Origin of the sequence: Pararhodonellum marinum (assembly GCF_015354735.1) — a bacterium.
Taxonomy (GTDB): Bacteria; Bacteroidota; Bacteroidia; order Cytophagales; family Cyclobacteriaceae; genus Pararhodonellum; species Pararhodonellum marinum.
The window spans coordinates 1-57,671 of sequence record NZ_JACEFJ010000008.1 but is presented as its reverse complement, the minus strand read 5'-3'; the positions used below and the strand labels follow the sequence as shown (position 1 = coordinate 57,671).

The window sequence follows — 57,671 nt, the reverse complement described above, 5'->3', positions numbered from 1 at the left end:
GCCAATTCGAGATTCATGTGTTTTCATGAAGATGGTTTTGACCTGAAAAACTGTCCCGTACCAGCCGAAGGCGATCAACCCACGGATCTACAGCTTTTCATCAAGACCATGGAAGAGATGAATTTTTCTAATTCTGTGGTGGTCGATTGTACGGCAAGCCAAGAGGTATCTGATGCCTACCAACAGATTTTGGAAGCAAAAGTGGCCATTGTCACACCCAATAAAAAAGCCAATTCAGGTTCTTTGGAAAAATACCGTGAGCTGAAGGCGCTTTCAAAAAAGCGGGGGGTTAAGTTTCTTTATGAGACCAATGTAGCCGCTGGACTGCCCGTGATCAATACGCTGCAGGATTTGATGTTAAGTGGGGATAAGGTGATCCGGATAGAAGGGGTGCTCAGTGGTTCCATGAATTTCATTTTCTCCGAATTGGAAAAAGGTCTTCCTTTCAGTGAAGTTGTTTTTCAAGCAAGAGAAAAGGGTTATACTGAACCAGATCCAAGGGATGATTTGAGCGGTATGGATGTTGCCAGAAAGATCCTGATTTTAGGCAGAGAGGCTGAGGAAGAATTGAACTTTGAAAATATCGATATCCAAAGCATGGTGCCTGAAGATTGTGAACAAGCAGCTTCAGTGCCGGAATTCTTTGAAAGACTCAAAGCCCACGACCAGCATTTTGCAGACCTATTAAAAAAAGCCAATGAGGAAGGCAAAAAACTTAGATTTATGGCAGCCTTGGAAAATGGAAAAGCAAGGGTAGGACTTAATGCCGTAGAATCCAATCATCCGTTTTATAACCTCAAGGGAAGCGATAACATGATTTTATTCACCACAGAGCGTTATCATGATTTCCCGATGATCATAAGGGGACCTGGTGCAGGTGCGGATGTCACTGCCGCAGGGGTATTCGCTGACATCATAAGACTCGGGAATTATTCAAGATGAAATCTATAACTGCTTTCGCCCCTGCCACAGTGGCCAATGTTTCTTGCGGATTCGATATCCTCGGTTTTGCTATTGATGAGCTCGGGGATAAAGTGACTGTTGGGTTGGGTGACCGTCCAGGGCTTCATGTGGTCCATATTGAAGGAGATGGAGGTAAACTTCCTTATGAAGCAGAGCAAAATACCTGTACCGTAGCGATTCAGGCCATGCTGTATGCCCTTGGTGAATCCATAGATCTTGAAGTTCGTTTGGAAAAAGGATTGCCACTCGGAAGCGGCATGGGTTCCAGTGCGGCAAGTGCAGTGGCGGCCTTGGTTGCATGCAATGAACTGTTGGGAAACCCTTTTCAAAAGCAAGCCTTGCTTCCATTTGCCATAGAAGCAGAAAGGGTAGCCTGTGGCGCTGCCCATGCAGATAATGTTGCCCCTTCTCTCTTGGGTGGCTTTGTGCTGATCAGGGATTATGAAACCCTTGATGTGATCAAACTCCATGTCCCAGCAGGACTTTATGCTACATTGGTTCATCCTCATCTGGAATTGAATACCGCTGACTCCAGAAGTGTGCTCAGACAAAAAATTTCTCTAAAAGAAAGTACCATACAATCAGGCAATATTGCCGGATTGATTGCAGGCTTGTACTCAGAAGATTTGCCGTTAATCAGCCGATCCTTAAAAGATGTGATAGCTGAACCATCAAGGGCTTTATTGATACCGGGTTTCTATGAAGTCAGGCAGGGAATAAAAGAAGCAGGAGCTTTGGGCTCTGGAATTTCTGGTTCAGGTCCTACTACCTTTATTCTTTCTCCAAATAGGGATATCGCTCTAAAAAGTGGTGAAATCAGCAAAGAAATATTTGAAAAATTGGGCTTAGAGACCGATATCTATACCTCTGCCATCAATGTAAGAGGCGCTTATTGCATCCCAAACACATCACCATGAAATATTACAGTACACAAAATAAAGATCATCAAGTTTCCCTCAAGGAAGCTGTAATACAAGGATTGGCACCTGATCAAGGGCTTTATATGCCTCTCCACATTCCCGAACTCCCCGATGGATTTTTTGAAAATATCAAGAAAATGAGCTTTAGGGAAATTGGATATGAGGTTATTGGTGCGTTGTTTTCGGAAGACCTGAATCCTGATCAAATCAAAGATTTGGTCGACCATACCTTGGTTTTTGATGCACCCCTTGTCCAAGTGGAAGGAGATGTCTATAGCTTAGAATTGTTTCATGGGCCTACTTTGGCTTTCAAGGATTTTGGGGCAAGATTTTGTTCCAAACTGATGAGTCTCCTTTTGGAAGGGGAAGAGCGTAAAGTCAGGGTGTTGGTGGCTACTTCCGGGGATACGGGAAGTGCAGTAGCCAATGGCTTCTACAAAGTGCCAGGCGTGGAAGTAATCGTGCTATACCCTAAAGGAAAAGTCAGTGAGATACAGGAAAAACAATTCACCACTTTGGGAGAGAATATTCTGGCTTTGGAAGTGGATGGGGTATTCGATGACTGCCAAAAACTGGTCAAAGAAGCCTTTCTAGATCCGGAGCTTAAGGCCAACATGTTGCTGACTTCTGCCAATTCCATCAATATAGCCAGGTGGATTCCTCAGTGCCTCTATTATTTTTATGCCTTCTCCAAATTGCCTCTCACCCAGAAAGAACTCGTCTTTGCAGTGCCCAGTGGCAATTTTGGTAATTTGGGTGCCGGAATTCTAGCCCAAAAAATGGGACTTCCCATTGCCCGGTTTGTGGCAGCCACCAATATGAATAAAGTTGTTCCGGAATTTCTGAACGGTGAGATATTTTTGGCTAAGCCTTCCATCCCCACCATCAGTAACAGTATGGATGTGGGCAATCCGAGTAATTTCTACCGACTCCTTGCTTTGTCCGATCAAGATGAAGAGAAGCTAAAGGATAATGTCAGGGGTTATTATTTTTCGGATAAGGCTACTGCCGAGGCAATGGTTAGCGTAAAAAGCCGTACAGGTTATATTCTAGAACCACATGGCGCAGTTGGGTATCTAGGCTTGAAAGCTTATCTGTCTCAGCATCCCGATCATGTGGGGATATTCCTTGAAACAGCCCATCCCGGCAAATTCCGCTCAGTGGTAGAAGAAATCTTACAAATGAAAATTACCCTACCCGAACGTCTGGAAAAATTCCTTGAAGGAACCAAAAAAATTGAAGCCATAGACAATGATTTTGAGGCATTCAAAAATTATCTGTTGGCCAAAGTGTCTTCCCATTGAATTAAGCGATTGTAAAGTAAAAAAAAGGGGATCAATTGTCCCCTTTTTTTACTTTTTCCTCAATCAGTTGCTGCAGCTCTTGTAATTGAACTTGGTTGTTTTTCTGCCACTCCTCCATTTTTTTCTGGAAGGCCTTGATTTGTTCTTGGTTTTCTTGTTGCCATTCTTCCATCTGTTTCTGGAATGCTTCTATTTTGGGTTGGTTCTCCTCCTGCCAGACTTTCATACTTTCCTTGTAGGCCTCAATTTGAGGTTCGTTGTTTTTTTGCCATTCCTTCATTTGTTTTTGGAATTCAATGATTTTAGGCTGTAAACTTTCTTGCAGCTCCTGCTGCTTTATCCGCATTTCTTCTGTCATATTTTCGCTGTATTCCAGCCAGTATTGCTTGAGTGCATTCCGTTCCTCCTGTGTTTTAGCCAGGTTTTCCTTAATTTTCAGTTTCATTTGTGCTATTTCCTCTTTGGACATCTTACTCGTATCCCGACGAAGGACCATCGCATTAACTTGGGCTTTATTTAAGGCAGAATCCATTTTGAAGATCTTAAAGTCAAAGGCTCCTTTATTGGAGGTGTCTGCAAAGAACTGATAAAAAACGGCGTCATTGAGTTCAAGTTTTGGCATATCTTCCCAAGCTGTCATCGGAGGCAAAGGAGTCAATGCACCCATAGGAAATTCAGGCGCCTCTGCAAAATCAAATGCTTTGAATTCAAAGCCTTCAAGGTCTGAACCAGAGTAATTCCATTCCACAATCTTCCCATCATTTGTCTCCAAGGTGTCACCTCTGATGATCATGTATTTTTTTGTATTTCGCTTTAGGCTATCTGATTCACCATTTGCTTCATTTTGGATGAAGACAAAATCAACCTCTTTGCCAAGTTTACTAGTATCAGAGACCATCATTTGGTTTTCTATTTCCTCGTTGATCAACTGATAAACCCGATCTTTATCCCAAGATGCATGAACTTCTTCTAATTGAAATGGCTGGATAGCATCATTCAAATCCACCAAATCCGATCTGTTTGCGCTTACGAAAAGTGTAGCGCTGAGTAATAGGGCAATCATCATAGTCATTAAATTAAGTGTAGTAGGATAGTGTTGAGTTGTTTTCATTCCCATGATCCGTTTGATTCTGTCCAGCGTAGGATGGGAGCTTTTGACGGCTGTCATGGCCATGTCAGGGGCTTTGTGATGAGCTTGGTTAAGGGTGTTGGCCAAACCATAAGCAAGATCTTTGGGTGCAATGCCAATCTTTATGGCCATATCATCACAGGAATTTTCTCTTTCTTCTCTTATTTTTTTATTGATCCACCAAAAAACCGGATGGAAAAAGTAGATCACCTCCAGGAGGGATTGGATTAAGTTGATAAGAAAATCATTTCGCTTGACATGGGCCAGTTCATGGGCAATGATCGCCTCCAATTGGGACGGACTAAGGTGGAAAAAAAGACCCAAAGGAATTAGGATGACCGGTTTGAATAAGCCATACGTCAGTGGCAAATCCACATGGGTGCTTTCAAGCAATTGGACGTGACAGCTTAGCTTGAGTTGGGCGGATAGCTTATTCAAGACCTGCTGCCATGGTTTGGAAGCTTTAGGGTGGTACTTAAGCCTAAGGTACCTGAGGTCAGCAAGACTGCCGCCGAGTTTGACCATGAAAAGTAAGGCACCAAAAATCCAAAGCTTCACCAGGAAGGGTATCCATGGTGCAATGTTTGCGTGGAACTGATCCCAAGCCGTAAACTTCTCATCCCATGAAGGAAGGTCTTGATTACTTATCCACCCATGGGTCAAAACTTCATGGTTTTCGGTTTGAGCACGATGGGAGTACTGTATCGGGCTATCCTTAAGGTAATAGGCAAGAGTGGCGATACTTGTCAATGTGATCAACAGCAAAGCAACCAAACCCATGGCATACCTGTAGGCGGAGGTTTTTTGTTGGGTCATCCGGAAAGTGGCCCACAACAACAAACCGATCCCACCTATTTGCCAAATGGCATGAACAAGCATCCAGCCTAAGGCAAAAAGGTATTTTTCAGGCAAAATTTGATTCAACCATTCCATTATTTATCTTTTTCAAGTTCATCTAAAAATGCACGTATTTCTTCGATTTCCTCTCTTGAAGGATTCCCCTGCCCCAAGGCCTGCATGACCAGATTTTTTGCAGAACCTGCAAATGCCGCACCCAAGAAATTTTTCACCAAAGTTTGCTGGGTGTCTTTCTTGTCCAGAGCAGGAAAATAGATATGGGTTCGGTTTTGCTCATTCCGATTCAGCAAACCCTTGGTATGCATGATTTGCATGGTCTTCAGCGTGGTGGTGTATCCAGTATCTTTATTTTCAGCCAATTTCTCATGAATTTCTCTTACTGTCGCTTGTTTCAGCTGCCACAAGATTGACAAGATTTCAAGTTCTGATTCTGTGGGTTTAGGAGTCATTTTTATAGGTACGATTTGTTTCGTAACAAAAGTATACGAGATTCATCGTAATTACAAAAAATATACGATTCTTTTCGTATTAAAAATTGTTAAAATATTAAAATCATTTGTAATGTTCTCTATAGTAGTAATTTAGGCCTTTTTTCTCATTCCAATCTGGCAATTTACTTTTTTAGAAACTTTATGCCCTTCAAAATAGTTGTATATACATTAAATCAAAATAATCTCAACTGCACAGAACACTTTATCTGTAAAATGAGTGAAAAAGTGGTTTAATTCATCCGTAAGAAGGCCGGTGTATCCGGCCTTTTTTTATTAATTTGCCCACATGTGTTTAGTAGCCTTCAACTGGCATAATCATTCTGACTTTAAATTCATCTTGTCCGCCAACAGGGATGAATTTTTCAATAGGCCTTCGGAACGTCTTGGTTTGTGGCCAAGTGGGTTTTATGGAGGCAAGGATTTAAAAAGTGGAGGGACATGGTTAGGCATTCATCCCAATGGCCGTTTTTCTTTCATCACCAATTACCGTGACCTCCGACAGAAAATCAATCCAAAAATCAGCAGAGGACAGCTGGTCAGAGATTTTTTGGAAAGTAAAGTTGATCCATTGGATTATTTGAAAAAAGTAAAAAACGATAAAGCACAATATGAAGGATTTAATTTAATTGTTTCAGACGGGGAGAAGCTTTGCTATTATTCCAATCATGGCAAAGAAGTCATAGAATTACTTCCTGGAATGTATGGTTTAAGCAATGGGCTGCTGGATGTACCTTGGCCAAAAGTGAAATTGGCCAAAAAACAGATGAAAACCTTGCTTTTGCAAAAAACCATTCGGCCTGACCATCTATTGGGCATATTAGGATCTAAAGAACAATATCCCCAAGATGAACTACCCGATACAGGTCTTCCAAAAAATGAAGAAAGTGTGCTCTCGGCTCAGTTTATTCTTCTAGGGGACAACTATGGAACCGTCAACTCATCCGCCTTGCTCATTGGCCATGATGGTAAGGTGGTCTTCAAAGAAAGGACATTTGATCACTTAAAAGGAAATAGTGAAGACAAGCAAATAGAATTTCAACAGAAACAACAAACCAATCCCGAACTTTGATTTTGTATGCGTGTTTATTAAAATATGAATAATCTGGATGTTTTGATCATAGGCGGTGGCCCTATAGGTCTGGCTTGTGGCATAGAGGCCACTAAAGCCTCCCTTAATTATTTAATTGTAGAAAAGGGAACACTTACCAACTCCCTTTACAATTATCCTGTCAATATGACTTTTTTTTCCACTTCTGAAAAATTGGAAATGGGTGGGATTCCATTCATGTCCATCAGCCACAAACCCACAAGAACGGAAGCCCTTGAGTATTACAGAAGGGTAACCAAGCATTGGAAATTGAAGGTCAATATATATGAACAAGTGGAAAAGTTGGAAAGTATTGAAGGAGGCTTTCTCATTAAAACTTCAAAAGATACCTATCAGAGTAAAAAAGTGGTTATCGCTACAGGATTTTATGATTTGCCAAACCTGATGAAAGTGCCCGGGGAGGATTTACCCAAAGTGACCCATTACTACAAGGAACCATGGCCGTATATTGGGCAAAATATTTTGGTAGTAGGAGGTGGGAATTCGGCAGTTGATGTGGCTTTGGAAACATGGAGAAAAGGAGCCAATGTGACCATGGTATTTAAAGACGAAGGGGTAGACCCAAATGTAAAATATTGGGTCAAGCCCGATATTGAAAACAGAATCAAAGAAGGCGCTATCAAAGCCTATACCCACAGCCTGGTAAAAGAAATCCATGAAAAGGAAGTAACCTTGAATACCCCAGAAGGAGAAGTAAGTATACCGAATGATTTTGTACTTGCTATGACCGGTTATCGACCGAATTTTGCCTTGTTGAATCAACTGGGCATATCCCTTAGCCTGGATGAGAAAAGGCAACCTTGCTATGACCAAACCAATCAGGAATCCAATGTTTCTGGAGTATACCTGGCTGGCGTGGTCTGTGGAGGACTGAATACCAGAGAGTTTTTTATCGAAAATTCAATCGTCCATGCCGAAAGCATCATCAGTGACATCAAACACAAACTGGAGGGAAAACAGGATAAGGTCCTTTAAGCTTTTTTCTGTCAGCAACCATTTAGTCCAAAAACAGGTCTACGAATTCAAATTTCTTCCCATCAAACAATCCTTTATCACTTAATTTGAGGTCAGGGATAACTAAGAGAGCCATAAAGCTCAAAGTCATGAAAGGGGCCTCCAAGGTGGCGCCCATTTTTTTTGCCAATTGGTCTATTTCTGTGTAAGCCTTGGCGACTTTGTAGCCGTCCTCAGCCGACATAATTCCGGCGACTGGTAAAGGCAAGATCAACTCCTCATTTTCGCTGATGGCCGCTATGCCTCCTTTGGCTTTAATCAGCAAATTCACTGCCTTGGTAATGGCATGGTCATCTACTCCGACCGCTATGATGTTGTGGGAATCATGTCCCACAGAAGAAGCAATGGCTCCTGTCTTTAGACCAAAGTTTTTAATAAATGCAATGGCAGGGGAAGCCTCTTTATATCGGTTGATTACTGCTATTTTTAGGATGTCTTGTTCGATATTTGATTCTGCGTAGCCATTTTTTACCACGATGTCGCCTTCCAGTTGGGGTGTGATCAATTGGCCGTCCAAAGCTTCAATGACCCTTACTCTGGATCCATTTGCTTTCAGTAAAAAATCCTCCTTCTTTTTTGGCAAAATATTGAAATTATTGAGCTTATTTTGTTTTACGGATGGAATCAGTGAATTACCGTTCTCAGCTACCAATTTTCCATTGACGTAGGTTTGTTTGACTTCAAACCGATTGAGATCTTTTACCACAATAAAATCTGCTGGATCCCCAATCTGCAAACGGCCTACTTTCATGCTGTAATGGTCGATTGGGTTGATACATGCGGCCCGCAGCACATCAAAGAGGTTTTTTCCTTTTTCCACTGCTCTTTTTACCAACTGATTGATGTGACCTAGGGCTAGGCTATCCGGGTGTTTGTCATCAGAACAAAACATGATCTGATCAGGGAAATCATCAATTAAATCAATCAATGCATCGAAATTTTTGGCGGCGCTACCTTCTCTAATGGCGATTTTCATTCCAAGTTTAAGCTTGTTCAATGCTTCAGGTTTAGTAAAACATTCATGGTCGGTACTGATGCCGGCGGAAATGTATTTTGCCGCCAATTCTCCCATTAGCCCAGGCGCATGTCCGTCTACTGGTTTGCCATACTTCTGCGCAATTCCAATTTTTTCCATCACTTCAGGATCTCTGTTTACCGCACCTGGCCAATTCATCATTTCGGCCAAATAAGAAACCTCAGGAAGTTGCAGGAGCGCATCGATTTCTGCAGCATTGATCTCTCCCCCGGCAGTTTCAAAAGGGGTGGCAGGAACACAGGAAGGAGCGCCAAAATAAAATTTAAAGGGCACTTTTTTACCGTTTTCTATCATAAAATCCACCCCTGCTTTCCCACAAACGTTGGCGATTTCATGGGGATCTGATACGGTTGCCACGGTACCATGAACGACTGCCAATCTAGCAAATTCAGATGGAATGAGCATAGAAGATTCCACATGTACATGCGCGTCGATAAAACCCGGGAGGAGATATTGGTTCGGTGCGGATTCCAGTGGAGTGATTCCTGTAATTTCTCCATCCTTGATTTTTAGTTGGGTAGGGGCAATGATGTTTTTAGAAAGATCTATGAGTTGACCAGAAATGGTAAATGAAGGCATGTGTGTGTTTTTGATGAAGGGATAAATTTAAAAAATTAACTTGAAACATGGGACCCTCGTAAAAATTCAAGTTATAAAGCATTAAGCGGCTGGTGTTTTTGAGGTAAATAAAATTTTCCTTGCTTTATTATGGTCATACTTTGACTGTTTTGTGTAATAGGTCTCCTGCTATACCCCAAAAAGATTTTAATTGATTATATTTGCACCTGAAATAGAGGAAAAAGCGACTTTTGTTTATGGGTAAAATTGTGATTGCCATTGATGGTTTTTCAGGTTGCGGAAAGAGCTCAACGGCCAAATTGGTGGCAAAATCCCTCAACTACACTTACATTGATTCTGGGGCAATGTACCGGGCCGCTACCCTGCATTTCTTACAGCGAAACATTTCCCTGAGCAATCCCAAGGAAGTCCAAGCGGGCTTGGACTCGCTTAAAATATCTTTCCATACACATCATGGAAACCAAGAGACCTGCCTGAATGGGATAAACGTGGAGGAAGAAATCCGAACCATGAAAGTATCGGAGAAGGTCAGTGAAGTAAGCAAGCTCAAAGCCGTCCGAGAGGAACTTGTTGCCCAACAACAAGCATTGGGAAAACACAAGGGAGTGGTGATGGATGGAAGAGACATAGGAACTGTAGTTTTTCCAGATGCGGAATTAAAGATTTTTATGACTGCCGACCTGGAGGTAAGAGCAGCCAGAAGACAAAAAGAGTTACTCGAAAGAGGGCAAATGGTGCCATTGGAGGAGATTTCCAGAAATCTAGCAGAGCGGGACCATATGGATTCCACTAGAAAAGAAAGTCCATTGGTCAAAGCATTAGATGCTTTTGAATTGGATACCAGCCATCTTCATTTTGATGATCAGGTCAAAATCATCGTTGATATGGCCAATGAAAAAATACTTTTAAATACCAAAGAGGCATGGAAATAACCATAGATAAAAACTCAGGATATTGCTTTGGGGTGGAATTTGCCATTAAGATGGCGGAGGATGAAATGGAGACCTCGGATAAGCTCTATTGTTTAGGAGATATTGTGCACAATGACATGGAAGTAAAACGGCTCAGTGCAAAAGGTTTGGAGGTAATAGACAGAGAGGCGCTGCGGGAATTAAGCAATTGTAAAGTGCTGATTCGAGCCCATGGCGAGCCACCGGAAACCTATAAGACAGCCATAGAAAATAACATCGAATTGATAGATGCCTCCTGCCCAGTCGTTTTGAAGTTACAACATAGGGTGAAAACATCCTTCGACAAAATGCAGCGGGAAGATGGTCAGATTGTGATTTATGGGAAAAAAGGGCATGCCGAAGTCATCGGCCTAACCGGTCAAACCTTAGAAAAAGCGATCGTGGTGATGGAAGACAAGGATCTGGACAAAATTGATTTCGAAAAACCGGTAACCCTATTCAGTCAGACGACCAAAAGTACCAAAGGATTCTATTCCCTTAAGGAAAAAATAGAGCAGCGGATTTTGGCAGCCAAGGGTTCGCTTGAAGAAGTGGATTTTACTGCCAACGATTCCATTTGCAGGCAGGTTTCCAACCGGGAGCCTCAATTGAATAGGTTTTCAAAAGAAAATGATATCATCATCTTTGTGTCAGGCAAAAAGAGCTCTAATGGAAGAGCGCTGTATGAGGTCTGTAAATCACAGAATGACCGCAGTTATTTTGTGGAAAACGAGGATGAAATTGATCCGAATTGGTTTAAGTCAAATGATAGGGTAGGGATTTGTGGTGCTACATCTACCCCAATGTGGTTAATGGAGCAAGTTAAGGATTTTCTAACGGCTATGGCATCCGACAAAGCCGTTGTGTAATAATCAAAAAGCCAATATCTAAAATACACAGGCTTCTATAATTGAAATATTAGAAGAATTGTCTTCTAAAAACTGATGTATTTTATTAGATTTGAGGCGTTTTTCAACAGACCATCTAGTTTCAAAATTTAAATATGTCAAAAACTATAAAGTTAAAGAAAGGATTTGATATCAACCTGGCTGGAAAGGCCAAAAAGGAGTTGGTTGCGTTCAAACCTGCCCAGACTTTTGCCATCAAACCGACAGATTTCATCGGTTTGGCAAGACCAAAAGTATTAGTCAATGAAGGTGACACCGTAAAAGCAGGAACTCCGATCTTGTTTGACAAAGCCTTGGAAAAGGTCATGTACACCTCCCCGGTTTCTGGTGAAATAGTAGAGGTCAAGCGAGGAGAAAAAAGAAAGTTACTTGAAATCAAAATCCTGGCTGACAAAGAAATCAGTTTTGAAACATTCAAAAAACACCAAACGGCTGACTTAAAATCGATTTCCAGAGAAGCAGCCGTTGAGCTTATCGCCAAAAGTGGGGTTTGGCCTCAAATCATTCAAAGACCCTTTGGAGTCGTGGCCAATCCCGATGACACGCCAAAGTCTATTTTCATTTCAGGCTTTGATACTGCCCCTCTTGCACCTGATTACGGGTTTTTGCTCCTGGGACAGGAAAAGTATTTTCAGGCAGGTATAGATGTTTTGAAAAAATTAAGTGGAGGAAAAGTTTTCCTAGGTCTGAACGGTAACGAAAGCTCTCCTGAAATTTACAACAATCTTCAGGGTGTGGAAATCAATCAGTTTACAGGCCCACATCCTGCAGGAAACGTAGGAGTACATATCCATCATTTGGATCCCATAGGCAAAGGAGACCTCGTATGGACAGTAAATCCTTTTGGTGTAGCCCAAATTGGCAAACTCTTCTTGGATGGCAAATACGATGCTTCTAAAATCGTAGCCATCACAGGCTCTGAGGCCAAACAGGCTGTATATGCAAAAACATATTCTGGGGCATGTGTAGATACCATGGTCGAAGGCAATACCAAAATGGACAATGTTCGGGTAATTTCCGGAAATGTTTTGTCAGGTGAAAGAATTAACAGAGATGGTTATCTGGGTTTCTACCACAATCAGATCACAATGATTCCTGAAGGGGATTATTATGAATTTTTGGGTTGGATAAAGCCGACCATGAATAAATTAAGCTACCACCGGGCTTTGGGATTGTTTTCATTCCTAAATCCCAAAAAAGAGTTTGTCTTGGATTCCAATAGCAGAGGGGAAGAAAGGGCATTTGTTGAAACGGGGGTTTTTGAAAGCGTAACCCCAATGGATATCCTTCCCGTATATTTGCTGAAAGCCATCATGGCTGAAGATTATGATGATATGGAGGAACTTGGCATCTATGAAGTTATTGAAGAAGACCTAGCATTGTGCGAATTTGTGGATGTTTCTAAACACCCCGTACAGCAAATTGTTAGGAAAGGTATAGAATTAATACAATTTAGTTAATAGATATGAAGTTTCTACGCGATCTGTTGGACAAACAGAAACCACTTTTCCAAAAAGGTGGAAAATTAGAAAACCTATACTATCTGTATGAAGCAGGGGAGACCTTTATGTTTTCTCCCAACCATACCAATGGTATCAAAGGTGCTCAGGTAAAGGATGCCATCGATCTGAAAAGGATGATGATTACTGTAGTTGTAGCCATGATTCCTTGCTTGTTGTTTGGTATTTACAACACAGGCCACATGCATTTTCTTGCAGTGGGGGAAGCAGCCACATTTGGAGACAAGTTTCTTTTGGGGTTACAATTGGTTTTACCTATCGTCATTGTGTCTTATGCCGCAGGTGGCTTGGTAGAAGTAGTATTTGCTGTCATCAGAAAACATCCAGTAAATGAAGGTTTTTTGGTAACCGGAATGTTGATTCCTTTAGTGATTCCAGCTACCATTCCTCTTTGGCAGGTGGCCATAGCGACAATTTTCGCGGTTGTGATTGCAAAGGAAGTGTTTGGAGGTACTGGGATGAATATTTTAAACGTCGCCATGACAGCCAGAGCATTCCTTTATTTTGCCTACCCAGCCCAGATTTCAGGAGACCAGGTTTGGACCTATATTGGAGATAAAACGCCTATCGACGGATTTTCAGGGGCCACAGCCCTTGCGGTCGCTTACAATGCCGGAGTGGAAGGAGAGCAGTCAGTTACTGCTGCGCTGGCTTCCCACAATACTGCCTTGTCAGATAATTTATTCAGCTTTGCCAATATGTTTTTCGGATTTATTCCAGGATCCATAGGAGAAACCTCTACCTTGATGGCCTTGATCGGTGCAGCAATTCTCATCGGTACTGGTGTGGCAAGTTGGAAAATCATAGTCAGTGGTTTTGCCGGAGTTTATCTTATGGGAGCACTCTTGAACTTACTGGCTGTCAATAACTTCATGGCCATGGCTCCTGAATACCATTGGGTTATGGGAGGAGTGGCTTTCGGAATTGTATTTATGGCGACAGATCCAGTGTCGGCCTCTCAAACCGAAACCGGTAAATGGATATATGGCATTCTCATTGGTGTGCTGACCGTGATCATTCGAGTCACCAATCCAGCCTATCCGGAAGGCATAATGCTAGCGGTATTGTTTATGAATGTATTCGCACCGCTAATTGATTACTATGTAGTAAAAGCAAATAAAAAAAGGAGGTTACAACGTGCAACAGTCTAATGCTTACGTAATCACATTCTCTGTGATATTGACAGTCGTATTGGGTTTATTGTTATCAGGTACAGCAGAATTGCTTGGACCTATTCAAAAGAAAGCCCAGGAGTTGGATACTAAAAAGCAGATTTTGGGGGCCGTGATGGATGGAGATGAACTTGGGGCCATGAAACCCGAAGAAGTTTTGGAATATTACGACAAAACCATCTCCTCGAAGGTAGTCAATATCGATGGAGAGGAAATTGAAAATGACCGGGATGGCAATCCTTTGGTGGCAGAAAACGTAAACGTCGCCAGAAACTATAAAATGAAACCTGAGGATAGATTTTATCCCGTATTTATGTACCACGAAATGGGTAATGAGGAAAACATCAAATCCTTCATTCTACCCGTACATGGCTTTGGCCTATGGGATGAAATATGGGGTTTTCTTGCACTTCAAACAGACCTTAATACCATTGAAGGGGTTACATTTTCTCATAAGGGAGAAACCCCTGGCCTTGGAGCGAGGATAACCGCTTCTTCTGTCCAAAACAGGTTTGAAGGTAAAATGATCTTCGATGAAGAGGGCAATCTCCAGGCTGTGGAAATGCAAAAAGGTGAAGGTAGAGATTATTCAGGAGAGCCTCACAAAGTAGATGGTCTTTCCGGTGCCACCATCACCGCAAACGGAGTAAATAAAATGTTGAAAAATTATCTGAGTCACTATCAGGCTTATTTGGATAAGAAGAAGTCCGGTGAAGATGCCCCAGTGGCCTTAAATTAAAATTGACTGTCTCAAAAACAAAGATATGAGTACTGAAACTGCAGAAAAAGCAATAGATAAAAAACCAGCCGAAGCCCTTCTTTCGAAAAGAAGAAAAAAACTAGTCACAGATCCTTTGGTAGATGACAACCCCATTACCATTCAGGTACTTGGAATTTGTTCCGCCTTGGCAGTGACCACACAGATGCAGCCTACATTAGTGATGGCCATTTCAGTTATTTTTGTTTTGGTTATGGGTAACCTGACCATCTCTCTGATGAGGAACATCATCCCCACACGGGTAAGGATTATCGTTCAACTTGCCGTAGTTGCCACATTGGTAACTTTGGTCAATGAGGTGTTGAAAGCCTTTGCCTTTGACATGTATAAAGAACTTTCTGTGTTTATCGGATTGATCATCACCAATTGTATCATCATGGGTAGGTTAGAAGCTTTTGCCTTAGGAAATAAGCCTTATGATTCTATTCTTGATGGATTTGGAAGCGCTTTGGGTTATTCTTGGATCATTCTGGCCGTGGCTTTCTTTAGAGAATTATGGGGATCGGGTACGGTTTTTGGCATTCCGGTCTTCGACACGATCTCAGGTCTTTTCGGAGAGGATTTCTCTTTGGCCACCAATGGGCTTATGGTCTCTCCTGTAGGAGCTTTCATCATCCTGGGATTGATCATTTGGGTACAGCGTACCAAAACAGGATATGTAGAACACTAAATATTGAGAAAAAATGGAATTAGTTAGTTTAGCAATAAGATCAATTTTCATTGAAAATATGGTGTTCGCCTACTTTCTTGGGATGTGTTCCTTTTTGGCGGTGTCAAAGAAAGTATCCACGGCCTTGGGTTTGGGTGCAGCTGTAATCTTCGTATTGACTGTAACCGTACCAGTCAATTGGCTTTTAAATGAATTTGTTTTGAAAGAAGGAGCATTGGGCTTTCTGGGCGAAACTTTCGCCTCAGTAGATCTTTCCTTCCTCAGATTCATCATGTTCATCGCTGTGATTGCAGCTATGGTCCAGCTGGTGGAAATGGTGGTTGAGAAATTTGCACCTGCACTCTACGGTTCCCTTGGAATTTTTCTTCCTCTTATCGCAGTTAACTGTGCTATTTTAGGAGGATCTTTGTTTATGGCAGGTAGAGATTATACACTGGCTGAAGGAGCAGTTTATGGATTTGGGTCAGGAGTTGGTTTTTTCCTTGCTATCGTGGCTTTGGCAGCCATCAGGGAAAAGCTCAAGTATTCTAACGTACCAAATGGCCTAAAAGGACTTGGCATCACCATGTTGTTGACAGGATTGATGGGATTGGCATTTATGTCCTTTATGGGAATAGACCTTTAAAAAAAATAGAAGACAAAAAAAGGAAGTTCCAAAGGCTTCCTTTTTTTGTGTCAAATTTTTTCTTCAGCTTTCCTGCTCATCGATATAATCTTCCAATTCTTGTCTTAGTTTCAAGAGGTCTTGCAAAATCAATTCAGTGTAGGATGCCAACTGTTCTAACATGGAAGCGCGGTTTCTAAGCTGCTGCGAAGTATAGTTCCCTCCTGAAGAAAGGTAGAGTGATTTATTTTCTCGGATGTTATATTCTTCCCATGAATCCATCAACAAGACTTTTATGGATCTGTCTGTAAAATCCGGCGACCTGTTGTCTAAATAATACCAGATGTTGACTGGAACGTAATCAGACCATTCCTCTCCTTCAAAAATCTCATTGAGGATATTCACTGGGTGCTCAACTTCGGCAATATAGGTGATGGATCGGCCTCTGAGATTGAGAAATATCTGAGTAAGCGATGCACCCACACCCAATAATTGTCTTACGGTATTGCCATTTATGGCCCAAATAATGATGGCGGCACTAGCGATATTGGCTGAAGCATCGATCAGGATTCCCGTTACCGTATTTTTACTTGATGCATCTGATTCAAGTCTTTCCATAAACCAGGCCAGCTGTTCCATTTTATCTTCTTCGCATCTAATTGCGGAGGTGAAAGAAAAAACTTCCAGTTCAGCTAAAGTGATGTTGTTTATGATTTTTTGGTAAGTTCGGAACTGGGAAAAATCATTGAATTTATCCTCCTTGAACAGTTTAGTGATTGGATCAATCTGACCGATGGTATTGGCCACAAGGAGTGACTCTTTGGAGAAGGCATCCAGAAGTGTTTCGTCGTAATCTTCAGGTTCAAATGTGGAGGCCTTGCTTGTTTCATGCGAAATTACATATTCATAACAGCTTTTATGCAATTCACTTATTTCTTTATCTATTAATTTGGTGGTTTTACAACCTACCAAAGTGGTCATAGCAAATAAAAAACAAAAAGTGATTTTAATTGAATAGAAGTTAAAAATTGGCTTAACATCAAATTTTTTCAATGGGACGAGGTTATTTTGATTGAATTGACAAGTTTTTAAATGGAACAATTTGTAAATTTTGATGTAAAACCTTTAAATAGAGAGAATTTGACACTTCATTTAACACAATGTCAAATACCATTGAATTGATTTCTTAGCCCAAATAAGGCATGATCTTCGGCAAGTAAAGTTCCATCCTAAAAATAAACAATTTGATTGAATTATTTAAATAAAAACTAGAATTATATTAACAGCATATATTTTGGCAGCCAATTTGAAGCTTTAAAAACAAGCAGATTGAAATTAATTTCAGACTAAAAATTTAAACAAAAACCAGCACCTTTTATGGCTTTCACTTACAGACGCTTTATCAAATATTTCTTCAGGGGTCTACTTTTTGTCGTTCCCTTGGCATTAACTATTTATGTGATTGTGTTGATTCTCAACTTTCTGGATGGTCTATTGCCTATTCCTATTCCAGGATTGGGGATTTTGATCATCATAGCGTTCATCATCTTTATTGGATACTTAGCGGGATTATTCATCACCAGGCCGCTGTTTGAAGAATTTGAACGATGGGTTTTTAAAATCCCTTTGGTCAATATCTTATATACCAGTGTCAAAGACTTAATGAGCGCATTTGTGGGAGATAAAAAGAAGTTCAATGTGCCTGTGGTGGTCAAACTTTCTGAAAACATATCCAGATTGGGCTTTATTACTCAAGATGACCTTTCGGTACTGGAATCGAATCTCGCGGCGGTTTATTTCCCCCACAGCTACAATTTTTCAGGTAATCTATTCTTGGTTCCTAAAGAAAACATTCAGGTTTTAAAAAATGTCAAAAGCGCTGACATCATGAAATTCATTGTTTCTGGTGGAGTTTCGAACCTGTCCCCTCTAGAACAAAATGATCAGGTCATATAAGTAAAAAAACCTTTCAGAATCAGATTCTGAAAGGTTTCCTCTTTTTTGGCCTTAATGAATTTATAATTGTGCCTCGAGCTTTTGAGCCAGCACAGCCTTCGGAACTGCTCCCACTTGTTTATCTACGATTTCACCTCCTTTAAAGAACAATAGCGTAGGGATACTTCTGATCCCAAACTGTTGGGCCACACTGGGGTTGGCATCTACATCTACCTTGCCGATAACTGCTTTTCCTTCATAATCCCCTGCCAATTCTTCTACAACAGGTCCGATCATTTTACAAGGTCCGCACCATTCAGCCCAAAAATCAACCAGAATCGGTTGTTCGGATTTCATGATTTCCTCAAAGTTGGTGTCTGTAATTTCAATTGCTTTAGCCATTTCTATGCGATTAGTTGATTGCTTTATTTTTCAAATATACTTCTTAATTACTTTGTGGTCCAATAAGTTCCTAGTCAGTAATTATTTTATCAAGGTAGGAACAAATTTGTAGGGTTTGAAAATGGGAACAAGTCTAGGATAAACATACTTTTTGGATTGATTGCTTTTCCTCCCAATATTCCATCATATGATTTTGTATACTACCTCAGGAATCTGTTCAAGTTCTTTGATCATTTCATTGGAAGGATCGATGGCGTATTTTGTAGACATGAGGTCGAGGGTGATGTTTTCTTTGTTGTCGATCACATTGATAAATAATTTGGCCTCCCCTTTGTACTTTTGGGTGATTTTTTCAAGCTTTTCCATGATTTCCAAACTCAGGTCATCCAAGTCAATGTTAACGCGGATGCCCTTGACCATTTTGCCTCGCACCTCACTGAGCAACATCACGTTGTTGATCTTAAATTCAAACTCATTTTCTTTCCATTTGTTGGGGTGAACACTACCGGTGATATAGAGAAACCATCCTGTCATGAAATATTCCTTGAAACGGACATAATCTTCACCAAAAAGGAAGAAAGTGTGCCCTCCATGGTAATCTTCCATGGTAAGGGTACCAAAAGGTTTCCCGGTTTTGGTGGTCCTGTGTGCAAAGGATGTTACAATGCCGGCCGCTTTGATGTTTTCTCTTTTCTGGCGAAGGCCTTCAATGTTTGCGAAAGCGGTGAGGGGTGTATTGGTAAAGGCATCAAACTCTACCCTAAACTGATCAAGAGGATGTCCTGAAATGTATAAGCCAACCACTTCTTTCTCTATATTGAGTTGCTGCAACTGGCTGAAGGGCTCCATGGATGGAATGCTTGGCAAGGGTACTTCCATCCCATTACCCCCACCAAAAAGGCTTACTTGAGCACTGTCGGCTTCCTGCTGTACCTTGGCCGCATATTTCACTGCCTTTTCCAACAAAGTTACGTCCCCTTCAGGAGCTTCCAGATATTGTCTTCTGTGATGCTGCGGAAAACAGTCAAATCCTCCAGCCATGGCCAGCGCTTCCAAAGTCTTTTTGTTCAATGCCCTTGAATTGACCCTTTTGGTGAAGTCAAAGATGTTGGCATAGGTTCCGCTTTTTTCTCTTTCTTCGATGATGCTGTCTACCGCCGCATTTCCAGCCCCCTTGATCGCGGCCAATCCGAACCTGACCTGGCCTTCTTTGTTGACTGTAAACCCATTTTTCGACTCATTGACATCTGGACCCAATACCGCTATCCCCATCCGCTTACACTCTTCCATAAAGAAAGTGACCTGTGTGATGTCATTCATGTTGTTGCTCAGCACAGAAGCCATGTATTCTGCTGGATAGTGGGCCTTGAGGTAAGCAGTCTGATAAGCAATCCATGCATAGCAGGTAGAATGGGATTTGTTGAAAGCATAGGAGGCAAAAGCCTCCCAATCCTTCCAGATCTTTTCCAGCTTTTTAGCATCATGTCCTTTTGCAGAAGCTTGTTCGATGAATTTGGGTTTCATTTTATCCAACACATCTTTCTGCTTTTTACCCATGGCCTTTCTTAGGACGTCTGCCTCACCTTTGGTAAAGCCGGCCAATTTTTGGGACAAGAGCATGACCTGTTCCTGGTAGACGGTAATCCCATAAGTTTCTTCCAGGTATTCTTTCATGTCTTCCAGATCATAGCTGATCGGTTCCATGCCATGCTTACGTCTGATAAAGCTGGGAATGTATTCCAATGGGCCAGGCCGGTAAAGGGCATTCATCGCAATCAGGTCAGCAAAAACAGTCGGCTTAAGTTCCCGCATGTATTTTTGCATGCCTGCAGATTCATATTGAAAGATGCCTACGGTCTCGCCTTTCTGAAACAACTCGTACGTTTTTTCATCTTCTATGGGGAAATTTTCCGGATCCAACTCAATGCCATGCCGCTCTTTGACAATTTTGACGGCATCTTTGATCAGGGTAAGTGTTTTGAGACCCAAAAAGTCCATTTTCAACAATCCTGCACTTTCCACCACGGAATTGTCAAACTGGGTGCAGAACATTTCGGAGTCTTTGGCCAATGCCACGGGGACAAAGTTGGTAATGTCGTTGGGGGTGATGATTACCCCACAGGCATGGATCCCCACATTCCTTACCGATCCTTCCAATACTTTGGCCTGGTTGATGGTTTTGGCCATCTCATCATGATTTTTCGAAAGTCGGATCAACTCTTCCGCTTTCTGAATGTTCTCGGCGTTGTTTTTGAGTTTTATACCCAGTTTCACCTTGTCCCCTGCCAGTTCAAAAAGCGCTTTTAATTTGATGTCGGGCACCAATTTGGCCAATCTATCTGCCTCGGAAAGGGGCAAGTTCAGCACTCTTGCCGTATCTCTGATCGCGGATTTGGCGGCCATGGTGCCATACGTGATGATTTGGGCCACTTGACTGGAACCATATTTTTGGATGACATAATCGATTACTTTTTGCCGTCCTTCATCATCAAAGTCAATGTCGATATCGGGTAGTGATACCCGGTCAGGATTCAGAAATCTCTCAAATAGGAGGTCGTAAGCAATGGGATCTACATTTGTGATCCCTGTGCAATACGCGACGGCCGAACCTGCGGCGGAACCTCGTCCAGGACCTACGGCTACCCCCATTTTTCTGGCCTCACCCGTAAAATCCTGCACAATCAAAAAGTAACCCGGATAGCCTGTCCGCTCTATGGTGCTTAATTCAAAATCAAGTCTTTCTTTTATTTCTTCCGTGATTTCTCCATACCTTTTTTTGGCACCTTCATATGTCAAATGTCGGAGATAGGCATTTTCGCCGCGCTTACCACCATCCAAAGCATCTTCGGGATCAGTAAATTCATCAGGGATTTCGAATTTTGGCAAGAGTACTTCTCTAGCCAGCTTATAGGTTTCAATTTTGTCTACAATTTCATCTGTACAGAAAATGGCTTCTGGAAGATCAGCAAAAAGCTGCTTCATTTCATCGGGGCTCTTGAAGTAAAATTCATCATTCGGAAATCCATATCGGAACTCCCTGCCTCTTTTGCCGATGTACTTTTTTGGCTTTTCTACCAGTTCCCCGTCTTTTACACACAATAAGATATCATGTGCTTTTGCGTCGGTCTTTTGGTTATAATAGGTGTTGTTTGCAGCGAAATACTTTACGCCATGTTTGTGGGCAAGTTGGAGCAGGACTTCATTGACTTTTTCCTCCTCCGGAATACCATGCCGGTTGAGCTCCACATAGAAGTCCTCACCAAACTGTTCTTTCCACCACAAAAAGGCTTCCTCTGCCTGTGTCTCTCCTACATTTAAGATCAAGAAAGGGATTTCTCCCCAGAGGCCCCCGGTAGTGGCAATGAGGTCACCCTTGTATTCCTGCAACAATTGACGGTCGATCCGGGGAACATAATAAAACCCTTGGGTATTTGCGTAGGAGGCAAGTTTGGCCAAGTTATGGTAACCTCCTTTGTTTTTGGCTAGAAGGACAGTTTGAAAGCCGTCATCTTTACTGGATTTATTGTATCGGTCTTTACAAATGTTGAATTCACAGCCGACTATGGGCTTGATGTCGTGCATCAAAGCTTCTTTGACAAAATGGAAGGCCCCCATCATGTTGCCGTGGTCAGTCATGGCGATGGCAGGCATTTTAAATTCCTTTGCTTTTTGGATCAGAGCTGGGATTTCTGACGTGGCTTGAAGCACTGAATACTGGGTGTGGACATGAAGGTGAGCAAAGGGGGTGTCCTTTAAGTCAGTAATATCAGCCTTGCCTGCGGCATCCAAGACTTCCTTGGCAGCTGCTTTTTGATCATCCTTGGCGTAGACAAAATTGGCAGTGTCGAGTTTTGGGGCTTCATATATGACCTCTTCGGATTTCAAACCTTTTTCCGGAGCAATCACTTTTTGTGTAATCAAGCCGAAGAAACACTTTGCAGTGGCATCGACATCATAGGCTGCATCATGTGCATCACCAAAGCCATTTCCAAATAATTTTTTATGGAGTTCGGTAAGGGTCGGCCATTTGAATTTTCCTCCCTTACCACCTGGAATCGCACAATAGTCGGTAGAAAGGTCCTTGGTGTCCAATTGCTTTTTTTCAGTAAGCAACAAAGGCAGGGATTTCCTCAAAAATTCTGCGCCGGTGACATTGATGTCAAAGCCTACATTGTGGCCAACCAGGTATTTGGCTTTGGTTAGGTCTGTCTGAAAGGCATCAAGTACTTTTTTTAGGTCTTGGCCTTCCTTTAATGCCCTTTCAGTAGAAATACCGTGAACCTTTTCAGCATTGTAAGGAATGTTGAAACCTTCCGGTTTGATGATGAAATTATGGTTGGAAAGCAGTTTTCCCCTTTCGTCATGAAGTTGCCAAGCCAACTGAACCAGTCTGGGCCAGTTTTCAAGGTCATGTATGGGCGCATTGTAATCACGGGGAAGTCCGGTAGTTTCGGTATCAAAAATTAAATACATAGGGCTTTTTTAACTTTCTGGAAATTAAAAATAAGCCTATTATTTGGGATCTGCTAAGGGATTTAAACAGGAATTTCTTTGTGGAAAAATAAAATATGGACAAAAAAAAACAGCCGTTGTATAAACGGCTGTTTTTCAATAAATAAACCCTAATTATTAAAAACCATCGTTTTGATCCGCAGAGGTCAAAGCTGAGTTGTTATCAATTTCTTCCTGTGGTAAAGGCAAGCGATCGTATCTATTATTCCAGTTGTTGATGGGTTCGTTGGCCAATTGTCCCATTCTTCTCCATCTTCTGATATCACGGTTCCTGATTTGCTCTCCACCAAATTCCACTCTTCTTTCATGTTGAATGGCTCTTAACATCTGATCTGCTGTACCCGTAGGATATTGTGCAGTAGGGTAAGGAGGCATGTCTACATCTGCTCGGGCACGTACCTGATTGATGAAAGGCAAGGCAGCAGCAGGACCTGACAGCGCATTTTCTACTTCCGCCATCATCAACAACACATCCGCGTACCTGATGACTCTGAAGTTGATACCGGAGTTGGTATTTTCAGCGTTTCTGGCATAGATCATTTGGTACTTTCTCCAACTGGGCCTGGTGGCATCACCTTGAATCAAATCCGCAGTGAGGACACTTGCACCAGCATTAAAGGTATCTCCCACTCTGTAAAAGCTGTATCGGCCTCGCGGATCATCTTTGGCAGCACCACCCGCTACTGTTTCAAATTCTGCGACTAGCGAAGTACTTGGGATGATATTTCTCCATGCGGTAGGACCATATTCCTGACCTCTGAAAGTAACTTCTGCTATACCAGAGCCATCACCATTCCAACCACCAGCATTACCAAAATCCTCAGAAAACTGAACTTCCCAAACCGATTCCGAATTGTTTTCATTTTCAAGTTCGAAGTTATCCAGATACCGGGGAACGAGGCTATATTGGCCCGAAGATATGATACTTTGTAAGAATGGCCTAGCAGCAGCATATTCACCTCTGAACAAATGCGCTTTGGCAGCCAAAGCCTGTGCAGCTCCTATAGAGGCTCTTCCCACATTTGCACCGGTAAGTGCACTTTTCAATGGTAAGTTAGCGATGGCAAAATTTAAATCGCTGAAGATGACTTGGTAAACTTCATCCTCGGACACCCTTGGGCTTCCATCAGGCGAGGTGGCAACTTCCATTCTCAAAGGAAGAGGTCCCCATAAACTTACCAGTTCAAAATTGGCTAGAGCCCTGAGGAAATGAGCTTCTCCAAGCATTCTGTTTCTTTCTGCATCAGTAATCTCATCTACCGCATTTTCGGCATTTTCAATCACCAAATTGGCTCTATGAACTATTCTGAACCAACCTCTCCAATTAGCTGAGACCAAAGGGTTAGAGGCGTCGAATACATGGTTTAAAACCTGTGCCCTCGGTGCTTCCAATTGAGGACCACCTGTGGCGCAATCATCAGATAGCAAATCCTGTAGGAAGAAATACTCTCTGTTGTACAAATTGTTGGCCTGTAGGCCTGCATAAATTGAATTCACCGCAGCTTCCAGTTGCGGACCAGTCCTGTAAAAGGTTTCTACGCCAAGCTGATTTGGATTTACGGGGTTTAACTTTTCCTCGTCACAGGAAACAAAACCTACCAAAATCAACAGCAAGGTTAAAATGGATTTTGATTTCATATTCTATATATATTTAATGGTAATTAAAATGTAATTTGAACACCTCCTATAAAGGTTCTTGCGGCAGGAAACTGCCCATAATCTATACCGGTACCCAAAGAGGCATTTACACCGGTTCTAACTGCTATCTCAGGATCATAACCAGTATATCCGGTAAATGTTAGCAAATTTTGGCCTGTAAAGTAAATTCTTATGTTGGATATGGTTCCATTGCTCCAGCTGTTTAACCATGTTCTGGGCATGTTGTAACCCAACGAAAGAATTTTTAACCTCAGGAATGAGCCATCTTCCACAAACCTGGAACTTGCCCTTGCATTTCTGTTTGGATCTCCTGATACTGCCCTAGGTACATCAGTATTAGTATTGGTAGGGGTCCAACGGTCCAGAACCACGGTACTTGCACCGAACAAACGGGTCATTCCTTCTGTGTGGAAGCGGAGATTATTGAAAATCTCGTTGCCCTGAACACCTTGCCAAAACATCGTCAGATCAAAGTTTTTGTAATTGGCAGTGAAATTCAACCCATAAGTGAAGTCAGGCAAGTAGTGACCTAGAAAGGTTCTATCCGCATCAGTTATTGCTCCATCTCCATTTTGGTCCACGAATCGAAGATCGCCTGGTGCGGCATTGGCTTGATTGATTTCATCTCCTTGTTGGAAAATGCCATCCACTTCCCAGCCATAAAAGTATGCGATAGGTCTTCCTTCTTCAGTGAACGTTAAAGCATCACCCTGAAAACCAGGTCCAAAAATAGTGTTACCTATCCCAAGTGAAAGTAATTCATTATTTACAAATCCAATATTGCCGTCTACAGACCAAGTGAAATCACCTGTATATTTTCTATAGCCAAGAGCAAGCTCTACTCCAGTGTTTTGAACAGTTCCAACGTTAGCTATTGGCGCACCATCGAATCCCAATGAAGGGGGTATGGGAACACCCAATATCATGCCTTCCGTTCTGTTATCAAACCATTCTGCAGAAAGGTTGAACCTGTCATTGAATAGACCCAAATCCAAACCAATGTTTGTCATTTTGGTGGTTTCCCAGCGTATATTCTGATTTGCTAGATTAGAAATGGTACTACCTCCTTCCAGCGTTCCATCGAAATTATAAAAGAAGTTACTGTTGATTGTGGCTTGATAAGCATAATCTCCAAAACCGTCATTACCTACTTCACCATAGCTACCTCTAAGTTTCAAATCACTCACTGCTGTCAAAGGTTTCATGAAACCTTCCTCACTGATTCTCCAACCTACGGATACGGAAGGGAAGGTTCCCCATTTATTGGCTGGACCGAATCTGGAACCGCCATCTCGCCTTACTGCAGCGCTAATGAGGTATTTTTGGTCATAATCATAGTTGATACGGCCAATGTAGGAGATGAGTGCCCTTTCGGTCTTACTTCCTGAAGTTACCTGATTTTGCACACCTTGAAGCGTTCTAACGTCATTGGTGAGGAAATTCTGTCCAGATCCAGACAAATTTGTAAAGGTAAATGTCTGTTGTTCAATTACACCCAATACATCAAGGTTGTGTTTTCCAAAACTTTTGGAATAGGATAATTGATTACTGATCAAAGGCGATACGAATGTGCTTCTGTTTTGAGCGATGGAAGCGAAAGGTTGGAAATTGAAATCACCGGCATCGAATCTAGGAGTATATTGGTCATTTGTATTGATTCCAACATCCAATCCAACCAAAAATTTGTATTTGAATCCCTCAAACAAATCCACATCCACGTAAGCAGTACCTAGGATTTTGAAGTCTTGATTTCTATTGGTCCTTAACTCAGCGTTCAATACTGGGTTTTCAGGATCAGAACCGTCCTCTGTATCAGGGGCCCTAAAACCTCCCAATCGACTGGCATCCCTTACAGGAATGTACGGCACAGATTTCACAATATGTTCCAATTGGCTTCTTCCACCTGAAAATGGCTCAACGTTTTGGTCAGAATAAGCAATGGTCAGTGTTTGGCCAATTTTTACTCGGTTATGAACCCTCCATTCTGTGTTGCTTCTGATTGAAACCCTTTCAAAATCTGTCCCTCTCATGATACCTTCCTGAGCAAAGTATCCCGCAGAGAAATTATAAAGTACATTTTCTGTTCCTCCGGAAATCTGCACATTGTGATCTTGGATAGGAGCGGTTCGGAACATCTCTCCCTGCCAATCGGTATCCACATTGGCAAACTCTCCCAAATTATCAAATCTTTGAGGAGCAGGTTGACCACCGTTGGCAAGCAGGTCTCTACCAAAGTCCAAATATTGGTTCCTGTTTAAAAGATCAAGTTGTCTCCATGCGGTTTGGGTACCATAATAAGACTCTACAGTAACTACAGGTTTTCCAACTTGCCCTTTTTTGGTAGTGACAAGAATGACCCCATTGGCTGCCCTAGATCCATAAATGGCAGAAGCAGAAGCATCTTTCAATACTTCAATGGACTCAATATCTGCAGGGTTGATTTGATTCAAACCACCCGCAGGAACCCCATCAATCACATACAATGGATCATTATTTCCTACTGTACCAACGCCTCTGATACGAACTATCGGGTTGGTACCTGGAGCTCCTGCATTGGTAACCTGTACCCCTGCAGCACGTCCCTGTATGGCAGAGGCCAAGTTGGGCACAGGCATCGCCCTGATGTCCTCTGAGCTTACTGAGGAGATCGCACTGGTTATTTTGGCCCTTTCTTGGGTACCGTAACCAACTACCAAGACTTCAGATAATGCTGCCATATCCGGTGCCATGGTAATATTGAGCGTGGTATTATTGCCCACTCGCACTTCTTGCATCGTAAAACCGATCGAGGTGAATACCAAAACGGCATCACCTGAAGGCACTTCAATGGAGTAATTTCCATCAATATCAGTTGCTGTTCCCGTACCTGTTCCTTTGATAAGAATGTTGACACCGGGTAAAGTTTCTCCACCTTCGGAGGAACTCACTGTACCTCTCACCACAAAAGGCTGTGTACCAGCCTGGGCGAAAACTTGTTGCATGGGCATCATCAGTCCTGCCAGGACCAAAAACACCATGATTTTCAGGGAATTTGTAAGCTTCCTGAAGTCATCTGGGTAAATTGTTTTAATCATAGATTAAGGTTTAAAGGTTAATTTTGAATGTGTTAAGGTTTACATGGATAATTGAATCTAATTTTTGTATACCGTATACAAAGTAAATGATATCTTTGCGAAAAGCAAAATATTTTTATCTCTTTACGGATCGCCCAATAAATAAAGGAACTAGATTGAATTAGCTTATGCAATCGGTTTCAATTTAGTAATTTTACATATATTATCGATATATCTACAAAAATAAATTGTCATAAATACACAAAAAAAACCATCAAGACCTGATCTAGGCCGATATTGTAATAATAATTGGTTTTATTGCCTGTAAAATTTTGTAAATGATGACTAACTCTTCTGTAAACAAACTCTTAATTTCCGTAACTATTTGTTTGGTGGTGGCTTGTCAGCCAAAATCGGCTTCAGATTTCCGATTCAAATTATTATCCCCGAACCTAACAGATGTTTTTTTCAACAATGAAATCAAAATTACCGATGAATTCAATGTGCTGAGTTTTGACTATATCTACAATGGGGGAGGAGTTGCCATTGGAGATTTTAATGGAGATGGCTTGCCAGATCTATTTTTTACGGGCAATATGGTCTCATGTGCCCTTTACCTGAATGAAGGAGATTTGAAATTCAAAGAGGCTACTTCAGAAGCTGGACTAATAACCAGTTCTTGGGCAGAAGGAGTGACCTTGGTGGACATCAATCAGGATGGTTTACTGGACATTTATGTTTCAGTTTCGAATAGGGATGATGCTAATCCTAACCCCAATCTACTATTTGTCAACCAGGGAAACGATGAAAACGGCGTTCCCAAATTTTTGGAAAAAGCCGCGGCCTACGGTATTGATGACAGAGGCTACAATACACAGGCCGCCTTTTTTGATTATGACGGAGATGGTTATCTTGACTTGTACGTGCTTTCCAATGCCCTCGAAAGTTTCCAGAGAAATACATCTAGGCCTCGTGAAAAGACAGGTAAGGGAAAAAGCAATGACAAATTGTACAGAAACAACGGTGACGGTACTTTTTCCAATGTGACCCGGGAGGCGGGCATTTTGACAGAAGGATACGGATTGGGTTTGGCCATTACGGATATCAACAAAGACGGATGGCCTGATATCTATGTCGCCAATGATTTCATCACCAATGACTTACTCTATATCAACAATGGAGATGGAACCTTCAGCAATGAAATCTCCAAAAGACTCGACCACCAGAGCTTCAATGCGATGGGAGTAGATGTAACCGATTTCAATAATGATGGATGGTCGGATGTAATCGTGCTTGACATGTTCCCACCAGACAATTTAAGGCAAAAAACCATGTTTGCGCCCACTGAAAATTACGACCTCTACACAGCAAATCTGGAAAGAGGATACGAGCCCCAATATGTCAGAAATACTTTGCAGCTCAATAGGGGAGATGGGTACTTTAGCGAGATTGGGTTTTTGGCCAATGTCTTTGAAACTGATTGGAGTTGGGCACCTCTTTTTGCCGATTTGGACAATGATGGCTTCAGAGATTTATTTGTCAGCAATGGTTACGGAAAAGACATCACGGATTTGGATTACATCAATTTTTCCCAAAATTTGGGCCCTTTCAGCACTCCTGAAAATAGAAGGGCCCTGCTTTTGGAAGGTATTGCACCCTTAAAAGAAGTTAAATTGCCCAATTATGTCTTCAAAAACAACCGGGATTTTACTTTTGAGGATGTCAGTGAACTATGGGGAATCCGAGAGGCTTCCATCTCTAATGGGGTTGCGTATGCAGATTTGGATTTGGATGGGGACCTGGATCTGGTAATCAATAACCTGAACCAGGAGGCATTCATTTACCAAAACATGACCATGGAAGGCCTGACTCCAGATCGGAAAGCCAATTATGTAAAGTTCATTTTGAAAGGAGAAGCCCCCAACAAACAAGGGCTAGGTGCCAAATTGACCTTAACGTACATGGATCAAGGAAATCCCGTCATGCAGTACTATGAGCATTTCCCTACCCGAGGATACAAATCCTACGTGGATGAGACCATACATTTTGGTTTGGGAGAGGTGGATACCATTGATCGATTGGACATCCTATGGCCAGGAGGTGAATTACAGCGGTTTGAAAATCTACCGGTAAATTCCCTCCATACCCTACTTTTTGACTTAAACAAAACCAACCATCGAGATTCATCAAACATTATTTTAAAACATCAATTTGAAGAAGTCTCTGACCAAAGAGGGATTGCTCACCGACACCTTCAGCATACGTATAAAGATTTTAATCGCCAAAGATTGCTTCCTCACAAACACTCAGAAAACGGTCCGGGATTAGCAGTGGGGGATATCAATGGAGATGGCAGGGAAGATTTTGTTGTTGGTGGAAATGTGGGTTATCCGGCACAGGTCTTTATCCAAGATGGTCGCGGAAACTTTAAGGCTCAAAATCTAAGCGAAGCGTATGATTCTGATGATATGGGACTCCTTTTATTTGATATTGAGGGAGACGGAGATTTAGACTTGTATGTAGTGAGTGGGGGAAGCAGGTTTCAGGAAGGTGATGAACATTACCAGGACAGGATATACCTTAATGACGGCAAGGGCAACTTTGCAATGGCTTCCGATATTCTTCCCGAATTGAATTTCAGTGGAAGCGTTGTGACAGCTGCGGATTTTGATGGAGATGGAAACGTGGAGTTGTTCATTGGCGGAAGGGTCAGGCCAGGTCAATATCCGCTCTCTCCCAGATCCGCTATCCTAAAGTCTAAAGAAGGCAAGCTCATGGATGTTACTGAGGAAGTTTGTCCTGATTTGGCTGATCTAGGGATGGTCACAGCTGCACTTTGGACAGATTTTGACCAAGACGGAAGGGTGGATTTGATCGTTGTTGGAGAATGGATGCCCGTCAGGTTTTTCAAGAATGAGCTTTTGGATAATGGCCATTCAAGACTGGTTGATGTGTCGGATACCATGGCCCCTCAAAATTCTTCAGGATGGTGGAACAGTATTTTGCAAGCCGGATTTGATGAAAACGAGAAGCCGATCTATATTTTAGGCAACCTGGGCTTAAATGTTCGGTGGAAAGCCACTCCCGAAGAACCTTTAAGTATCTATGCCAAAGATTTTGATGGAAATGGCAGCGTAGATCCTATCATGTTTCAATATTTGAAGGGAGAAAAACACGCCGTCCCGGGCAGGGATGCTTTGGTCAGTCAGATTCCATCCTGGAAAAACAGATTTCTTATCTATTCTGATTATGCAAAAGTAGGTTTCGATGGTTTTTTTCGGCCCGAAGATCAGGAAGGAATGGAATCGCTTCATGCTGACTATTTCGAAAGTGCAACGATGACCTTAGGAGATGATGGGAAATTTTCTTTGCGAGCACTCCCTATGCAAGCCCAATTCGCACCTATATATGGGATGCTGCATAACCAAGACCGACAGACTTTCTTGATTGGTAATTTCTTTGGCAATGAAACCATTACCGGCAGATATGACGCTTTTAGAGGCCTGCAATTGGTCATGGAAGAATCCAAACGCCCAAAAGTGGTGGAGGCAAGTGAAAGTGGTTTTGAGGTTTCAGGTCAGGGAAGAGGCCTTGCTGAAATTCTATTGGCAGATGGCCAAAAAGCGATGTTGGTGGCCCAGCAAGCGGACAGCCTCAAGCTTTTTGTGTCCAAAGACCAAACCATGGTTTTACGGTTTCTTCAACCTCAATCCAATATCCAGAAAGCCATCATTCAACTCCAAAATGGAAAAAGCAGGATCCATGAATTCCATCACGGAAGCGGCTACCTTAGCCAGTCTTCCAGAGCTTTGGCGGTGTCGGAGGATTTTATGAAGGTGACATTTGTGGATTATTCCGGAAGAATGGAAGTTGTCTATGAGAAAAAATAAAGGCATTCAAAACTCGCTGACTTGCACAGGACCTGATTTTAATCAAAGTACCTGCCTATGGTTGCTCTATGTGCCATTTCTGTGTTTCCTGGTCATACCGGTGGCAGCACAAACCAACCAAGACGATGAGCAAGAAATGAGCCTTGAAGTCATTTATCATGAAGCCCTGTTTATCGAAAGTAAAGCCTTCGCCCAATGCCATGCCTCTAGCTTGATAATGCTTGAAGATGGAACTTATATGGTTGCATGGTTTGCCGGTAGCCACGAAAAGCATGATGATGTTGGGATCTGGTATAGCCAAGGCAAACCTGGTGAATGGTCATCACCAAAGATGCTGGTCAAAGTCAAAGATGAACCCCACTGGAACCCTGTCTTGTTTATGGCTGGTTCCGGTCAATTGCTTTTGTTTTTCAAGGTGGGAAAGGAAATCGATGATTGGCACACATGGGTGCAGCATTCCACCGACCAAGGACAAACATGGTCTTCTCCCAAAGCGCTGATTGATGGGGGTATTGGGGGTAGAGGTCCGGTAAGAAACCACATATTGGTCACTTCAGAAGGAGCTTGGCTGGCACCTGCCTCGGTAGAAAAAAACAGGGTCTGGAATGCCTTTGTTGACATCAGTAATGATGAGGGATTGACTTGGCAGAAAACGGATACCCTGACTCTTGACAGAAAAATCATTACAGGGGAAGGCGTAATTCAGCCCGCTCTTTGGGAATCAAGCCCGGGAAATGTCCACATGCTTTTGCGCACCTCTGCCGGCAAAATAGGCAGAAGTGATTCTTACGATGGTGGCAAATCCTGGTCCCCAGTCAGTTTGATTGATCTCCCCAATAACAACAGCGGGATTGACCTCGCTTACCTGGGTCAAAATAGGGTGGCCTTGGCCTATAATCCTGTTGGAGAAAATTGGGGTAAGCGTCATCCTCTGCATTTGGCCATATCATTTGACAATGGTCAATCCTGGCCATTTATTCATGTCATCGAAAAAGGGATTGGCGAGGATGAATTTTCTTATCCATCTCTGATCTATAAAAATGGCATATTGACTTTGACTTATACGAGGAACAGGAAAAATATCACATTTTGGAAAGCTAGGGTCATCGACCTTTTGGAAATTGGTGAAAATTAAAGGGGGCTTAGCGCTTGCCTTCCCAAGGTACATAGACTACCTTTTTGGTCTTAAAATACTCCTCTTCGAAATAATCCTCCAAATGATAACTTACATAAGCAATGGGTAGGGCTTCCATTTCTTCATCGATATCCCCTCCCTTCAGTAAGAACATTCCATTGAGAAATTCATTGAAATCCTCTTTACGAAATTTCCCCTTTACCCAAGGATAAAAATTCTCAAATCGGGTCACGGCCCTGCTGATCACAAAATCATACTTTCTGACCAACTGTTCGGCCCTTACCTGTTGGGCTTCCACATTGCTTAGTTTAAGTTGTTTGGCCACATCTTTGACCACCGTTATTTTTTTACCGATGGAATCCACCAAATGAAAATGGGTATCGGGAAAAAGTATGGCTAGGGGTATTCCAGGAAATCCACCTCCCGTTCCAATGTCCAGCACTTTGCTGCCTGGTTGAAAGGACATCACCTTAGCGATTCCCAAGGCGTGAAGAACGTGATGTTCATAGAAGCTATCTATGTCTTTTCTACTGATGACATTGATTTTCTCATTCCAGTCCTGATAAAGTGGCTTAAGCCTAGCAAACTTCACTTGCTGTTCTTCAGTAAGCTCAGGAAAATATTTAAGAATGATCTCCATGGAAGTGGCCAAAAATCATATATGTTTGTTTTTCCCTTCTGCGATTTCATAAAGCAATTCCCTGGAGCGGTGCAATTGGGCTTTTACAGTACCCAAAGGTTTGTCCAGTTCCTGGGCAATTTCATCATATGAAAGCTCATCAAAATAGCGTAGTTTTACTAGTTTACGGTATTTGGCTGGAAGCTTATCCACAAAAATTCTGACCATCTCAATGCGTTGCGAACGGATGTATTCGTCTTGGGGGTTGTTGTCGTCATCTTCCACATCAATGTTGACCGAATTGCCTCCATCATCAGTAAGCGTGGTGTTGAGGCTCATGGTTTTGAGTTTTTTCTTTCTGATAAAATCGATGGTGTTGTTGGTGGCAATCCTAAACAGCCAGGTACTGAAAGTATAATCTTTTTTGAATTTGTGTAGGTTTTTAAAGGCCTTGGCAAAGGCCTCCATGGTCAAATCTTCCGCATCATCCGCATCACGGATCATCTTGAGAATCATAAAATAAACGGCCTTTTTATACCGTTTCATCAAGGTTGCATAAGCCTGTTGGTCTTGATCTTTAACCGCTTGGTCTATCAGGTCAAAATCCTCCAATGCCTTATCTGAAAACCCTCTGCTATTTACTTCCATCTAACTTTTTTTGAAAGGTAACTCTGTGTACCTATGATCCAAAAATAGAACAAATACATGAATTCGAAAAACATCACTCCGATCACATGGGTTTCCCCTTCCAACCGACGTTGTGCTCCTCTAAACACCCATTCCTGAATCAAAGTCCTAATGCCTATAATACCCAAGATCAAGGCAATTGGTTCCCAGGAACGTTGGGATATAAGCAATAATAACGCCGAAAACCAAAAAATCAACTGGGAAAAGGCATAAAGCCCAATTTTCAGTTTGTCGGCATACCGATAAAATTTTCCGACAGAGAAATGACGGAGTTTTTGTTTACGGTGGGCCTTGAAACTTTGCATGGGTTTGGATAGGGTGATGCTTTCCGGGTGGATAACGACCGCAGTATTATTTTTATTGGCATGGCGGTTGATAAACAAGTCATCGTCACCCCCTTCAATGTGCCACAGGTTTTTGAAGGCTTTTTCTTCCATAAAAAAGCTTTTCCGATAAGAGAGGTTTCTGCCTACTCCCATGTACGGAAAACCCCAAAGCCCAAAAGAAATATATTGCAGCGCAGTGAAAAGCGTGTCAAATTGGATGATTTTGTTGAGCATCCCCTTACTTTTTTCATATCCTCCAAAACCAATGGAGAAAGTTTTTCCTCCCTTTCTCACCGGATCAGTGATCATCTGAATCCACTGCTGGGAAACAGGGATACAATCTGCATCAGTGAGCAAGATTACATCATATTTTGCTACCTTGATCCCTAAGGTAAGGGCATATTTTTTGGCGGTCACATGTCTTGGAAGGTATTGAATAGTTACTGACCTTAGTTTGGGATAGGTTTTCATCAGGTTATCCAGAAAAAACTTGGTCCCGTCCGTGGACCTGTCATTGACAATCAGAATCTCGAATTTTGGATAATCCTGCTCAAAAAGCAAAGGAATAAGTTTTTCCAGATTTTTCTTTTCATTTCTGGCTGCGATGATGATGCTTACGCCTTCATCATCCAGAAGCGGTGAGGTAGCCTTAGCGGCAGCTGGCCTAAAAAACAGACCCAATCTCCCATAAATGAACAATAAATAAATCAACTGAATACCTGTCATTGCAAAAAACAGGATCCAGAGAATTTTGATGGTCATAGTTATTGTGTTACCCGGCAAAGATAAAATCAAAATCAGCAACTCTTTTAAAGATAAGCTTATATTTTTGTGGATTATTCTTAATGCCTGAAAAGTTTTGGGTCAGGCGTACGCATGCATATGAATAGTACCTATGAAATTTGAACTGGAGAAGGTAGATCCTCAAAGTAAAGCCCGGACGGGTACGGTAACGACCGAACATGGGAAAATCGAGACGCCGATCTTTATGCCTGTGGGTACTGCTGGTTCAGTGAAAGCTGTCCATCAAAAAGAATTGTCTGAAGATATAAAAGCCCAGATTATTTTGGGAAATACCTATCATCTTTATCTCAGGCCCGGATTAGGTATTTTAGAAAAAGGGGGCGGTTTACATGGATTTATGGGATGGGAAAAGCCTATCTTAACCGATAGTGGGGGGTATCAGGTTTTTTCCTTAGCCGGAACTCGGAAAATCAATGAAAAGGGAGTCACTTTCAAATCGCACATTGATGGATCCAAACATGACTTTACCCCTGAAAATGTTATGGATATTCAAAGGACGATCGGGGCCGACATCATCATGGCATTTGATGAATGCACACCCTATCCCTGCGAAATGGACTATGCCAAAAAATCAATGGAGATGACTCATCGTTGGTTGAAAAGGTGCATCAGTCATTTTGACCAAACCGAAGGAAAATACGGGTACAGCCAAACCTTATTTCCTATCGTACAAGGGAGTGTTTTTCCTGAATTGAGAAAACAGTCAGCGGAATTCATTGCTTCCTGTGATAGGGAAGGCAATGCCATAGGGGGGCTTTCGGTAGGTGAGCCTGCTGAAATGATGTACGAAATGACTGATATGGTCACCAATATTCTCCCTCAAGACAAACCCCGCTACCTTATGGGGGTAGGTACCCCAGCCAATATCTTAGAGTGTATTGCCCTTGGCATTGATATGTTTGATTGTGTCATGCCCACCCGGAATGCCAGAAACGGCATGCTTTTTACCAGCGAAGGCATCATCAACATCCGGAATGAGAAGTGGAAGGATGATTTTAGTCCGTTGGATTCAGGGATAGACGCCTATGTAAGTAATTTCTATTCAAAGGCCTACCTCAGACATTTGGTCATCAGCAAAGAAATGTTGGGTGCACAGATAGCCAGTATCCACAACCTCAGTTTTTACCTTTGGCTGGTAGGTCAGGCAAGGCAACATATCCAAAGGGGTGATTTTTCCGTTTGGAAAGACAGCATGGTAAAAAAAGTAAGCACAAGACGCTGACATGAAACTGCTAGACAAACTCATCATCAAAGATTTCCTCAAGACGTATATTTTTGTGGTGTTGATGCTGATTCTGATAGTGTTGGTGTTGGACTTTACTGAAAAGAATGATGCATTTATCCGAAATGAGGTGCCAGGCATTGCTATTATTAAGTACATGGTCAATTACGGACTTTACCTTAATAATCTATTGACGCCCATCACGGTCTTTATCTCAGTTATTTTTATCACCTCCAAAATGGCCGGAAGGACAGAAATCATTGCCATTCTGAGCAGTGGTGTAAGTTTTATGCGCATGTTGGTGCCTTTTTTTATTTCTGCGGTCTTGATCGCAATCGTCAGTTTTTTGTTGAATGGATGGATCTTACCCGGAGCTACCGCAGGTGTTTCAGAATTCAGGGTTACCTATTTGGACAAAGAGAAATCCAACCAGGCCCAAAACCTACATATCAAAGTGGCACCTGATACCTATGCCTATATATCAAGGTATTATGCCAACGGAAATACCGGGTACAACTTTACTTTGGAAAAGATCGAGGATGGAAAACTCCTGGCCAAGCTTTCCGCAGACCGGATTGTATGGGATACGGCCAAACTGGCTTGGTCTGCCAAAAATTGGCGGCTAAGGGAACTGGAGGACATGAAAGAGGTATATTCTGTGGGCGAAAGCCTCGATACGGTTTTGTCCATCACTCCCAATGACTTTGATTTGCCACTCAACCACCATGAAACTTTGATTTTGCCCAAACTCAATGAACAGATCAAGATTTTGGAAGAGAGGGGAGCAGATAATGTGGAATTTTACCGAATCGAAAAGTATGTGAGGTACATGTCTCCTTTTGCCGCCATTATCCTGACTTTCATCGGGGTCATCGTATCCTCCAAAAAAACAAGAGGAGGATCGGGATTTAAAATCGCTTTAGGGTTTTTTCTCGCATTTATCTACATCATTTTATTCATCTTGTCCAGGACTTTCGCGGAATCGGGTGCAGCATTTCCCGTTTTTGCGGTATGGCTGCCCAATATCATTTTTTCTTTGACCGGTTTGTTGCTTTACAAAACCGTACCCCGATAAGCCATGGCCTTGCATACCACAGTTAAGGATTACCTCTTAATCCACTTTATTGTGTTGATTTGGGGATTTACAGCCATTTTGGGACTGTTGATTTCTTTGCCTTCAGTTGAAATCGTCTTTTATAGAACCTTGACGGCAACCTTGATTTTGGGATTTTGGTTCATGTGGAAACAGACCAGAGTAACTTTGGCTGCCAATGATTTTTGGAAAATTATAGGGACTGGATTTCTTATTTCTATGCACTGGATCCTGTTTTTTTGGGCCGCAAGGGTTTCAACAGCCTCTGTGTGTTTGGCTGGCATGGCCACCACTTCTCTTTGGACAGCTTTCATAGAACCCATGGTCAATAAAAGTAAAATCAAATGGTATGAGGTTTTCTTGGGAATGATGGTCATTGTAGGGCTATACGTTATTATTAGGTTTGAGGGAGGCTATTGGTTGGGTTTGAGTATGGCCTTGGGTTCGGCTTTGATAGGAGCCATTTTCACAGTGATCAATGGACGGCTGACCAAAAAGCATGACCACTACATCATCACCTTTTATGAAATGATGGGCGCTTGCATCTTTACCTTATTGTTTATGCCGTTTTATGCCCGTTATTTTACCGAAGATGGATTGCAGTTGATCCCAACAGGTATGGATGTGGTATGGTTGCTGATTCTAGGCGGCATTTGCACGGTGTATGCATTTTCTGTTTCGGTAGAACTGATGAAGCGCCTGAGTGCTTTTGCGATCAATTTGACAGTAAATATGGAACCGGTATATGGGATCATGCTGGCGGTGGCCATTTTTGGAGAGAAGGAGAAGATGACCTTTGGTTTTTACATGGGTACACTTATCATACTGGTATCTGTGATCATGTATCCCCTGTTCAATTTCATCCACAAAAAAAAGGTTTCCAAAGCCTTGCTTAGGCCACAGTAATTTGGTTTTCATGGTAGAGTTACTACATAGAGCACATAGATTTTTAAGTTTTTTATAATTGAGCAGAAGCAGGATATATACCAAACCCCCTATGAGAACTATGTAACTATATGGTAAAAAAAAGCATGCGACTTGATTGGTTTTCAGTCTAAGGGCAATAATCAAAAATTAATATCACCACATAAGGCACATAGAGCACATAGTTCTTTTAAATTATTTGTTGGAGGAAAGGATTTTTTACTGAATGCTTCTGTGTGAACTATGTTATCTATGCGGTTAAAAAAATCTTCCCACAATGGGCACATAGATTTTAAGGTTTTTATAATTGAGGGGAAGCTGGATATTTACCAAACCCCCAATGTGAACTATGTTATCTATGTGGTTAAATTAATCAAATAAATTCTTGCAAAATTCTATAAAAGATTCTTATAAATTTCATTCACAAAAGTTTTTTGGCCTTCATGAAATATGTTAGTCACGTTGAAATTAATTAAAATCCCTTTTGGTGCTTCAAGTAATTTCATGTAAGCCAACGTTTGAGCGTGGTATAAATGGGTAAGTTCATTTACAGCTTTTATTTCTACCACTAAACAATTCTCGATGTAAAAATCAAACATAAGGTCCAAGTCAAGAGATTCGCCTTTATAATTGAATGGCATTTTGACCTGTTCGATGAAATTAATTCCTCTTAAATTTAACTCTCTCGCAAGACATTTTTGGTAAACCTTTTCCAAAAGTCCTGGTCCTAAATTTTTATGGACCTCTATAGCGGCACCAATTACATCAAAAGTCAATTTATCTAAATATTTCTTCGAGTTCTCCATAAAAAAATTTAGTTAATTTAAACTTATATGGTTCTTTTAATTTCCGTAATATTCCAACAATTTCAAACTAATAGAATAAATTCATTTAATTATTTCTAGCAATGGAATTTATTTAATGTCACCTAATAGGGCAGATAGAGCACTTAGATTTTTAAGGTTTTTTTAATTGAGGAGAAGCTGGATATTTACCGAAACCCCATTGTGAACTATGTAACTATGTGGTAAAAAACAGCAAGCGACTTGATTGGATTTCAGTCTATGGGCAATAATCTAAATAAAATCTTACCAAATGGGGCCCATAGAGCAGATAGTTTTTTTAATTATTTGTTGGAGGAAAGGTTTTTTTACTAAATTCTTCCATGTGAACAATACTATTTATGTGGTTAAAAAGTCTTACCACATAGAACACATAGATTTTTAAGGTTTTTATAATTGAGGGGAAGCTGGATATTTACCAAACCCCCTATGAGAACTATGTAACTATATGGTGAAAAAAAGCAAGCGACTTGATTGGATTTCAGTCTATGGGCAATAATCTAAATAAAATCTTACCAAATGGGGCACATAGAACACAAAGTTTTTTGTATTTTTTTTTAAGAATGGTCTTTTTCTGGAAACCTCTATGTGAACTATGTAACTATGTGGTTGAAAAAAATTCCCGGCATTCTTTCTGTTAATACCAGATAATGCACTTTATAATCCTCCCTCAAAGACAAAAAAGGAGGTTGGCCAATCTTGTTGGGTGGGCTTTTTTTCGAAAAGTCCGAAAACCGTTGCCCCGGAACCGGACATGGCAGCATAATAAGCCCCCAAGTCATACAGATCTTGTTTGATTTTGGCTATTGTAGGGTATTTGGGAAATATGCTGGCTTCAAAGTCATTGACCAATTGCTCTTTCCACTTGGTTTTATCTGATATGACTTCCCTGATATCGACCGTTGCAAGTTTAGGTTTTACCCCGGCATAGGCATCCTGGGTGCTGATATGGATCTGGGGGTTGATCAGAATAAGGTGATTTCCTTTTAAGTCAACCTGGATCGGTTCCAAAATCTCCCCCCTTCCTTTGGCAATTTTTGGGGTGTTTTCCACAAAGAAAGGACAGTCACTGCCGAGCTGGGCAGCATAATCCTCCAAAAACCAATCCTCCAAATGCAAGTCAAAAAGGTTGTTCATCAGCTTGAGTGCAAATCCTGCATCCGCAGATCCTCCTCCCAAGCCTGCCCCCATGGGTATGGATTTGTGTAGGTGGATTTCCAAATGGGGCAAACCCGTAAAATCTCTTCTCAGTAGGGACAAAGCCTTCAATATAAGGTTGTCCTTGGTAGCTCCGGGAATAGGAAATCCCGTACTTGAAAAGCTTGTCTTTTTGGCCAGAATCATCTCCAAGGCATCAAAAAGCGGTACAGGAACCATGCAGGTCTCAATTTCATGAAAGCCATCTGATCTTTTTGACGTGATATGGAGGCCTAGGTTTATCTTGGCATTTGGAAAAGCAATCATAGATTCATCGGTGATACAGGGCGTAAATATAAAATATTATGCTGATCCTCAATTAAAGCAAATGCCTAATTTTAATGCCCTTCATCAAAAGCGCAGGGAAGGCATGACAAAACGGTATGAAGTGGTCATCACTTTGTTGGACTTACATCAAAATGTGCTTTTCATTAATGATTTATTGCATTAGTAAATTTTTGCTTGAAATAAAAACAAAAAAAATAGGGCATCATTGCATTGGGGAAAATTCCATACAAAATTTTGAATTTGGCTCTAATCTCAAGTTTTGACCAAAACATATTTTAAAATAGAAATCATACATTTAATAAAATTCTTTAAAAATATTTATTTACCATATATTTAATTTCAACTTGAGACAAAAAAAGAATTTAAATATTGTAAGTGTGGAAATTGCGCTTTAATATTGTATGATCAATTCAAATGACAAAGCATAACAAAAAGCATTATCATGATTCAAATAGTCGGTCTTATTGGCATTCAAATTCTCATTATTGAGCAACGATGAGGCACTAGACTATTGTATAACAACCATAAAACGATAAAGTGCCTCAGACAGTGAGGCACTTTTTTTTATAAGTGATTGAAGCACCTAGAAATAACCATGAGTTCAAAGAAATACAGTTGGGAAATCAGTGATAATGAGGGACATCCGGCAGGAATGGCCATGCTTTATGCCACGGGTATGACCCATAAACAGATGAAACAACCCTTTGTTGGGGTAGCCAGTTGTGGATATGAGAGCAATCCATGCAACATGCACCTGAATGATTTCGCCGGTCTGATCAAAGAAGCCTCCCAAGGCCATGATCTGACCGGTTTGGTTTTTAATACCATTGGTATTTCTGATGGCATCTCCATGGGTACTGCTGGAATGAAATACAGCCTGCCTTCCAGAGAGGTCATTGCTGACTCCATAGAGTCCTTTATTTTGGGTCATTCTTTTGACGGTGTAATTGCTGTAGCTGGATGTGACAAAAACATGCCCGGAGCCATCATGGGCATGTTGCGGGTCAATAGACCAGCTATCATGGTCTATGGGGGTACGATTCGTTCCGGCCAATACAAAGGAGAAAAATTAAATGTGGTTTCTGCCTTTGAAGCCTATGGCAAAAGGGTACGTGGTGAATTAAACGATGTAGACTTCAGGGGAGTCATTGAAAATGCCTGCCCCGGTGCAGGAGCATGCGGTGGCATGTACACGGCCAATACCATGTCTTCAGCCATAGAGGCCATGGGACTCTCCTTACCTTACAGCGCCAGCAATCCTGCCAATTCTGAAGAAAAGAAACAGGAATGTATGGAGGCTGCTCAATACATGAAAATCCTCCTCAAATTGGATCTAAAACCAAAAGACATCCTTACCCGAAAAAGTTTGGAAAATGCGGTAAGGGTTGTGGTGGCATTGGGGGGCAGTACCAATGCCGTTCTCCATCTTTTGGCCATTGCCAAAACTGCAGGCATTGACTTTACCCTTGAGGATTTCAGGAGGATCAATTCAGAAACACCTGTAGTCGGGGATTTTAAGCCCAGTGGTCGATTCCTGATGGAGGATTTGCATGAACAGGGCGGATTGCCTGCCTTTATGAAATATTTCTTGGAAAATGGCCTTTTGCATGGAGAATGCCTAACCGTTACCGGCAAAACGGTGGAGGAAAACTTATCCGGGGTTGAGGCGCTGATTCCTTCGGTGGTCAATGTGATTCATCCTGTGGAAAAACCCATCAAAGCTACGGGTCACCTGTGTATCCTACATGGAAATCTAGCCCCAGAGGGAGCTGTGGCCAAAATCTCAGGTAAGGAAGGAAAATCCTTTGAGGGGAAGGCCAAAGTATATGACAGTGAGGAAGCGGCCAATGAGGCCATAAAAAATAAAGCAGTCCAAAAAGGTGATGTTGTGGTCATTCGCTACGTTGGTCCTAAAGGAGGACCTGGGATGCCGGAAATGCTCAAACCAACCTCTATGATCATAGGTGCTGGCTTGGGTTCGGATGTGGCCCTAATTACGGATGGACGATTTTCGGGAGGAACTCACGGTTTTGTAGTTGGCCATGTGACACCTGAAGCTTATTTGGGCGGGCCTATTGGCTTGTTGAAGGATGGTGATTTGATCACCATAGATGCGGATACCTTAAGCATCAAATGCGATGTTTCAGAAACAGAAATGGCGACCAGAAAAAACACTTGGGTCAACAAAGACCTGAGTGCTTTGCAAGGGACGTTAAAAAAATACAGCCTATTGGTTTCTACTGCCTCTGAAGGCTGCGTAACAGACAAAAATTAGAAGATTACCAGTAAATGTTTAGGATTTGCTCGAATCAAAAAAATGCTTGATACCCTAAATGAACAACGCATGAAGGACACTAAAATCAGAGGTGCAGAGATCGTAGTAAAGACGCTTGTAGCGGAAAATGCCTCCGTCATTTTTGGCTATCCAGGAGGCGCCATCATGCCGGTGTATGATGCTTTATATGACTATTGTGATCAATTGGAACATGTCCTTACCAGACATGAACAAGGGGCCATTCATGCCGCTCAGGGCTATGCGCGAGTGTCAGGAAAAGTGGGGGTATGCATCGCTACCTCTGGGCCCGGAGCGACGAACCTGATAACCGGCTTGGCAGATGCGATGATAGATAGCACGCCGCTGGTCTGTATTACAGGTCAGGTAGCGTCACATTTATTGGGTACTGATGCCTTTCAGGAAACGGATGTGGTGGGACTTTCCATGCCGGGAACCAAGTGGAACATTCAGGTGAGGAAACCTGAAGACATTGCTCCAGCCATTGCCAAAGGTTTTCATATTGCAAGATCAGGTAGACCAGGTCCGGTTCTGATTGACATTACCAAAGACGCACAAACTGCTTTGCATGAGTTTAATTATGTACCCTGTCTTAACATTCGATCTTATAAACCCTACCATAAAGTAAATCCGGAAGACATTAAAAGTGCCGCCGAATTGATTGATCAGGCAGAACGTCCCTATTTGTTGTTTGGACAGGGGATAGTGCTTGGACAGGCTGAGAAGGAATTAAAAGCTTTTTTGGATAAATCCGGAATCCCGGCGGCCTGTACTTTGCTTGGTTCAGGTGCCTTATCCCAAGAACATCCCTTGTATGTGGGCAAATTGGGTATGCATGGAAATTATGCATCCAATTTATTAACCAACCAATGCGATGTGCTGATCGCTGTAGGTATGCGTTTTGACGATCGGGTGACCGGTGATCTGAAACGCTATGCCAAGCAGGCGAAAGTCATCCACCTTGAATTGGATGCGGCTGAGATCAACAAAAATGTAAGATGCGCAGTATCCGTGCAGGGAGACTGCAAAGAAAGCCTTCAGTTGCTTACTGAATCCATACAGCCCAAAAAACACCTGGCTTGGTTGGAAAGGTTTCGGGAATTGGAACAAATGGAGAAAAATGAGGTAGTCGGCAATGACCTGCTTCCCACAAAACTTGGACTGACCATGGGTGAGGTGATCAGATACATCAATGAATTCAAAGCAGATGATGCCATATTGGTTACCGATGTGGGTCAGCATCAGATGATCGCTTGGCGATATTTTGATTATAAAAATACCAGAACCCAGGTCACTTCAGGAGGATTGGGAACGATGGGCTTTGCCTTGCCCGCTGCCTTGGGAGCTCAAATGCACGATTACAAGAAACAGGTGATCTGTGTAGTCGGAGATGGAGGCATACAGATGACCATACAGGAACTCGGCACCATCATGCAGACCCAAGCCCCCGTCAAAGTGGTATTGCTCAACAACAATTACCTGGGCATGGTAAGACAGTGGCAGCAGATGTTTTTTGAAAAAAGGTACTCCTTTACGGAACTGAACAATCCTGATTTCATCAAAATAGCCGATGCCTATGGTTTCAAAGCCAGTAAGGTTACCTTGAGGCAAGAGTTGAGGGATTCAGTAGCTGAAATGTTGATGCACAATGGGCCCTATTTTCTTGAAGTCGTTGTCGAAAAAGAGGACAACGTTTTCCCGATGATTGCCACCGGATGTTCCGTGGAGGAAGTAAGGCTAAGCTAAAAAGACTTATATGACGCGATATACCATTTCTGTTTTCACAGAAAATTTTATAGGAATACTGAACAGAATCACCATCATCTTTACTCGGAGAGGCATCAATATCGATGGACTCACTGCCTCAGAAAGTAGGGAAGATGGCATATATAGGATCACCATTGTGGTGACCACGAGTGAAGAACAGGTCATTCAACTGACCAAGCAATTGGAGAAAATCATCGATGTGATCAAGGCATTTTACTATGTGGACGATCAGGTGGTACACCAGGAAATTGCCCTGTACAAAATACCTATCCAAAGCCTCAATCCGGGACTTGAGAAAGTTATCAGACAATTCAATGCCCACATCATAGCGGCAGAACAGGAATTTGTAGTGATCGAATTGAGTGGGCACAAAGAGGATACCCAGGCCTTGTTGGAGATCCTTAAAGAATTCAATATCCTGGAATTCGCCCGATCGGGCAGGGTGGCAGTAGCCAAACCCATGGAGACTTTAGAAAAATATTTAAAATAATCAAACCTTAATTTACTATGAAACTGAAATTCGGAACAGTTGAAGAAAATGTTGTTACCCGCGAGGAATTCCCTTTGGAAAAAGCCAGAGAAGTATTGAAAGAAGAAGTGATTGCTGTATTGGGTTATGGCGTACAAGGTCCTGGTCAGGCACTCAACCTCAAAGACAACGGCTTCAATGTCATCGTGGGACAACGTAAAAACTCCAAAACCTGGGACAAGGCCGTAGCTGATGGCTGGGTACCTGGAGAAACCCTCTTCGAACTGGAAGACGCCTGTGAAAAAGGAACCATCCTTCAATTCCTACTATCAGATGCGGGTCAGATTTCCCTCTGGCCTACCGTCAAAAAGCACTTAACCCCCGGAAAAGCATTGTATTTTTCTCATGGATTTGGAGTGACTTACAAGGATCAGACCGGTATCATTCCTCCTTCGGATGTGGATGTAATCCTGGTAGCACCGAAAGGATCAGGCACCTCGCTTAGGAGGATGTTTGTTGAAGGCAGAGGGTTGAATTCTTCCTATGCCATTTACCAGGATGCTACTGGCAAGGCCAAGGACAGAGTCGTTGCTTTGGGGATAGGCGTAGGTTCTGGATATTTGTTTGAAACTGATTTCTACAGAGAAGTTACTTCAGACCTCACTGGAGAAAGAGGCACCTTAATGGGAGCCATTCAAGGAATTTTTGCAGCCCAGTATGAAGTTTTGAGGGCCAATGGGCACAGTGCTTCAGAAGCCTTCAACGAAACAGTGGAGGAGCTTACCCAAAGTTTGATGCCTTTAGTGGCTGAAAACGGTATGGATTGGATGTATGCCAATTGTAGCACTACTGCACAAAGGGGTGCCTTGGATTGGTGGAAGCCTTTCAGGGATGCCACCAAGCCCGTTTTCGAAGAGCTTTACCATTCCGTAAAAACCGGCAAAGAAGCAGCCAAGTCCATCGAATCCAATTCCAAATCGGATTACAGGGCAAAGCTGGAAGAAGAATTGAAAGAATTGAGAGAATCTGAAATGTGGCAGGCAGGTGCTGTCGTCAGAAAATTGAGACCCGAAAACAACTAAGTTATGAGTGAAAAGCTATGGATATTCGATACCACTTTAAGGGATGGAGAACAGGTTCCGGGTTGCCAGTTGAACACCCAGGAGAAAATAATCGTAGCAAAGGCCCTGGAAGAATTAGGGGTTGATATCATTGAAGCAGGCTTTCCAATTTCGAGCCCCGGTGATTTCAATTCCGTAATGGAAATTTCAAAGGCAGTTTCCAACCCCATCATTTGCGCTCTTTCCAGAGCAGTGGAAAAAGACATTGAAGTGGCGGCAGCTTCATTGAGGTATGCCAAAAAAGGGAGAATCCATACCGGAATAGGCGTCTCTCCTTACCACATTCAATACAAGCTTAGGACCACCCCAGAGGACATCATCGAAAGGGCTGTGAAGGCGGTGAAATACGCCAAGTCTTTTGTGGAAGATGTAGAATTCTATGCGGAAGATGCTGGCAGGGCTGAACATGAATTCTTGGCCAAAATTGTGGAGCAGGCCATCAAAGCAGGTGCGACAGTGATCAATATCCCGGATACGACCGGCTATTGTCTGCCGGAGCAATATGCTGCCATGGTCCGGTTTCTGAAAGAAAACGTGTCCAATATTGACAAAGCCATCATTTCCACCCACTGCCACAATGACCTTGGCATGGCCACAGCCAATACCATCGCAGGGGTACAGCATGGCGCAAGGCAAGTGGAAGTTACCATCAACGGCATAGGGGAGCGGGCAGGCAATACCTCCATGGAAGAAGTGGTGATGGCCATCAAATGTCACCATGACATCCCTGTCCACACAAACATCAATACCACCAAGATCTACGAAACCAGTCGACTGATTTCCAAATTGATGAATATGCCCGTACAACCCAACAAGGCCATTGTGGGTAGAAATGCCTTCGCTCATTCGTCTGGAATTCACCAAGACGGTGTATTGAAGCACAGAGAAAATTACGAGATCATAGATCCCAAAGAAGTCGGTGTGCACGAATCGTCCATCGTTTTGACTGCTAGAAGTGGCCGGGCTGCACTCAAGCACCATTTGGATGCATTGGGTGTTGAATTGGCCGGAGAGGAGTTGAAAGAAGTATATGAATCCTTTTTGACGTTAGCCGATTCAAAAAGAGACATCGGTCCCAAAGACCTGCTGGCCTTGGTTGGCAAATACATCGAGGATTCAAGCTTCATTGAATTGGTCAAAGTCCGATACGAATCCAATGGTTTGATCAAGGCTGAGGTGGAACTTAAGGTGGGGGATAATTTCCGGAAAGCTTCTTCTGAGGGAAATGGCCCCGTCGATGCAGTGCTGAAAGCCATAGAGAAAATTGTCAAGCCTCAGATCGTATTGGAAGAATTTCTGATCCAAGCCATCACAGCGGGAAGCGATGATGTATGTAAGGTACACATGCGCCTGATGCAGGAAGAAAAACCCTATTATGGATTTGCATCGGATACCGACATCGTGCAAGCTTCAGCACAGGCTTTCGTGGATGCCTTGAACAAAATTCCAGTGAATAAAAAAGTATTGCTTTAGAGAGAATAGAGAGATGGAAAAGAAAACCTTATTTGATAAAATTTGGGATGCCCATGTGGTAAGGACTGTCCCCGACGGTCCGGATGTTTTTTTCATAGATAAACATTTTATCCATGAAGTGACCAGCCCTGTTGCCTTCCTCAATCTGGAAAAAAGAGGGGTCACAGTGCTTCATCCGGAAAGAACCATCGCTACTCCTGACCATAATGTGCCTACCATAGATCAGGAGAAAACCATTAAGGATCAACTGTCCCGCATGCAGGTAGAAAAACTACGGACCAACTGTAAAAAATACGGCATTGAATTGCATGATTTAGGTTCAGCCCACCATGGCATAGTCCACGTGATCGGCCCTGAATTGGGGGTTACCCAGCCGGGAATGACCATCGTGTGTGGAGACAGTCACACTTCCACCCATGGGGCTTTTGGGGCGATAGCCTTTGGGATTGGTACTTCTGAAGTAGAAATGGTCTTGGCTACCCAATGCATCATGCAGAGCAAACCCAAAAAACTCAGAATCACCGTAGATGGGGAACTCGGCAAAGGCGTCACCTCCAAAGACATCATCCTTTACATCATTTCCCAGATTTCGGCGAGTGGGGGAACAGGCTATTTTATAGAATATGCTGGTTCAGCCATCCGTGCCCTGAGCATGGAAGCGAGAATGACCATTTGTAACATGAGTATTGAAATGGGTGCCCGAGGCGGACTGATAGCTCCTGATGAAACCACTTATGCTTATTTGAAAGGAAAAAGGTACTCTCCAAAAGGAGCAGATTGGGAAAAAGCCGTGGCTTATTGGGAAAGTCTGAAAACTGATGAAGGGGCCGAATTTGACTTAGAATACCATTATGATGCAGCGGATATTGAGCCGATGATCACTTATGGGACCAATCCAGGCATGGGGATCAAAGTCAAAGGGTTTATTCCAGAAACAGTGGGCATGGAGGGTAGCAACAAGAAAAGCTACCTAAAATCCCTGGAGTACATGGGTTTTCTACCCGGGGAAGCCATCCAAGGCAAAAAAATCGATTATGTCTTTGTGGGTAGCTGCACCAATGGCAGAATAGAAGATATCCGTTCTGTTGCCGAATTTGTAAAAGGCAAGAAAAAGGCGCCCAACATCACAGCATGGATAGTTCCCGGTTCGAGAGAAGTGGAAAAACTGGCCCATGAAGAAGGATTGGTTAAGATCCTGGAAGAGGCGGGATTCAAACTTCGACAGCCGGGTTGTTCTGCCTGTTTGGCCATGAACGATGATAAAATCCCATCCGGTAAATATGCCGTCTCCACATCTAACCGAAACTTTGAAGGGAGACAGGGACCAGGTTCAAGGACCCTATTGGCTAGTCCCCTCACCGTAGCTGCGGTAGCTGTGACAGGAGAGATCACTGACCCAAGAGAAGTATTTTAAATAGAAAACAATGGCTTACGATAAATTCAATGTATTAAAAAGCACGGTAGTACCCCTGCCGGCTGAAAATGTGGATACGGATCAAATCATTCCCGCCCGTTTTCTAAAAGCCACCGAAAGGGTAGGCTTTGGTGATAACCTGTTTCGTGATTGGCGGTATGATCCCACAGGAGCCCCCAAACCTGATTTTGTCCTGAACAACCCGACCTATCAGGGAAAAATTTTGGTATCAGGAAAGAATTTTGGTTCAGGATCCAGTAGGGAACACGCAGTATGGGCAATTTATGATTATGGATTCAGGTGCGTGGTATCCAGTTTCTTCGCAGACATCTTCAAAAATAACTGTCTGAATATCGGTGTGCTCCCCGTTACAGTCAGTGAAAAATTCCTTAATTCTGTTTTTGAGGCTGTAGAGGCAGATCCCAAAGTAGAACTCGAAGTGGACATAGAAAGACAGTCCATCACCCTGCTGAGTACAGGTGAGTCCGAATCCTTTGATATCAACAGCTACAAAAAGGAAAACATGAAGAACGGGTTCGATGACATCGATTACCTGTTAAATCTTAAAGAAGAGATAGCGGAATTTGCTAAAACCCGCTAAAGCGGGTTTGCAAATCTAAATATTAATTATTATTCAAACCAATTGAAAATCTGGTTTTTGGCAGTAAGTACTGCCGAATTACAGGTTTGAGAATGTTCAAAAAGACACCATGGGCCAGCAAAGGATATTAGAGATCATGGATACTACGCTCAGGGATGGAGAACAAACTTCCGGTGTGGCATTCCTGCCTTCCGAAAAACTTCAAATTGCCAAATTGTTATTGGAAGAGCTTAAGGTGGATAGGATTGAGGTGGCTTCTGCAAGGGTCTCAGAGGGAGAATTGGAAGGTGTCAGCAAAATCACCCAATGGGCCGCTGAGAAGGGGTTCCTGGACAAGATAGAGGTTTTGGGATTTGTAGATACCCCTGCATCTGTGGACTGGATGGTCAAAGCAGGCGCCAAAGTGATGAACCTGCTGACCAAAGGCTCTCTAAATCATTTGGTCCACCAATTGAAAAAGACTCCCGAACAGCATTTTGAAGAAATAGATGCCTGCATCCAATATGCCCTGAGTAGGGGAATTGCGGTGAATGTTTATTTAGAAGATTGGAGCAACGGCATGCGGAATTCCATGGAATATACGATGGAATTGATAGGCTTTTTGGCCAATAAGCCGGTACAAAGAATCATGTTGCCAGATACTTTGGGTTTGCTTCATCCCCATGAGGTGGCTAAGTTCGTTCGATTGATTACCAGTGAGTTTCCAGATTGTCATTTTGATTTTCATGCCCACAATGATTATGACCTTTCCGTAGCCAATGTACTGGAAGCCATAGCAAACGGGGTGTCAGGGATTCACACTACCGTCAACGGTCTGGGTGAAAGGGCAGGCAATGCCCCTTTGGAAAGTGTAGTGGCGGCGGTGAGCGATTTTACTGATTTTCGACTTCATGTTCAGGAAAACAAGATTTTCAGAGTCAGCAAATTGGTAGAACAATTTTCTGGTCTGCACATACCTTCCAATAAACCTGTGGTTGGGGAAAATGTATTTACTCAGACAGCTGGCATTCACGCTGATGGCGACAACAAGAAAAACCTTTATTTCAATGACCTCTTACCAGAGCGATTTGGTAGAACCAGAAAGTATGCCTTGGGCAAAACCTCAGGAAAAGCCAATATCCTTAAAAACCTGATGGAGCTTGGCATTTCTTTGGAGCCTGAAGAACTGGCAAAGGTGACCCAAAAAATAATTGAGCTTGGAGACAAAAAGGAAAGGGTGACTACGGAAGATTTGCCCTATATTATCTCAGATGTACTTCAAAACAACTCCATCAGGAAGGACATCAGCATTGAGGGGTATCACATGGCTCATTCCAAGGGACTCAAACCCACGGTTCAGCTCAGGCTGAAAATCCAAGATAAATGCTACGAGGAATATGCATCTGGAGATGGTCAGTATGATTCTTTCATGAAGGCGGTGCAAAAGATATACAAGTCTCTGAACAAATCCCTTCCCAAATTGACTGACTTTCATGTCAGCATTCCTCCTGGAGGAAAAACCGACGCATTTGTCGAAACGGTGATCACTTGGGATTACGGGAAAATATTCAAAACCAAAGGACTGGACAGCGACCAAACAGTGGCTGCCATGATGGCCACAGAAAAAATGCTAAACATCATAGAACAATTCGATAAACACGATAACGACAAAGAAAAAAAGAATTTTTATGGAAATGAATATAGCACTGTTGCCAGGTGATGGCATAGGCCCGGAGGTAATACAACAAGCTGTAAAAGTAGTCAAAGCGGTAGGTGAAAAATTTGGGCATAAGATACATTTTGAGGAGGCGGCCGTTGGTGCGACAGCCATAGACCAGGTTGGAAATCCGTACCCTGATGCCACGCATGAGGTGTGTTTGAGAAATGATGCGGTCCTTTTTGGCGCCATTGGAGATCCAAAGTACGACAATGATCCCAAGGCTAAAATCAGGCCTGAGCAGGGATTGTTGGAGATGAGGAAAAAATTGGGGCTATTTGCCAATGTGAGGCCCACTTTTACTTTCCCCTCCCTATTGCATAAATCCCCTTTGAAAAGAGATAGGATCGAAGGTACTGACTTTGTTTTTTTAAGGGAGTTGACCGGTGGAATCTACTTCGGTGAACCGAGGGGAAGGAATGAACAGGGTACCAAAGCCTTTGATACGAATGTTTATTCCAAAGAAGAAATATCCAGATTGGCCATCATGGGTTTTGAATTCGCCATGAAAAGAAGAAAATTATTGACCTGTGTGGATAAAGCCAATGTATTGGCGACATCCAGGCTATGGAGAGAGACGGTGCAGGAGCTGGCCCCAAATTATCCGGATGTAAAGGTGGAATATGAATTTGTGGATGCTGTGGCCATGCGGCTGATCCAATGGCCAAAGGCATATGATGTTTTGATTACAGAAAATCTTTTTGGGGACATCCTCACGGATGAGGCTTCTGTGATTTCCGGTTCTATGGGCTTGATGCCTTCGGCTTCTTTAGGCACGGATAATAAATTGTTTGAACCGATACACGGTTCTTATCCACAGGCTACCGGAAAAAACATTGCCAATCCTTTGGCCACAGTGTTGTCAGCGGCCATGATGTTTGAGTATGCCTTTGGCTTGGATGCCGAGGCCAAGGTTATTTCGGATGTGGTAAACCTTTCATTGGAAAAAGGGGTGGTGACCGAGGACATAGCAGATGGAGGTAAAGCCTACGGAACCTCGGAAGTAGGTGACTGGCTGGCGGAAAACGTATAGGGGATACCTCCTAGTCATCCCGTCCCTTCCCTAGTCCTTTCGACCTTCTTTTAGTCATTTCGACCGAAGGGAGAAATCTAAGAATGCCTTAAAATTTTTAGACTTCTCCTGTCGTCGAAGAGACTAGGGCAAGCTTTTTTAATAGTATTGCTTGTTTTGAATGGTTTGGTATTGCCACTGGCCTTTCCTTTCCATTTCTTCTGTTTCTTTTCCATTTCAACCGTTTCTTAGTCCTTTGGCCATTTTCTTAGTTATTCCGACCTTCTTTTAGTCCTTTCGACCTTCTTTTAGTCATTTCGACCGAAGGGAGAAATCTAAGAATGCCTTAAGATTATTAGACTTCTCCTGTCGTCGAAGTGACTAGGGCAGGTTTCTCAAAGCCACTTTCCAGGTTTTGATGGATTGCTACTGGCTTTTACCTTAGAGTAAATAGACTTATCCTAATGTCGAAGTGACTAAGGGCAAGTTATTTAAGGCAGCTTTCCGGGTGTTATTGGATTGCTACTGGCATTTACCTTCCCTTTCCATGACAATCATTTCTTAGTAATTCCAACCTTTCTTAGTCATTCCGACCTTCTTTTAGTCATTTCGACCGAAGGGAGAAATCTAAGATAGACTCAGGTTATTAGACTTCTCCTACCGTCGAAGTGACTAGGTAAAGTTTCTCTATAGATCTTTCCCAGTTTTGATGGATTACCAGTAGTTCGGTTTTTCCGTTTAAACCTAAATTTATGGGAATCCGTAATTGAGATTTTTTTCTGAGCAAAAGCCAATAAATCCTCTGTTTATTGTAATTATCAATACTCCTCAGGAAATTTTTTTCATTTAACTAAAAATAATATCACTCAAATTTTGAAAAGGTTCAACGTAAGGATGACTAAAAAAGTATTAAGCAAAATGAATTACGTTTACAAAAAAATGTTTTTTAAACAAATTATATTCTAAACTGCTCTTTTTTTAACCACTTTTATTTCGATATAATTCCTAAAAGAGAGAAAAACATCATGAAAAATTTCTTTTTAAAAATAAAAATTAATTTATATTTGACCTTTAAGTATACATAGACTAGGCCCTGGTTTAATTATTAGATTGAGATAAATCATTAATATTTGACAGAATTTTTACCGAGTTTTTTATGAAAACAGATGCCCAGCCGAGTTATGGTATGCCAAATTCCATATGGAAATTGGTACTATTCTCCACCATCCTTGTTTTAATCGCATTCATTTCACCCGTAATAGACACTTTTGCCCAGGCAGGAAAAGATGGTAATCTGGTGGTGAACAGTCCGAATCTTGTGGTGAACAATTACAGTCCGGTAGTGAGTAATATCGCTTCGGATTCCAGAGAAATATTGGTCAATAATGTGGCGGCTGATCTGGGTGGCCTTGAAGTAGGAGACCTGATCATGATTTACCAAGCCCAGGGTGCAAATATTGCTACCGGCAATAACTCAGGCTACGGAGCTATCACCAATTACAACGCTGCCGGCTTGTATGAATTCCGATACATTGCAGCGGTGAATGGAAATGAAATCACAACAGATTGTGAAATCACCAATAATTATGCAGCAAACGGGGCCACCCAAGTTATAAAGGTACCCCAATACGATATATTAACGATTAATGCCGGAACGTCGATTACTGCACTTCCCTTTGCCGATCGAGCAGGCGGAAGGTCAGGAGGTCTGGTTGTCGTCCATGCCAATCAAATCATCAACAACGGAATCATCAATGCTTCTGAGTTGGGTTTTAGAGGAGGAAGGGTTTTCAATGGCAGTCTTGCCAGCGGCAATAACCTTTGGGGAAATTTTGTCAGTGCCGACGCATCTTATGGGGGAGAAAAAGGAGAAAGTATTGCAGGTAACTGGGTACAATATGATGGATTAGGCGGAAGAAATGCAAGAGGGGCACCGGCGAATGGAGGCGGGGGTGGTAACTCTCACAATGCCGGTGGTGGTGGAGGCGCCAATGGCAACAACGGAAACGTATGGACCGGGCAAGGAGTGATGTGTGCGGCCTGCCCAGGAGCAGCAGCTTGGAACTTAGATCCGGCATTTATTGCAAACGGCAATGCTTTGACCACCTCCTCCGGGGGTGGTCGAGGTGGTTATACCTTTAGTACCTTCAACAGGAATGCCTTGGCTGAGGGACCCGGAAATACGAACTGGGGAGGTAACAACAGATACGAAGTTGGTGGTAGGGGCGGTAGACCCTTGGTGGCAGATCCTGCCAGTAGGATATTTTTAGGTGGTGGAGGCGGTGCCGGAGATGGAAATAACAATGCAGCCACAGCAGGAGGCAATGGAGGAGGAATCGTTTATTTGATGGCCAATTCCATCACTGGAAATGGTACAGTAATAAGTAACGGACAAACTGCCCTTAACACCCCTCCAACCGGTAATGATGGACCTGGTGGTGGTGGCTCTGGTGGTTCAATCATCATAAGGTCCGCCAATGTGGCCAACTCACTTACCATTACTGCCAACGGTGGAAATGGAGGTAATCAAAATATTACTTGTTGTGCCGATGAAGCTGAAGGTCCAGGAGGCGGTGGAGGTGGAGGATTTGTGGCTGTAGCCGCAGGTGCACCTGCCATAAATATTCTTGGAGGAGCCAATGGTACCACCAATAGTTCTGGCGTTACTGAATTCCCTTCCAATGGAGCCACCCAAGGTGCAAATGGACAGATTGCCGCAGTTACAGCAGATCCTGAATTGGAAGAATGCTGTTTTTTGGTCGAGGATTTCAATACGGGATCAACCTCAGATTTTGAAGACAATTGCTGGGCGTTTACAGGAAATGCTGGAATTAACAACAATCGCATTGAAGGTAACCAATCGACAGCGATAACACCATTTTTTATATTTGAAGGAGCAACTACCATTACTTTTGATTATGGTCTGGCACCAGGTCCTGGTCAGGGAGCCAATAGAACCATCACTACAGAAATCATAGACACAAATGGAAATGTGGTAGCTACAGATGCTGTTTCTTTTGGTCCAAATGATACAGGAACGAGAACCATCAATGTCAATCTGACTGGAATTTATAGAATAAGATTCAATCTTTCCAATTCAGCCAACAGGCAAATTTATCTGGATAACTTCACCATCAATGCCTGTATAGCGGTGGATGAAGACTGCGAAATCGAGTCTGACCTCCAAATCATCAAATCTGTTTCCAATGATACCCCGGAAGTTGGGGAAGCCATTTCATTCTCTTTGGTGGTGACTAACCTAGGCCCAGCTGCCAATACAGGTGTAGTGGTAGAAGACGTGTTACCATCTGGTTATACTTTTGTTTCAGCCAGTGCCACACAGGGCACATTCGATGAAGGAACAGGGATTTGGACTGTTGGGGATTTGCCTGTAGATGGCACAGCCACCTTAACCTTAAACGTAACGGTTAATGATGGGGGAGTCTATACCAATACGGGAACGGTAGATGGAGATTTCGATGATCCGGATTTGGATAACAATACATCTACGGTAACACCTAGGGTTCAAATAGGCAACAACATCATTGAAGCTGACCAGGAAATCTGTTTGGGAGAGACGGTCAATCCTTTGACAGGCTCATTGCCTACAGGTGGAAATGGCAGCACCTATACCTATCAGTGGCAGATTTCCACCGATGGAACGAATTTTACAGATATTCCAGGAGCCGATGGGCAAAATTACAGCCCTGGTGCTTTGACTGAAAACACTTTTTTCAGAAGAGTCGTATCTTCTACTCCAGCTACAGGTCCTCCGATTACCGGCGTAAGCAATGTAGTCACTGTCACGGTCAATTTGCCACCTTCTGTGGCTGATGCAGGAATCGATCAGTTTTTATGTGGAGCCACCACAACCAATCTCGGAGCCATCGCACCGACAAGTGGCATTGGTTCTTGGTTCTTTGTTTCAGGACCCAACACACCTGTAATAGGTGATCCCCTTTCTCCTAATACTCCAATAGACAACCTTCAAGAAGGTACCTATATTTTTGAATGGAGAGTCAGTAGCGGGGATTGCCCTCCAAGTAGCGATTTTGTCGAAATCGATGTTTCTGCTGAACCAAGTCCAGCGGATGCCGGACCTGATCAAGATCTTTGTGGGATTTTCACCACCACTTTGGCAGGCAATTCTCCGGCAGTGGGTGTAGGCCAATGGGTAGTAATATCAGGAACAGCAGATTTTGCGGATGATTCCGACCCTAATACTACTGTAAGTAATTTGGGTATAGGAGACAACGTATTGAGCTGGACCATCAGCAATGGTGGTTGTCCTGCTACAGGTGATGAAGTTACCATTACCGTTCTGGAGGACATAGACAACAATGTCATCAATGCAGATCAAACCATATTTGTAGGACAAACGCCGGATCCATTGACTGGTAGTGTACCCACTGGCGGAACAGGAACCTTCAGCTATCAATGGCAGGTATCTACCGACGGTACAAATTTCACTGATATTTCAGGTGCCAATGCCCAAGGTTTTGCTCCTGGAGCATTATCTGTGACTACTTATTATAGAAGAATTGTTTCATCCGGATCATGTGATGACGTGATCAGCAATGTGGTTATCATATCTGTGGATGAATTGGCAGACTTGGCTATCAATAAATCCGCGAGTAACCTTACGCCAGATATTGGAACAACCATCACTTTTACACTTTCAGTTCAAAACAATGGCCCCAGCGATGCCACAGGAGTGGTGGTCTCTGATGTGATTCCAAGTGGTTTTGATTATGTAAGTGACAATGGAGGAGGAAACACTTCTTATGATCCCGTAAGCAGAGAAGTTACCTGGAACATCGGCAATTTATCCACTGGTCCTCCCGTAACTTTGATCATAACTGTCGAAGTATTAGAGTCTGGTGATTTCACCAACATAGCAACTGTTGATGGCAATGAAGATGATCCTGACCTGGATAACAATACCAGTCAAGTGACCATCAATCCTGTTGGTGCTCCTGCCATTGAAGTGACCAAGACGGCAGCCACCGCAAGCTATGCGGCGGTCGGCGATCTGCTGGAATACACCATCACGGTAGAGAACACGGGCAACACGACCCTGACCAATATTGTGGTGGAAGATCCTCAGACGGGCTTCAACACCACCATCGCCAGCCTTGCCCCGGGAGCAACCGAGAGCTTCAACGTAAGCTACACGGTGACCCAGGCGGATATTGACAACGGCAGCTTCACCAACACGGCTACTGCAACCGCA

Annotated in this window: 42 protein-coding genes (1 of these 42 running past the window's edge); 29 read left to right on the top strand and 13 right to left on the bottom strand. The window is 42.6% G+C overall.

Annotation, left to right across the window (positions count from 1 at the left end; genetic code table 11):
- The 3 genes in view from thrA to thrC are tightly spaced (each overlapping or abutting the next) and all read left to right on the top strand, a layout consistent with a single transcriptional unit that may run on beyond the window.
- Positions 1-942, top strand: partial view of a bifunctional aspartate kinase/homoserine dehydrogenase I gene (thrA, locus tag H1A14_RS14825; RefSeq protein ID WP_194777063.1) — the end only. Its footprint begins 1,506 nt before the window's first position; the window shows 942 of its 2,448 coding nt (coding positions 1,507-2,448); its start codon lies beyond the left edge, outside the window; its stop codon occupies positions 940-942.
- Entirely contained in the window at positions 939-1,880 is a 942-nt protein-coding gene (locus H1A14_RS14820) for a homoserine kinase (protein ID WP_194777062.1), read from the top strand. Before thrA ends, H1A14_RS14820 begins: the two co-directional genes overlap by 4 nt.
- Positions 1,877-3,187, top strand: a complete 1,311-nt coding sequence (gene thrC / locus H1A14_RS14815; RefSeq protein WP_194777061.1) for a threonine synthase — start codon at positions 1,877-1,879, stop codon at positions 3,185-3,187. Before H1A14_RS14820 ends, thrC begins: the two co-directional genes overlap by 4 nt.
- A gap of 31 nt (positions 3,188-3,218) precedes the next feature.
- Here the strand turns inward: thrC and H1A14_RS14810 are convergent, their stop codons facing one another.
- Both H1A14_RS14810 and H1A14_RS14805 read right to left on the bottom strand, forming a co-directional pair.
- On the bottom strand, positions 3,219-5,249 hold the full coding sequence (locus tag H1A14_RS14810; protein ID WP_194777060.1) for a M56 family metallopeptidase: 2,031 nt from the start codon (positions 5,247-5,249) through the stop codon (positions 3,219-3,221).
- Complete coding sequence (locus H1A14_RS14805) at positions 5,249-5,623, bottom strand: BlaI/MecI/CopY family transcriptional regulator (RefSeq protein ID WP_194777059.1); 375 nt, start codon at positions 5,621-5,623, stop codon at positions 5,249-5,251. Before H1A14_RS14805 ends, H1A14_RS14810 begins: the two co-directional genes overlap by 1 nt.
- A 328-nt stretch (positions 5,624-5,951) precedes the next feature.
- Between H1A14_RS14805 and H1A14_RS14800 the strand changes: the two genes are divergently transcribed.
- Together H1A14_RS14800 and H1A14_RS14795 are read left to right on the top strand one after the other, a co-directional pair.
- A complete protein-coding gene (locus H1A14_RS14800) occupies positions 5,952-6,734 on the top strand; it encodes an NRDE family protein (RefSeq protein WP_194777058.1) in 783 nt (260 codons plus the stop codon).
- Between the two features lie 24 nt (positions 6,735-6,758).
- Positions 6,759-7,748 (top strand): YpdA family putative bacillithiol disulfide reductase, encoded by a 990-nt coding sequence (locus tag H1A14_RS14795; RefSeq protein ID WP_194777057.1) that lies wholly within the window; start codon positions 6,759-6,761, stop codon positions 7,746-7,748.
- A 22-nt stretch (positions 7,749-7,770) separates the two neighbouring features.
- Here the strand turns inward: H1A14_RS14795 and ade are convergent, their stop codons facing one another.
- A complete protein-coding gene (ade, locus tag H1A14_RS14790; RefSeq protein ID WP_194777056.1) occupies positions 7,771-9,402 on the bottom strand; it encodes an adenine deaminase in 1,632 nt (543 codons plus the stop codon).
- 236 nt (positions 9,403-9,638) lie between these two features.
- On the opposite strand from ade, the gene cmk reads away from it, so the two are divergent.
- The 7 genes from cmk to nqrE all read left to right on the top strand — a co-directional run bounded on the left by cmk (position 9,639) and on the right by nqrE (position 16,025).
- On the top strand, positions 9,639-10,334 hold the full coding sequence (gene cmk / locus H1A14_RS14785; protein WP_194777055.1) for a (d)CMP kinase: 696 nt from the start codon (positions 9,639-9,641) through the stop codon (positions 10,332-10,334).
- Positions 10,325-11,221, top strand: coding sequence for a 4-hydroxy-3-methylbut-2-enyl diphosphate reductase (locus tag H1A14_RS14780; RefSeq protein WP_194777054.1), 897 nt, complete (start codon positions 10,325-10,327; stop codon positions 11,219-11,221). The genes cmk and H1A14_RS14780 overlap by 10 nt, the downstream gene beginning before the upstream one ends.
- A gap of 134 nt (positions 11,222-11,355) precedes the next feature.
- Positions 11,356-12,720, top strand: coding sequence for a Na(+)-translocating NADH-quinone reductase subunit A (locus H1A14_RS14775; RefSeq protein WP_194777053.1), 1,365 nt, complete (start codon positions 11,356-11,358; stop codon positions 12,718-12,720).
- Between the two features lie 5 nt (positions 12,721-12,725).
- Positions 12,726-13,931 (top strand): NADH:ubiquinone reductase (Na(+)-transporting) subunit B, encoded by a 1,206-nt coding sequence (locus H1A14_RS14770; protein WP_194777052.1) that lies wholly within the window; start codon positions 12,726-12,728, stop codon positions 13,929-13,931.
- Positions 13,918-14,691, top strand: a complete 774-nt coding sequence (nqrC, locus tag H1A14_RS14765) for an NADH:ubiquinone reductase (Na(+)-transporting) subunit C (RefSeq protein WP_194777051.1) — start codon at positions 13,918-13,920, stop codon at positions 14,689-14,691. Before H1A14_RS14770 ends, nqrC begins: the two co-directional genes overlap by 14 nt.
- A 25-nt stretch (positions 14,692-14,716) precedes the next feature.
- On the top strand, positions 14,717-15,400 hold the full coding sequence (locus H1A14_RS14760; RefSeq protein ID WP_194777050.1) for an NADH:ubiquinone reductase (Na(+)-transporting) subunit D: 684 nt from the start codon (positions 14,717-14,719) through the stop codon (positions 15,398-15,400).
- 13 nt (positions 15,401-15,413) lie between these two features.
- A complete protein-coding gene (gene nqrE, locus H1A14_RS14755; protein WP_194777049.1) occupies positions 15,414-16,025 on the top strand; it encodes an NADH:ubiquinone reductase (Na(+)-transporting) subunit E in 612 nt (203 codons plus the stop codon).
- A gap of 63 nt (positions 16,026-16,088) precedes the next feature.
- Here nqrE and H1A14_RS14750 read toward each other — a convergent pair whose 3' ends face one another.
- Complete coding sequence (locus tag H1A14_RS14750; protein ID WP_194777048.1) at positions 16,089-16,985, bottom strand: hypothetical protein; 897 nt, start codon at positions 16,983-16,985, stop codon at positions 16,089-16,091.
- Positions 16,986-17,381: 396 nt separating this feature from the next.
- Here H1A14_RS14750 and H1A14_RS14745 point away from each other — a divergent pair, with 396 nt between their 5' ends.
- Complete coding sequence (locus tag H1A14_RS14745; protein WP_194777047.1) at positions 17,382-17,960, top strand: DUF502 domain-containing protein; 579 nt, start codon at positions 17,382-17,384, stop codon at positions 17,958-17,960.
- Between the two features lie 60 nt (positions 17,961-18,020).
- Here the strand turns inward: H1A14_RS14745 and trxA are convergent, their stop codons facing one another.
- From trxA to H1A14_RS14725, 4 genes are all read right to left on the bottom strand, one after another.
- Positions 18,021-18,341 carry a thioredoxin gene (trxA, locus tag H1A14_RS14740; protein ID WP_194777046.1) on the bottom strand — a complete coding sequence of 107 codons (321 nt, stop codon included), beginning with the start codon at positions 18,339-18,341 and terminating at the stop codon, positions 18,021-18,023.
- A 183-nt stretch (positions 18,342-18,524) separates the two neighbouring features.
- Positions 18,525-22,814, bottom strand: a complete 4,290-nt coding sequence (dnaE, locus tag H1A14_RS14735) for a DNA polymerase III subunit alpha (RefSeq protein ID WP_194777045.1) — start codon at positions 22,812-22,814, stop codon at positions 18,525-18,527.
- A gap of 156 nt (positions 22,815-22,970) precedes the next feature.
- Positions 22,971-24,491, bottom strand: coding sequence for a RagB/SusD family nutrient uptake outer membrane protein (locus H1A14_RS14730; RefSeq protein WP_194777044.1), 1,521 nt, complete (start codon positions 24,489-24,491; stop codon positions 22,971-22,973).
- 23 nt (positions 24,492-24,514) lie between these two features.
- A complete protein-coding gene (locus H1A14_RS14725) occupies positions 24,515-27,586 on the bottom strand; it encodes a SusC/RagA family TonB-linked outer membrane protein (RefSeq protein WP_194777043.1) in 3,072 nt (1,023 codons plus the stop codon).
- 317 nt (positions 27,587-27,903) lie between these two features.
- Here H1A14_RS14725 and H1A14_RS14720 point away from each other — a divergent pair, with 317 nt between their 5' ends.
- Together H1A14_RS14720 and H1A14_RS14715 are read left to right on the top strand one after the other, a co-directional pair.
- Positions 27,904-31,455 (top strand): VCBS repeat-containing protein, encoded by a 3,552-nt coding sequence (locus H1A14_RS14720; RefSeq protein WP_194777042.1) that lies wholly within the window; start codon positions 27,904-27,906, stop codon positions 31,453-31,455.
- Positions 31,442-32,590: a sialidase family protein gene (locus H1A14_RS14715; RefSeq protein WP_228527794.1), complete on the top strand. Its 1,149-nt coding sequence runs from the start codon at positions 31,442-31,444 to the stop codon at positions 32,588-32,590. The genes H1A14_RS14720 and H1A14_RS14715 overlap by 14 nt, the downstream gene beginning before the upstream one ends.
- Before the next feature lie 7 nt (positions 32,591-32,597).
- Here the strand turns inward: H1A14_RS14715 and rsmG are convergent, their stop codons facing one another.
- The 3 genes from rsmG to H1A14_RS14700 are packed head-to-tail and all read right to left on the bottom strand — an operon-like array spanning position 32,598 to position 34,984.
- Positions 32,598-33,230, bottom strand: coding sequence for a 16S rRNA (guanine(527)-N(7))-methyltransferase RsmG (gene rsmG, locus H1A14_RS14710; protein ID WP_194777041.1), 633 nt, complete (start codon positions 33,228-33,230; stop codon positions 32,598-32,600).
- 15 nt (positions 33,231-33,245) lie between these two features.
- Entirely contained in the window at positions 33,246-33,857 is a 612-nt protein-coding gene (locus H1A14_RS14705; protein WP_194777040.1) for an RNA polymerase sigma factor, read from the bottom strand.
- Positions 33,848-34,984, bottom strand: coding sequence for a glycosyltransferase (locus H1A14_RS14700; RefSeq protein WP_194777039.1), 1,137 nt, complete (start codon positions 34,982-34,984; stop codon positions 33,848-33,850). Before H1A14_RS14700 ends, H1A14_RS14705 begins: the two co-directional genes overlap by 10 nt.
- Before the next feature lie 133 nt (positions 34,985-35,117).
- On the opposite strand from H1A14_RS14700, the gene tgt reads away from it, so the two are divergent.
- From tgt to H1A14_RS14685, 3 genes are read left to right on the top strand one after another with little or no spacing between them, the layout of a single operon-like run.
- Positions 35,118-36,248: a tRNA guanosine(34) transglycosylase Tgt gene (tgt, locus tag H1A14_RS14695; protein WP_194777038.1), complete on the top strand. Its 1,131-nt coding sequence runs from the start codon at positions 35,118-35,120 to the stop codon at positions 36,246-36,248.
- Position 36,249: 1 nt separating this feature from the next.
- Positions 36,250-37,323 carry an LptF/LptG family permease gene (locus H1A14_RS14690; protein WP_194777037.1) on the top strand — a complete coding sequence of 358 codons (1,074 nt, stop codon included), beginning with the start codon at positions 36,250-36,252 and terminating at the stop codon, positions 37,321-37,323.
- A 3-nt stretch (positions 37,324-37,326) separates the two neighbouring features.
- On the top strand, positions 37,327-38,247 hold the full coding sequence (locus H1A14_RS14685) for a DMT family transporter (RefSeq protein WP_194777036.1): 921 nt from the start codon (positions 37,327-37,329) through the stop codon (positions 38,245-38,247).
- Between the two features lie 413 nt (positions 38,248-38,660).
- On the opposite strand, the gene H1A14_RS14680 is transcribed toward H1A14_RS14685, so the two are convergent.
- On the bottom strand, positions 38,661-39,071 hold the full coding sequence (locus tag H1A14_RS14680; RefSeq protein ID WP_194777035.1) for a GxxExxY protein: 411 nt from the start codon (positions 39,069-39,071) through the stop codon (positions 38,661-38,663).
- Positions 39,072-39,764: 693 nt separating this feature from the next.
- Positions 39,765-40,571 (bottom strand): 4-(cytidine 5'-diphospho)-2-C-methyl-D-erythritol kinase, encoded by an 807-nt coding sequence (ispE, locus tag H1A14_RS14675; protein ID WP_194777034.1) that lies wholly within the window; start codon positions 40,569-40,571, stop codon positions 39,765-39,767.
- Between the two features lie 61 nt (positions 40,572-40,632).
- Here ispE and H1A14_RS23305 point away from each other — a divergent pair, with 61 nt between their 5' ends.
- From H1A14_RS23305 to H1A14_RS14625, 11 genes are all read left to right on the top strand, one after another.
- The gene (locus tag H1A14_RS23305) at positions 40,633-40,755 is read left to right on the top strand and encodes a hypothetical protein (protein WP_262893967.1); all 123 of its coding nucleotides are present in this window, start codon (positions 40,633-40,635) and stop codon (positions 40,753-40,755) included.
- Positions 40,756-41,187: 432 nt separating this feature from the next.
- On the top strand, positions 41,188-42,867 hold the full coding sequence (gene ilvD / locus H1A14_RS14670) for a dihydroxy-acid dehydratase (RefSeq protein ID WP_194777033.1): 1,680 nt from the start codon (positions 41,188-41,190) through the stop codon (positions 42,865-42,867).
- Positions 42,868-42,936: 69 nt separating this feature from the next.
- On the top strand, positions 42,937-44,631 hold the full coding sequence (gene ilvB, locus H1A14_RS14665) for a biosynthetic-type acetolactate synthase large subunit (RefSeq protein ID WP_194777215.1): 1,695 nt from the start codon (positions 42,937-42,939) through the stop codon (positions 44,629-44,631).
- Between the two features lie 10 nt (positions 44,632-44,641).
- A complete protein-coding gene (ilvN, locus tag H1A14_RS14660) occupies positions 44,642-45,142 on the top strand; it encodes an acetolactate synthase small subunit (protein ID WP_194777032.1) in 501 nt (166 codons plus the stop codon).
- A 17-nt stretch (positions 45,143-45,159) separates the two neighbouring features.
- Positions 45,160-46,203: a ketol-acid reductoisomerase gene (ilvC, locus tag H1A14_RS14655; protein WP_194777031.1), complete on the top strand. Its 1,044-nt coding sequence runs from the start codon at positions 45,160-45,162 to the stop codon at positions 46,201-46,203.
- A 3-nt stretch (positions 46,204-46,206) separates the two neighbouring features.
- A complete protein-coding gene (locus tag H1A14_RS14650) occupies positions 46,207-47,715 on the top strand; it encodes a 2-isopropylmalate synthase (RefSeq protein WP_194777030.1) in 1,509 nt (502 codons plus the stop codon).
- 13 nt (positions 47,716-47,728) lie between these two features.
- Positions 47,729-49,129 carry a 3-isopropylmalate dehydratase large subunit gene (gene leuC / locus H1A14_RS14645; protein WP_194777029.1) on the top strand — a complete coding sequence of 467 codons (1,401 nt, stop codon included), beginning with the start codon at positions 47,729-47,731 and terminating at the stop codon, positions 49,127-49,129.
- A gap of 10 nt (positions 49,130-49,139) precedes the next feature.
- Positions 49,140-49,730 carry a 3-isopropylmalate dehydratase small subunit gene (leuD, locus tag H1A14_RS14640; protein ID WP_194777028.1) on the top strand — a complete coding sequence of 197 codons (591 nt, stop codon included), beginning with the start codon at positions 49,140-49,142 and terminating at the stop codon, positions 49,728-49,730.
- Between the two features lie 109 nt (positions 49,731-49,839).
- A complete protein-coding gene (locus tag H1A14_RS14635; RefSeq protein ID WP_194777027.1) occupies positions 49,840-51,429 on the top strand; it encodes an alpha-isopropylmalate synthase regulatory domain-containing protein in 1,590 nt (529 codons plus the stop codon).
- A complete protein-coding gene (gene leuB / locus H1A14_RS14630) occupies positions 51,398-52,459 on the top strand; it encodes a 3-isopropylmalate dehydrogenase (protein ID WP_194777026.1) in 1,062 nt (353 codons plus the stop codon). The genes H1A14_RS14635 and leuB overlap by 32 nt, the downstream gene beginning before the upstream one ends.
- A 1,135-nt stretch (positions 52,460-53,594) precedes the next feature.
- Positions 53,595-57,671 (top strand): DUF11 domain-containing protein (locus H1A14_RS14625; RefSeq protein ID WP_194777025.1); only part of this gene is annotated, 4,077 nt, incomplete at its 3' end.

What these genes read in the sequence shown, in the direction of transcription:
- H1A14_RS14820 (WP_194777062.1), top strand. Translation starts at nt 939, where the DNA reads ATGAAATCTATAACTGCTTTCGCCCCTGCCACAGTGGCCAATGTTTCT.
- thrC (WP_194777061.1), top strand. Translation starts at nt 1,877, where the DNA reads ATGAAATATTACAGTACACAAAATAAAGATCATCAAGTTTCCCTCAAG.
- H1A14_RS14810 (WP_194777060.1), bottom strand. Translation starts at nt 5,249, where the DNA reads ATGGAATGGTTGAATCAAATTTTGCCTGAAAAATACCTTTTTGCCTTA.
- H1A14_RS14805 (WP_194777059.1), bottom strand. Translation starts at nt 5,623, where the DNA reads ATGACTCCTAAACCCACAGAATCAGAACTTGAAATCTTGTCAATCTTG.
- H1A14_RS14800 (WP_194777058.1), top strand. Translation starts at nt 5,952, where the DNA reads ATGTGTTTAGTAGCCTTCAACTGGCATAATCATTCTGACTTTAAATTC.
- H1A14_RS14795 (WP_194777057.1), top strand. Translation starts at nt 6,759, where the DNA reads ATGAATAATCTGGATGTTTTGATCATAGGCGGTGGCCCTATAGGTCTG.
- ade (WP_194777056.1), bottom strand. Translation starts at nt 9,402, where the DNA reads ATGCCTTCATTTACCATTTCTGGTCAACTCATAGATCTTTCTAAAAAC.
- cmk (WP_194777055.1), top strand. Translation starts at nt 9,639, where the DNA reads ATGGGTAAAATTGTGATTGCCATTGATGGTTTTTCAGGTTGCGGAAAG.
- H1A14_RS14780 (WP_194777054.1), top strand. Translation starts at nt 10,325, where the DNA reads ATGGAAATAACCATAGATAAAAACTCAGGATATTGCTTTGGGGTGGAA.
- H1A14_RS14775 (WP_194777053.1), top strand. Translation starts at nt 11,356, where the DNA reads ATGTCAAAAACTATAAAGTTAAAGAAAGGATTTGATATCAACCTGGCT.
- H1A14_RS14770 (WP_194777052.1), top strand. Translation starts at nt 12,726, where the DNA reads ATGAAGTTTCTACGCGATCTGTTGGACAAACAGAAACCACTTTTCCAA.
- H1A14_RS14760 (WP_194777050.1), top strand. Translation starts at nt 14,717, where the DNA reads ATGAGTACTGAAACTGCAGAAAAAGCAATAGATAAAAAACCAGCCGAA.
- nqrE (WP_194777049.1), top strand. Translation starts at nt 15,414, where the DNA reads ATGGAATTAGTTAGTTTAGCAATAAGATCAATTTTCATTGAAAATATG.
- H1A14_RS14750 (WP_194777048.1), bottom strand. Translation starts at nt 16,985, where the DNA reads ATGACCACTTTGGTAGGTTGTAAAACCACCAAATTAATAGATAAAGAA.
- H1A14_RS14745 (WP_194777047.1), top strand. Translation starts at nt 17,382, where the DNA reads ATGGCTTTCACTTACAGACGCTTTATCAAATATTTCTTCAGGGGTCTA.
- trxA (WP_194777046.1), bottom strand. Translation starts at nt 18,341, where the DNA reads ATGGCTAAAGCAATTGAAATTACAGACACCAACTTTGAGGAAATCATG.
- dnaE (WP_194777045.1), bottom strand. Translation starts at nt 22,814, where the DNA reads ATGTATTTAATTTTTGATACCGAAACTACCGGACTTCCCCGTGATTAC.
- H1A14_RS14730 (WP_194777044.1), bottom strand. Translation starts at nt 24,491, where the DNA reads ATGAAATCAAAATCCATTTTAACCTTGCTGTTGATTTTGGTAGGTTTT.
- H1A14_RS14725 (WP_194777043.1), bottom strand. Translation starts at nt 27,586, where the DNA reads ATGATTAAAACAATTTACCCAGATGACTTCAGGAAGCTTACAAATTCC.
- H1A14_RS14720 (WP_194777042.1), top strand. Translation starts at nt 27,904, where the DNA reads ATGATGACTAACTCTTCTGTAAACAAACTCTTAATTTCCGTAACTATT.
- H1A14_RS14715 (WP_228527794.1), top strand. Translation starts at nt 31,442, where the DNA reads ATGAGAAAAAATAAAGGCATTCAAAACTCGCTGACTTGCACAGGACCT.
- rsmG (WP_194777041.1), bottom strand. Translation starts at nt 33,230, where the DNA reads ATGGAGATCATTCTTAAATATTTTCCTGAGCTTACTGAAGAACAGCAA.
- H1A14_RS14705 (WP_194777040.1), bottom strand. Translation starts at nt 33,857, where the DNA reads ATGGAAGTAAATAGCAGAGGGTTTTCAGATAAGGCATTGGAGGATTTT.
- H1A14_RS14700 (WP_194777039.1), bottom strand. Translation starts at nt 34,984, where the DNA reads ATGACCATCAAAATTCTCTGGATCCTGTTTTTTGCAATGACAGGTATT.
- tgt (WP_194777038.1), top strand. Translation starts at nt 35,118, where the DNA reads ATGAAATTTGAACTGGAGAAGGTAGATCCTCAAAGTAAAGCCCGGACG.
- H1A14_RS14690 (WP_194777037.1), top strand. Translation starts at nt 36,250, where the DNA reads ATGAAACTGCTAGACAAACTCATCATCAAAGATTTCCTCAAGACGTAT.
- H1A14_RS14685 (WP_194777036.1), top strand. Translation starts at nt 37,327, where the DNA reads ATGGCCTTGCATACCACAGTTAAGGATTACCTCTTAATCCACTTTATT.
- H1A14_RS14680 (WP_194777035.1), bottom strand. Translation starts at nt 39,071, where the DNA reads ATGGAGAACTCGAAGAAATATTTAGATAAATTGACTTTTGATGTAATT.
- ispE (WP_194777034.1), bottom strand. Translation starts at nt 40,571, where the DNA reads ATGATTGCTTTTCCAAATGCCAAGATAAACCTAGGCCTCCATATCACG.
- H1A14_RS23305 (WP_262893967.1), top strand. Translation starts at nt 40,633, where the DNA reads ATGCCTAATTTTAATGCCCTTCATCAAAAGCGCAGGGAAGGCATGACA.
- ilvD (WP_194777033.1), top strand. Translation starts at nt 41,188, where the DNA reads ATGAGTTCAAAGAAATACAGTTGGGAAATCAGTGATAATGAGGGACAT.
- ilvB (WP_194777215.1), top strand. Translation starts at nt 42,937, where the DNA reads ATGAAGGACACTAAAATCAGAGGTGCAGAGATCGTAGTAAAGACGCTT.
- ilvN (WP_194777032.1), top strand. Translation starts at nt 44,642, where the DNA reads ATGACGCGATATACCATTTCTGTTTTCACAGAAAATTTTATAGGAATA.
- ilvC (WP_194777031.1), top strand. Translation starts at nt 45,160, where the DNA reads ATGAAACTGAAATTCGGAACAGTTGAAGAAAATGTTGTTACCCGCGAG.
- H1A14_RS14650 (WP_194777030.1), top strand. Translation starts at nt 46,207, where the DNA reads ATGAGTGAAAAGCTATGGATATTCGATACCACTTTAAGGGATGGAGAA.
- leuC (WP_194777029.1), top strand. Translation starts at nt 47,729, where the DNA reads ATGGAAAAGAAAACCTTATTTGATAAAATTTGGGATGCCCATGTGGTA.
- leuD (WP_194777028.1), top strand. Translation starts at nt 49,140, where the DNA reads ATGGCTTACGATAAATTCAATGTATTAAAAAGCACGGTAGTACCCCTG.
- H1A14_RS14635 (WP_194777027.1), top strand. Translation starts at nt 49,840, where the DNA reads ATGGGCCAGCAAAGGATATTAGAGATCATGGATACTACGCTCAGGGAT.
- leuB (WP_194777026.1), top strand. Translation starts at nt 51,398, where the DNA reads ATGGAAATGAATATAGCACTGTTGCCAGGTGATGGCATAGGCCCGGAG.